Origin of the sequence: Pedococcus sp. (genome assembly GCF_036554925.1) — a bacterium.
Classification (GTDB): domain Bacteria; phylum Actinomycetota; class Actinomycetes; order Actinomycetales; family Dermatophilaceae; genus Pedococcus_A.
Genome location: NZ_DATBMI010000156.1, coordinates 1 through 57,071 on the forward strand (window position 1 = coordinate 1; position 57,071 = coordinate 57,071).

General features: G+C 73.1%; 48 protein-coding genes (1 of these 48 running past the window's edge). 22 read left to right on the top strand and 26 right to left on the bottom strand.

Annotation, left to right across the window (positions count from 1 at the left end; all coding sequences use genetic code 11):
* The first annotated feature begins 49 nt into the window (after positions 1 to 49).
* The 4 genes from VIB11_RS12560 (at position 50) to VIB11_RS12575 (ending at position 5,075) form a co-directional block, all read left to right on the top strand.
* Complete coding sequence (locus tag VIB11_RS12560; protein ID WP_332031571.1) at positions 50 to 1,687, top strand: ABC transporter ATP-binding protein; 1,638 nt, start codon at positions 50 to 52, stop codon at positions 1,685 to 1,687.
* The gene (locus VIB11_RS12565; RefSeq protein WP_332031572.1) at positions 1,684 to 2,769 is read left to right on the top strand and encodes an ABC transporter permease; all 1,086 of its coding nucleotides are present in this window, start codon (positions 1,684 to 1,686) and stop codon (positions 2,767 to 2,769) included. The genes VIB11_RS12560 and VIB11_RS12565 overlap by 4 nt, the downstream gene beginning before the upstream one ends.
* Positions 2,766 to 3,692 carry an ABC transporter permease gene (locus VIB11_RS12570; protein ID WP_332031573.1) on the top strand — a complete coding sequence of 309 codons (927 nt, stop codon included), beginning with the start codon at positions 2,766 to 2,768 and terminating at the stop codon, positions 3,690 to 3,692. The genes VIB11_RS12565 and VIB11_RS12570 overlap by 4 nt, the downstream gene beginning before the upstream one ends.
* 207 nt (positions 3,693 to 3,899) lie before the next feature.
* Complete coding sequence (locus VIB11_RS12575; protein ID WP_332031574.1) at positions 3,900 to 5,075, top strand: CoA transferase; 1,176 nt, start codon at positions 3,900 to 3,902, stop codon at positions 5,073 to 5,075.
* Positions 5,076 to 5,179: 104 nt separating this feature from the next.
* On the opposite strand, the gene VIB11_RS12580 is transcribed toward VIB11_RS12575, so the two are convergent.
* Together VIB11_RS12580 and VIB11_RS12585 are read right to left on the bottom strand one after the other, a co-directional pair.
* The gene (locus VIB11_RS12580) at positions 5,180 to 6,487 is read right to left on the bottom strand and encodes an acyl-CoA desaturase (RefSeq protein ID WP_332031575.1); all 1,308 of its coding nucleotides are present in this window, start codon (positions 6,485 to 6,487) and stop codon (positions 5,180 to 5,182) included.
* Between the two features lie 14 nt (positions 6,488 to 6,501).
* Positions 6,502 to 7,611 (bottom strand): ferredoxin reductase, encoded by a 1,110-nt coding sequence (locus tag VIB11_RS12585; RefSeq protein WP_332031576.1) that lies wholly within the window; start codon positions 7,609 to 7,611, stop codon positions 6,502 to 6,504.
* Between the two features lie 84 nt (positions 7,612 to 7,695).
* Between VIB11_RS12585 and VIB11_RS12590 the strand changes: the two genes are divergently transcribed.
* From VIB11_RS12590 to VIB11_RS12605, 4 genes are all read left to right on the top strand, one after another.
* Positions 7,696 to 8,946 carry a helix-turn-helix domain-containing protein gene (locus VIB11_RS12590; RefSeq protein ID WP_332031577.1) on the top strand — a complete coding sequence of 417 codons (1,251 nt, stop codon included), beginning with the start codon at positions 7,696 to 7,698 and terminating at the stop codon, positions 8,944 to 8,946.
* A 31-nt stretch (positions 8,947 to 8,977) separates the two neighbouring features.
* The gene (locus VIB11_RS12595) at positions 8,978 to 10,498 is read left to right on the top strand and encodes a carboxyl transferase domain-containing protein (RefSeq protein WP_332031578.1); all 1,521 of its coding nucleotides are present in this window, start codon (positions 8,978 to 8,980) and stop codon (positions 10,496 to 10,498) included.
* Between the two features lie 145 nt (positions 10,499 to 10,643).
* Entirely contained in the window at positions 10,644 to 11,639 is a 996-nt protein-coding gene (locus tag VIB11_RS12600) for a carbamate kinase (protein WP_332031579.1), read from the top strand.
* Positions 11,623 to 12,759 carry a ring-opening amidohydrolase gene (locus tag VIB11_RS12605; protein WP_332031580.1) on the top strand — a complete coding sequence of 379 codons (1,137 nt, stop codon included), beginning with the start codon at positions 11,623 to 11,625 and terminating at the stop codon, positions 12,757 to 12,759. The genes VIB11_RS12600 and VIB11_RS12605 overlap by 17 nt, the downstream gene beginning before the upstream one ends.
* Before the next feature lie 79 nt (positions 12,760 to 12,838).
* On the opposite strand, the gene purH is transcribed toward VIB11_RS12605, so the two are convergent.
* The 10 genes from purH to VIB11_RS12655 all read right to left on the bottom strand — a co-directional run bounded on the left by purH (position 12,839) and on the right by VIB11_RS12655 (position 23,724).
* Positions 12,839 to 14,446 (bottom strand): bifunctional phosphoribosylaminoimidazolecarboxamide formyltransferase/IMP cyclohydrolase, encoded by a 1,608-nt coding sequence (gene purH / locus VIB11_RS12610; protein ID WP_332031581.1) that lies wholly within the window; start codon positions 14,444 to 14,446, stop codon positions 12,839 to 12,841.
* Positions 14,443 to 15,075, bottom strand: coding sequence for a phosphoribosylglycinamide formyltransferase (gene purN, locus VIB11_RS12615; RefSeq protein WP_332031582.1), 633 nt, complete (start codon positions 15,073 to 15,075; stop codon positions 14,443 to 14,445). Before purN ends, purH begins: the two co-directional genes overlap by 4 nt.
* Before the next feature lie 82 nt (positions 15,076 to 15,157).
* Positions 15,158 to 16,399 carry a DUF6350 family protein gene (locus tag VIB11_RS12620; RefSeq protein ID WP_332031583.1) on the bottom strand — a complete coding sequence of 414 codons (1,242 nt, stop codon included), beginning with the start codon at positions 16,397 to 16,399 and terminating at the stop codon, positions 15,158 to 15,160.
* 99 nt (positions 16,400 to 16,498) lie between these two features.
* Positions 16,499 to 17,383, bottom strand: coding sequence for an NAD(P)-dependent oxidoreductase (locus VIB11_RS12625; protein WP_332031584.1), 885 nt, complete (start codon positions 17,381 to 17,383; stop codon positions 16,499 to 16,501).
* 16 nt (positions 17,384 to 17,399) lie between these two features.
* Positions 17,400 to 18,092, bottom strand: coding sequence for an SDR family NAD(P)-dependent oxidoreductase (locus VIB11_RS12630; protein WP_332031585.1), 693 nt, complete (start codon positions 18,090 to 18,092; stop codon positions 17,400 to 17,402).
* A complete protein-coding gene (locus tag VIB11_RS12635) occupies positions 18,089 to 18,994 on the bottom strand; it encodes a cupin domain-containing protein (RefSeq protein ID WP_332031586.1) in 906 nt (301 codons plus the stop codon). The genes VIB11_RS12630 and VIB11_RS12635 overlap by 4 nt, the downstream gene beginning before the upstream one ends.
* A complete protein-coding gene (locus VIB11_RS12640) occupies positions 18,991 to 20,355 on the bottom strand; it encodes an amidohydrolase family protein (RefSeq protein WP_332031587.1) in 1,365 nt (454 codons plus the stop codon). Before VIB11_RS12640 ends, VIB11_RS12635 begins: the two co-directional genes overlap by 4 nt.
* Positions 20,356 to 20,396: 41 nt before the next feature.
* Positions 20,397 to 21,413, bottom strand: a complete 1,017-nt coding sequence (locus tag VIB11_RS12645) for an alpha-ketoacid dehydrogenase subunit beta (protein ID WP_332031588.1) — start codon at positions 21,411 to 21,413, stop codon at positions 20,397 to 20,399.
* Positions 21,410 to 22,411, bottom strand: coding sequence for a thiamine pyrophosphate-dependent dehydrogenase E1 component subunit alpha (locus VIB11_RS12650; RefSeq protein ID WP_332031589.1), 1,002 nt, complete (start codon positions 22,409 to 22,411; stop codon positions 21,410 to 21,412). Before VIB11_RS12650 ends, VIB11_RS12645 begins: the two co-directional genes overlap by 4 nt.
* On the bottom strand, positions 22,408 to 23,724 hold the full coding sequence (locus tag VIB11_RS12655; protein WP_332031590.1) for a Xaa-Pro peptidase family protein: 1,317 nt from the start codon (positions 23,722 to 23,724) through the stop codon (positions 22,408 to 22,410). Before VIB11_RS12655 ends, VIB11_RS12650 begins: the two co-directional genes overlap by 4 nt.
* Before the next feature lie 196 nt (positions 23,725 to 23,920).
* Here VIB11_RS12655 and VIB11_RS12660 point away from each other — a divergent pair, with 196 nt between their 5' ends.
* The 3 genes from VIB11_RS12660 to VIB11_RS12670 all read left to right on the top strand — a co-directional run bounded on the left by VIB11_RS12660 (position 23,921) and on the right by VIB11_RS12670 (position 26,704).
* Entirely contained in the window at positions 23,921 to 24,637 is a 717-nt protein-coding gene (locus VIB11_RS12660) for a helix-turn-helix domain-containing protein (RefSeq protein ID WP_332031591.1), read from the top strand.
* 140 nt (positions 24,638 to 24,777) lie between these two features.
* Positions 24,778 to 25,278, top strand: coding sequence for a SigE family RNA polymerase sigma factor (locus VIB11_RS12665; RefSeq protein ID WP_332031592.1), 501 nt, complete (start codon positions 24,778 to 24,780; stop codon positions 25,276 to 25,278).
* Positions 25,271 to 26,704 carry a hypothetical protein gene (locus VIB11_RS12670; protein WP_332031593.1) on the top strand — a complete coding sequence of 478 codons (1,434 nt, stop codon included), beginning with the start codon at positions 25,271 to 25,273 and terminating at the stop codon, positions 26,702 to 26,704. Before VIB11_RS12665 ends, VIB11_RS12670 begins: the two co-directional genes overlap by 8 nt.
* A gap of 96 nt (positions 26,705 to 26,800) precedes the next feature.
* Here the strand turns inward: VIB11_RS12670 and sucD are convergent, their stop codons facing one another.
* From sucD to VIB11_RS12685, 3 genes are all read right to left on the bottom strand, one after another.
* A complete protein-coding gene (gene sucD / locus VIB11_RS12675; protein WP_332031594.1) occupies positions 26,801 to 27,694 on the bottom strand; it encodes a succinate--CoA ligase subunit alpha in 894 nt (297 codons plus the stop codon).
* A gap of 33 nt (positions 27,695 to 27,727) precedes the next feature.
* On the bottom strand, positions 27,728 to 28,903 hold the full coding sequence (gene sucC, locus VIB11_RS12680; RefSeq protein WP_332031595.1) for an ADP-forming succinate--CoA ligase subunit beta: 1,176 nt from the start codon (positions 28,901 to 28,903) through the stop codon (positions 27,728 to 27,730).
* A gap of 157 nt (positions 28,904 to 29,060) precedes the next feature.
* On the bottom strand, positions 29,061 to 30,086 hold the full coding sequence (locus VIB11_RS12685; RefSeq protein ID WP_332031596.1) for a DUF3048 domain-containing protein: 1,026 nt from the start codon (positions 30,084 to 30,086) through the stop codon (positions 29,061 to 29,063).
* Positions 30,087 to 30,240: 154 nt separating this feature from the next.
* Here VIB11_RS12685 and VIB11_RS12690 point away from each other — a divergent pair, with 154 nt between their 5' ends.
* Complete coding sequence (locus VIB11_RS12690) at positions 30,241 to 32,208, top strand: alpha/beta fold hydrolase (protein WP_332031597.1); 1,968 nt, start codon at positions 30,241 to 30,243, stop codon at positions 32,206 to 32,208.
* A 73-nt stretch (positions 32,209 to 32,281) separates the two neighbouring features.
* Here the strand turns inward: VIB11_RS12690 and VIB11_RS12695 are convergent, their stop codons facing one another.
* Positions 32,282 to 32,683, bottom strand: a complete 402-nt coding sequence (locus VIB11_RS12695) for a cobalamin B12-binding domain-containing protein (RefSeq protein ID WP_332031598.1) — start codon at positions 32,681 to 32,683, stop codon at positions 32,282 to 32,284.
* Positions 32,684 to 32,821: 138 nt separating this feature from the next.
* On the opposite strand from VIB11_RS12695, the gene VIB11_RS12700 reads away from it, so the two are divergent.
* Positions 32,822 to 33,823 (top strand): lipase family alpha/beta hydrolase, encoded by a 1,002-nt coding sequence (locus VIB11_RS12700; RefSeq protein ID WP_332031599.1) that lies wholly within the window; start codon positions 32,822 to 32,824, stop codon positions 33,821 to 33,823.
* Positions 33,824 to 34,061: 238 nt separating this feature from the next.
* Positions 34,062 to 34,844 carry a M23 family metallopeptidase gene (locus VIB11_RS12705; protein ID WP_332031600.1) on the top strand — a complete coding sequence of 261 codons (783 nt, stop codon included), beginning with the start codon at positions 34,062 to 34,064 and terminating at the stop codon, positions 34,842 to 34,844.
* A gap of 133 nt (positions 34,845 to 34,977) precedes the next feature.
* Here VIB11_RS12705 and pcrA read toward each other — a convergent pair whose 3' ends face one another.
* Entirely contained in the window at positions 34,978 to 37,404 is a 2,427-nt protein-coding gene (gene pcrA, locus VIB11_RS12710) for a DNA helicase PcrA (protein WP_332031601.1), read from the bottom strand.
* 55 nt (positions 37,405 to 37,459) lie between these two features.
* Entirely contained in the window at positions 37,460 to 38,764 is a 1,305-nt protein-coding gene (locus tag VIB11_RS12715; protein ID WP_332031602.1) for an FUSC family protein, read from the bottom strand.
* A gap of 89 nt (positions 38,765 to 38,853) precedes the next feature.
* On the opposite strand from VIB11_RS12715, the gene VIB11_RS12720 reads away from it, so the two are divergent.
* A complete protein-coding gene (locus VIB11_RS12720) occupies positions 38,854 to 40,110 on the top strand; it encodes an MFS transporter (protein WP_332031603.1) in 1,257 nt (418 codons plus the stop codon).
* On the opposite strand, the gene VIB11_RS12725 is transcribed toward VIB11_RS12720, so the two are convergent.
* A complete protein-coding gene (locus VIB11_RS12725; protein ID WP_332031604.1) occupies positions 40,088 to 42,964 on the bottom strand; it encodes a phytase in 2,877 nt (958 codons plus the stop codon). The two genes, VIB11_RS12720 and VIB11_RS12725, sit on opposite strands and share 23 nt — an antisense overlap.
* Before the next feature lie 174 nt (positions 42,965 to 43,138).
* Here VIB11_RS12725 and VIB11_RS12730 point away from each other — a divergent pair, with 174 nt between their 5' ends.
* Genes VIB11_RS12730 through VIB11_RS12740 form a run of 3 tightly spaced genes read left to right on the top strand, consistent with a single transcriptional unit; the run spans position 43,139 to position 46,112 of the window.
* On the top strand, positions 43,139 to 43,966 hold the full coding sequence (locus tag VIB11_RS12730; protein ID WP_414695826.1) for a uracil-DNA glycosylase: 828 nt from the start codon (positions 43,139 to 43,141) through the stop codon (positions 43,964 to 43,966).
* Between the two features lie 38 nt (positions 43,967 to 44,004).
* Complete coding sequence (locus VIB11_RS12735) at positions 44,005 to 44,988, top strand: quinone oxidoreductase (RefSeq protein WP_332031605.1); 984 nt, start codon at positions 44,005 to 44,007, stop codon at positions 44,986 to 44,988.
* Positions 44,989 to 45,026: 38 nt separating this feature from the next.
* The gene (locus VIB11_RS12740; RefSeq protein ID WP_332031606.1) at positions 45,027 to 46,112 is read left to right on the top strand and encodes a DNA polymerase IV; all 1,086 of its coding nucleotides are present in this window, start codon (positions 45,027 to 45,029) and stop codon (positions 46,110 to 46,112) included.
* Positions 46,113 to 46,126: 14 nt separating this feature from the next.
* On the opposite strand, the gene VIB11_RS12745 is transcribed toward VIB11_RS12740, so the two are convergent.
* Genes VIB11_RS12745 through VIB11_RS12755 form a run of 3 tightly spaced genes read right to left on the bottom strand, consistent with a single transcriptional unit; the run spans position 46,127 to position 48,549 of the window.
* On the bottom strand, positions 46,127 to 46,471 hold the full coding sequence (locus tag VIB11_RS12745) for a hypothetical protein (protein ID WP_332031607.1): 345 nt from the start codon (positions 46,469 to 46,471) through the stop codon (positions 46,127 to 46,129).
* Positions 46,472 to 46,487: 16 nt separating this feature from the next.
* Positions 46,488 to 47,165 (bottom strand): response regulator transcription factor, encoded by a 678-nt coding sequence (locus tag VIB11_RS12750; protein ID WP_332031608.1) that lies wholly within the window; start codon positions 47,163 to 47,165, stop codon positions 46,488 to 46,490.
* Positions 47,152 to 48,549: a PspC domain-containing protein gene (locus VIB11_RS12755; protein ID WP_332031609.1), complete on the bottom strand. Its 1,398-nt coding sequence runs from the start codon at positions 48,547 to 48,549 to the stop codon at positions 47,152 to 47,154. The genes VIB11_RS12750 and VIB11_RS12755 overlap by 14 nt, the downstream gene beginning before the upstream one ends.
* Positions 48,550 to 48,675: 126 nt before the next feature.
* Between VIB11_RS12755 and VIB11_RS12760 the strand changes: the two genes are divergently transcribed.
* Both VIB11_RS12760 and VIB11_RS12765 read left to right on the top strand, forming a co-directional pair.
* Entirely contained in the window at positions 48,676 to 50,061 is a 1,386-nt protein-coding gene (locus tag VIB11_RS12760) for a PspC domain-containing protein (RefSeq protein ID WP_332031610.1), read from the top strand.
* A gap of 5 nt (positions 50,062 to 50,066) precedes the next feature.
* Positions 50,067 to 50,525 (top strand): hypothetical protein, encoded by a 459-nt coding sequence (locus tag VIB11_RS12765; RefSeq protein ID WP_332031611.1) that lies wholly within the window; start codon positions 50,067 to 50,069, stop codon positions 50,523 to 50,525.
* An 11-nt stretch (positions 50,526 to 50,536) separates the two neighbouring features.
* Here VIB11_RS12765 and nhaA read toward each other — a convergent pair whose 3' ends face one another.
* From nhaA to VIB11_RS12780, 3 genes are all read right to left on the bottom strand, one after another.
* Entirely contained in the window at positions 50,537 to 52,342 is a 1,806-nt protein-coding gene (gene nhaA, locus VIB11_RS12770) for a Na+/H+ antiporter NhaA (protein WP_414695827.1), read from the bottom strand.
* Positions 52,343 to 52,449: 107 nt separating this feature from the next.
* The gene (locus VIB11_RS12775) at positions 52,450 to 53,187 is read right to left on the bottom strand and encodes an NUDIX hydrolase (protein WP_332031613.1); all 738 of its coding nucleotides are present in this window, start codon (positions 53,185 to 53,187) and stop codon (positions 52,450 to 52,452) included.
* The gene (locus tag VIB11_RS12780; RefSeq protein ID WP_332031614.1) at positions 53,184 to 54,314 is read right to left on the bottom strand and encodes a glycosyltransferase; all 1,131 of its coding nucleotides are present in this window, start codon (positions 54,312 to 54,314) and stop codon (positions 53,184 to 53,186) included. The genes VIB11_RS12775 and VIB11_RS12780 overlap by 4 nt, the downstream gene beginning before the upstream one ends.
* Before the next feature lie 35 nt (positions 54,315 to 54,349).
* On the opposite strand from VIB11_RS12780, the gene VIB11_RS12785 reads away from it, so the two are divergent.
* Complete coding sequence (locus VIB11_RS12785; RefSeq protein ID WP_332031615.1) at positions 54,350 to 55,168, top strand: PIG-L deacetylase family protein; 819 nt, start codon at positions 54,350 to 54,352, stop codon at positions 55,166 to 55,168.
* 89 nt (positions 55,169 to 55,257) lie between these two features.
* Positions 55,258 to 56,328: a lysylphosphatidylglycerol synthase transmembrane domain-containing protein gene (locus VIB11_RS12790; protein ID WP_332031616.1), complete on the top strand. Its 1,071-nt coding sequence runs from the start codon at positions 55,258 to 55,260 to the stop codon at positions 56,326 to 56,328.
* Here VIB11_RS12790 and VIB11_RS12795 read toward each other — a convergent pair.
* A protein-coding gene (locus tag VIB11_RS12795) for a cobalamin biosynthesis protein CobB (RefSeq protein WP_332031617.1) crosses the window boundary here: on the bottom strand, positions 56,264 to 57,071 show its 3' portion. Its footprint extends 29 nt past the window's final position; the window shows 808 of its 837 coding nt (coding positions 30-837); its start codon lies off the right edge, out of view; its stop codon occupies positions 56,264 to 56,266. The genes VIB11_RS12790 and VIB11_RS12795 overlap by 65 nt on opposite strands.

Here is a 57,071-nt window from a genome sequence, read left to right on the forward strand (position 1 = left end):
TCACGTTCGAGAAGAACCTCACCCCTATCAAGTGACGGGACACTAAGCCATGACATCGGTAGTGGCGACGCGCCCGGCGCCGGCGCAGGGCGCGTCGGGTCCCCTCCTCGCGATGGAGGGGATCCGCAAGACCTTCGGTCCCGTGGTGGCGCTCGGCGGTGTGGACCTCACGGTCGGCCGCAGCGAGGTCCACGGGCTCCTCGGCGGCAACGGCGCCGGCAAGACCACGCTGATGAACGTGCTCTACGGGCTGTACCGGCCGGACGCGGGGACGGTGGTGCTCGACGGCGCCCCGGTCGACATCCGGGACCCGCGCGACGCCATCTCCCACGGCATCGGCATGGTCCACCAGAACTTCCTCCAGGTGGAGACCTACACCGTCACCGAGAACATCGTCCTCGGCACGTCGATGCCCTCCTGGCCCGCTCTGAGCCTCAAGGAGCCGGCGGCGCGGATCACCGAGCTGTCCGAGCGCTTCGGGCTGGCCGTCGACCCGAACGCCGAGGTGTCACGTCTCTCCGTGGGTCTGCGCCAGCGGGTGGAGATCCTCAAGGCCCTCTACCGGGGCGCCAAGGTGCTCGTGCTGGACGAGCCGACGACGAACCTGACGCCCCAGGAGGTCGACTCCCTGTTCGGCTCGCTGCGGGCCATCGTCGACGAGGGCATGAGCGTCGTGTTCATCACGCACAAGATCCGCGAGACCATGACGGTCTGCGACGCGTTGACGGTGATGCGTGACGGCCAGCGGGTCGGCACGGTGCGCCGGGTGGAGACGTCGGCGGCGGAGCTCGCCACCCTCATGGTCGGTGACGACGCCGCCGTCGGCCGGGTCACCGAGGTGGTGACCGCGGGCATGGGCGCGCCCGGCGCCGCTGGCGTCACCGGCGCAGCCCGGCACGGGGTCGGCACGGCGCGCGACCTCGGCGACGCCCCCGTGCGGGTGTCCGTCCGCGACCTCGTGGTGCACAACGACCACGGCGTCCCGGCCACGCACGACGTCGGGTTCGACGTGCGCAGGGGCGAGATCGTCGGCATCGCCGGTGTGGCAGGGAACGGCCAGGTCGAGCTCGCCGAGGCGGTCTCGGGCGTCCGAGCGCTGCACCGCGGCGCCGTCGACCTCGACGGCGAGTCGCTGGCGGGCCGGCCCACGGCCGCCTGGCTGGAGTCGGGCGTGGCCTACGTCCCCGAGGACCGTCACCGCGACGGCATCCTGCCCTCGGCCAGCATCATGGAGAACCTCGTCCTCGGTGCCCAGCGCAGCGTGCGGTTCCGCAAGGGCCCGCTCATGGACTGGGGTTCGGCTCGTCGCCACGCGGAGGAGGCCATCAGGGCCTACTCCGTCAAGGCATCCGGCCCCTCCGCCCCGGCCGCGGCGCTCTCGGGCGGCAACATGCAGCGCGTCATCCTGGCCCGCGCGTTCTCGCACCGACCGGGCTTCCTCATCCTGCACAACCCCACCCGCGGGCTGGACATCCCGTCCACCCAGTTCGTCTACGACCGGGTCCACGAGGCAGCGGCGGACCACTCGGCCGTGCTGCTGCTCTCCGAGGACCTCGACGAGCTGACGCACCTGTGCGACCGCATCCTGGTCCTCTACTCGGGCAGGGTCGTCGGGGAGCGCCGGCGGGGCGACTACGACCAGTACGAACTCGGCCACCTCATGGCCGGTCTCGAGGGGACCGAATGACCACCACCGCCACGCCACCGACCACGCCCGCACGGACGACTCCCCGCCCGGGCCGCGGCGCCGGCCTGTCCCAGGCGCTCGTCTCCTACACCATCGCCGTTCTGCTGGCCTTCGCCGTGTCCGGCATCGTGATCGCAGTGCTCGGCCACTCCCCCCTCGACGCGTTCCGGGCCATCCTCACGACGTCGTTCAAGTCGTCGTTCGGGCTGGTCGAGACGCTGCACAAGTGGGTGCCGCTCCTGCTCCTGGCCCTGGCGTTCACCATTCCCCTGGCCGCCGGCAAGTACAACATCGGCGGTGAGGGGCAGCTGCTGGTCGGCGCCACCGCGTCAGCTGCCGCCGGCATCCTGCTGAAGGACTCGCCCATGGTGGTCCTGCTGCCGCTGGTCCTGCTCGTCGGCGTCCTCGCCGGGGGCGTCTACGCCTGGGTCGCCGCCTGGCTGATGGACCGGTTCGGGGTCAACGAGATCCTCAGCACGGTGCTGCTCAACTTCGTCAGCTTCGGCATCGTCGACTACGTCGCCAGCGAGGTCTGGAGCGACCCGGCCGCCGGGCACCCGACGACGGTCCCGATCGGTGAGGGCGGCCTGCTGCCCCTGGTCGGGCGGCCTCCCCTGCACACGGGGGTGCTCCTGGCCGTGCTCGTGGCGGTGGCCACCGTCGTGGTGATGCGCCGGACCGTCCCCGGGTACGAGCTGCGCGCCGTGGGCACCAACCCACGCGCCGCGGCGGTCCACGGCGTGCGCATCGGCCGCGTCGCGGTCGGCTCCCTGGTCGTCGGCGGCGCCCTGGCCGGCTTCGCCGGTGCCATCGAGGTGGCGGGTGTGCACGGAAAACTCATCGAGGGGATGCAGTCCAACTACCTCCTCCTCGGCATCATCATCGGGCTCATCGCCCGGGGCAACGTGCTGGCCGTGCCCTTCGTCGCCTTCGGCATCGCGGTCCTGGAGGTCGGCTCGAGCGCGATGCAGCGCACGGCCGACGTCCCGAGCGAGATGGTGCTGATCGTCGAGGCCCTGATCCTGCTGTTCCTGCTCTTCTCCGACGTCGTCGGTGCCCGCCTGAGGAGGTCCTCGCGATGAACGAGGTCATACCGTTCCTGCAGCTCGTCGTCACCGCGATGGTGCCCTACATCCTCGCCGCCCAGGGCACGATGCTCGCCGGCCGGGCCGGGGTGTTCAACGTCGCCCAGGAGGGCGTGATGATGCTCGGCGCCAGCGTCGGGTTCCTCGTCTCCCTCAAGCTGGGCGGCAACCCGGCCGGCCTCCTCGTGGCGGCCCTCGTCGGCGCCGCCTTCGGGTGGTTCCTCGGCTGGGTCACGACCCGGTTCCGGCTCGACCAGTTCGTCATCGGCCTGGCGCTGTTCTTCGCGGCGATCGGAATCGCGTCGCTGCTCTACAAGGTCGTGATCGGTGTGACCCTCAAGCCGCCGCTCATCGACACGCTGCCCGACATCACGATCCCCGTGCTGTCGGAGATCCCCGGCATCGGGCAGGTCCTGTTCACCCAGGACGTGCTGGTCTACTTCGCGTTCCTGGTGTCGGGGCTGCTGTACTGGCTGCTCTACCGGACCAACCTGGGGCTGAAGCTCCGCTCGGTGGGCGAGAACCCGAAGGCCTCCGACAGCCTCGGTGTCAGCGTGGCCCGCACCCGCATCTGGTGCTCGACCGCCGGTGGCGCGCTGATGGCCCTGGCCGGTGCCTACCTCCCGATGACCTACACGGGCACCTACACCGAGGGCATCGTGGCCGGCCGCGGCTGGCTCGCCATCGCCCTGGCCTTCTTCGGCGGCTGGCGGCCGCAGTACATCCTCGCGGGCTCGGCGTTCTTCGCCGGCATGGAGGTCCTGGCGCTGCGCGTGCAGGTGGGGGGCGTGGACATCCCCCACCAGTTCATCTCGATGCTGCCGTACGTCGCGACGCTGCTCGTCATGATGTTCGCCCTGCGCTGGGCGAGCGTCCCCGCCTTCCTCGGTCGCAACTACGACCGGGAGAGCAGGCACTGACGACCCCCGCGTCAGGTGCCACCCATGGTGCCCCCGTCCCCCAGACCCTGGGCCGGGGGCACCGTCGTGTCACCCGGGCGCTGGGCAACATGTGACAGCGCGGCCCCTCAGGTGCCATCGCGGGCTGCCAGCGCCCGCCCGTCGCGGGCGCGCATAGGCTCGACACGGCATACCCGGACTGCACCCACCGCCCCCAAGGAGCCCACCGTGAGCGGACCCCTCGACGGCACCACCGTCATCGACCTCTCCCGAGCCCTCGCCGGGCCTCACGCCGGAATGATGCTGGGAGACATGGGCGCCCGCGTCATCAAGGTCGAGACACCCGGGACCGGCGACGACACCCGCGGCTGGGGTCCGCCGTTCGTGGGGCCCGACGACGAGCCGATCTCGACGTACTTCCTGTCGTGCAACCGCAACAAGGAGTCCGTGACCCTCGACCTGAAGTCCGACGACGGCCGCGAGACGCTGACCAGGCTGGTGCGCCACGGCGACGTGCTCATCGAGAACTTCCGCCCCGGGGTGCTCGACCGGCTCGGCTTCACGGTCGAGCGGCTGCACGAGGTCAACCCCGGGCTCGTCGTGCTGTCGATCAGCGGCTTCGGCCACGACGGGCCGCAGGGCGGTCGGGCCGGCTACGACCAGATCGCGCAGGGAGAGGCGGGCCTGATGTCGCTCACCGGCCCCTCCCCCGACCAGCCGACGCGGGTGGGCGTGCCGATCGGTGACCTGCTGGCCGGCATGTACGGCGCGTACGGCGTGGTGGCCGCCCTGCACGAGCGGAACCGCACCGGCAAGGGGCGCGTCGTGCGCACGTCGCTGCTCGCCGCGATCGTCGGGGTGCACGCGTTCCAGGGCACCCGCTACACCGTCGCGGGCGAGGTGGGTCACGCCCAGGGCAACCACCACCCGTCGATCACGCCGTACGGCCTGTTCGACTGCAAGGACGGCAAGCTCCAGATCGCCTGCGGCAGTGAGGGCCTGTGGGTCAAGCTCGCCACCGCGTTCGGCATCGACCCCGCCGCGCCGGGCATGGCCACGAACCGCGAGCGCGTCGCCCACCGCGACGAGGTCAACGCCGCTGTCAACGCCGCCTTCGCCGACCGCACGCTGGCCGAGCTGCTGGTCACGCTCGACGAGATCGGCGTGCCCGCCGGCGAGGTGCGCACCCTCGACCGCGTCTACGACTGGGACCAGACCCGCTCGCAGGGCCTCGTGCTCGACATCGACCACCCGGTGCTGGGCCCGATCGAGATCCCCGGGCCGCCGATCCGGCTCGACGACAACGCGTATGCCGGTGGGCGGCCCGACCACCTCCCCCCGCCGGCGCTGGGCCAGCACAACGAGAGCGTGCGCGCCTGGCTGGACGAGCAGGACGCGCGCTAGACGTCCCGCGCAGATCGGTTCGGGGTATTGCCGAGCGCCATGACGCGCGGCAATACCCCGAACCGGGAGAGGGGGCGCCGGGAGAGGGGGAGCCGGGAGAGGGCTCAGCCCCTGGCGGCGCGGGCGGGGCGGCCACGCAGCCTGCGCCGCACGCGCTTGCCCACGGCCTCAGCGGCGATCCCGACGCGGGTGCGACCCGGCTCGGGGTTGGGCAGCGAGAGCACGACGACCTGCTTCCACGCCGAGGCGACCTGCTTGACCAGCGGGCCAGTGGTGTAGCTGAGGCCGTACCGCTCGCAGATCTCCTGGATCCGCGGGGCGATCTCGGCGTACCGGTTGCTCGGCAGGTCGGGGAAGAGGTGGTGCTCGATCTGGTGGCTGAGGTTGCCCGTCATGAGGTGCATGGCCTTCGAGCCGGAGATGTTGGCCGAGCCGACCATCTGGCGCAGGTACCACTCGCCGCGGGTCTCGCCCTCGATCGAGTCCTTCGCGAAGGTCTCGACGCCCTCGGGGAAGTGGCCACACATGATGACCGAGTGCGTCCAGATGTTGCGCACCACGTTGGCCACCGCGTTGGCGCCCATCGTGTGGAAGAAGGACGGCCCCGACAGCAGCGGGTGCAGCAGGTAGTCCTTGCGCGCCTGCCGGCCGATCTTGCGCAGCACCTTCGTCGCGTCGCGCCGGAAGGTCTCCTTGTCCTTGCCGCGGCCCTTGACGTACGCGCCGAGCTCGAGGTCGTAGGCGGCGATGCCGTACTCGAAGACGAGCATGTTGAGGAAGTTGTACAGCGGCTGGCCCAGGTAGGCGGGGGTCCACCGCTGGTCCTCGTCGACGCGCATGATGCCGTACCCGAGGTCGTTGTCACGGCCGATGACGTTGGTGAACGTGTGGTGCAGCTCGTTGTGCGAGTGCTTCCAGAACTCCGACGGGGAGGCGTTGTCCCACTCCCACTCCTGGCTGTGGATCCTCGGGTCGCGCATCCAGTCCCACTGGCCGTGCATGATGTTGTGCCCGAGCTCCATGTTCTCCAGGATCTTCGCGACCGACAGGCCGGCGGTGCCGACCAACCAGGCCGGCGGGAAGAGCGAGAACAGCAGCACGGCCCGGCTGCCCATCTCCAGGCCCCGCTGCCACTTCAGGACCTTGCGGATGTATGCCGCGTCGCTGGCTCCGCGCGAGCCGAGGACCTCCTGCCGGAGGGCGTCGAGCTCGGCGCCGAGCGCCTCGATGTCCTCCGCGGTGAGGTGGGCGGCGGGGTCGGGCTTGCCGGAGCGCTTGGGCACGTGGCGGCGCTGCGTGGTGACCGTCGACAGGCGGCTGTTCACGAGCCGGGGGCCGGCGGCCGGGGCGCTCGGTGTGCCCGCGGCGGAGCCGTCGATGGAGAGGTCGAACTTCTCTGCGGTGGCGGTCATGTGGGGGCTCCTTCTCAGAGGTCGATCTCGCAGGCGCCGGCAGCCGCCGACACACAGGTCTGGATGCGGATGCCGTCGCCCGGGGTCGCGATGGTCATCTCGCCGTTGCGCAGGTCGCGCACCGCGCCTTCACGCAGCGGGACGACGCAGCCGAAGCAGATGCCCATGCGGCACCCGGACGGCATGAGGACGCCGGCGTCCTCGCCGGCGTCGAGGATCGGGGTGGCGCCGTCGGCGTCGACGACGGTGCCCTGGCGGGCGAAGGTGACGGTGCCGCCCTCGCCCTCGGCGATGACGACGGGCCGGAAGCGCTCGGTGTGCAGCTGGCCGGCGGTGCCGGCGGCCGCCCAGTGGGCCTCGACGGCGTCCAGCATCCCGGCGGGGCCGCAGGCCCAGGTCTCCCGCTCACGCCAGTCGGGCACGACCGCGTCGAGGTCCGCGACGTCGAGCAGTCCGTCGCGGTCGGTGTGGCGCTCGACCAGCCTGAGCCGGCCGTCCTGAGCCCACGAGCGGAGCTGGCCTCCGAAGATGACGTCCTCGCGTGTCGGGGCGGAGTGGACGACCACCACGTCGGCGAGCTCGTCGAGATGGTTGCGCAGCATGCCCATGACCGGGGTGATGCCGCTGCCGGCCGTGAGGAAGAGCGCCCGTGCGGGCCGCCGGGGCGGGAGCACGAAGTCGCCGGTGGCCTGGTCGAGGTGGACCAGCGTCCCGGGCTGCAGGGAGCGCACGACGTGGTTGCTGACCCTGCCGTCGGGGATCGCCTTGACGGTGATCGAGATCAGCCCGTCCGGGTCGGCGACCGGGGAGGTGAGGGAGTACGCGCGCCAGTGGCGCACGCCATCGACGTCGACGCCGATGCGGATGTACTGGCCGGGCAGGTGCCCCCGCCACGACCGGCCGGGCCGGATGGTCACGGTGGCGGCGTCGCGGGTCTCCGGGGTGACCGAGACGATGCGGCCGCGCAGGTCCGCGCCCTGGCGCATCGGCGCCAGCAGGTCGAGGTAGTCGGCGGGCACGACGGGTGTGGTGACGGCCTCGGCGACCCGCCAGAGGACGTCGCGCAGCGCCGGGCGGGAGGGTCGCTCCGCCGGGGCAGACTGCGGTGGGACAGTTGCTGTCATGCTTCCATCCTCACGGCTCCGTCGGCTAAATTCCTGACCAGCACGCGTGATTCCTGCGCGCAGAATTGTTCGCAGAGGACAGATATGGCAGCCGACGTTCCCGCCAGCCCCGACAGCCCCAACGGCCCCACCGCGGCGCGGGCTGCGGGCATCACCCTCGCCCAGCCGGTGCAGACGGCCCTGAAGGAGGCCCTGCCCACGGTGGCCGCGCACGCCGTCGACGCGATCATCGCCGAGGTCCCCAGCTACGCCGAGGCCCGGGCGTACATGGAGGGCAACATCGAGTCGGCGGTGCAGCTCGCCCTGGGGAGCTTCCTCACCATCGCGGCCCGGGCCGACGACCCCAGCACACCCCTCGGCCCTGCCCGTGAGGCCTCGTACGCCCTCGGTCGCGGCGAGGCCCGCAGCGGCCGGAGCATGGACGCGCTGCTGTCGGCCTACCGCATCGGCGCCCGCGTCTCGTGGCGCGAGCTCTCGGCGGTCGCTGTGGGCGCCGGCATGTCGGCGCCGCTGCTCGCGCAGTTCGCCGAGCTCGTGTTCGCCTACATCGACGAGCTGTCGGCCGCGAGCGTCGCCGGCCACAGCGACGAGCTCGCCTCCGCGGAGCGGGTGCAGCAGCGCCTCCTCGAGCGACTGGCCCTCGACCTGCTCCGGGGCGCCCCCGAGGAGGTCCTCACCCGCCGCGCCGAGCGCGCCGGCTGGACGCCTCCCAGAACGCTCACCGTCCTCCTCGTCCCCGACGCGCAGCTCCCCGCCGCCCGGGGGCTCGCCGGGCCGGGGAGCCTGCTCCTGGCCGAGGACCTCCCCGACCAGGCGCCGGGCGAGGACGTCACCGCGATGCTCCTCCCCGACCTGCAGCCGGGGGCCCGCCAGCGGCTCGTGCGCTCCCTCGGCGAGCGCCCCGCCGTCCTCGGCCCGGAGCGGCCCTGGCCGGCGGCCTCGGCCTCGTACCGGCGTGCCCTGCGGGCCTGGCGGCTGCTGGACAGCGAGCAGCCCGGCGGCCACGCGGCATACGACACCGAGGACCACCTCGCGGCGCTGGTGCTCGCCGCCGACCCGGATGCGGTGGCCGACCTGCGGGCGCGGGCCCTCGCGCCCATGGCGGACCTCACGGAGGCCGCCCGCGAGAAGCTCGAGGAGACGCTGCGGCTGTGGCTGCTGCACCGCGGCCGCAGGGAGGCCGTCGCCGAGGACCTCTTCGTCCACCCCCAGACGGTGCGCTACCGCCTCGGGCAGCTGCGCGACCTCTTCGGCGACCAGCTCGACGACCCCGCAGCCGTGCTGGACCTCGTCGTGGCGCTGGGCACCCCGACACCCCCACCGGCCACCCCCTAGGCTGCTCCCCTCGCACCACGAGGAGGTGGGCATGACCATCCCGACACACCAGGCGAAGCCGCGCCGGGTCGGAGCCAGGGACCTGCTGGCGGCAGCTCTCGACGAGGGCAGCTGGTCCAGCTGGGACGGCCCGCCGCTGCGTGTGGCCGACGACGGCAGCGCGTATGCCGCCGAGCTGGCCGCCGCGGCGGAGCGCTCGGGCGTCGACGAGTCGATCATCACGGGCGAGGGGCGCATCCGGGGCCGGCGCGTGGCCGTGATCGCGGGCGAGTTCCGCTTCCTCGCCGGGTCGATCGGCAACACCGCTGCGGAGCGCATCGTGCTCGCCTTCGAGCGCGCCCGGCGAGAGGGGCTGCCGCTGTTCGCCGCACCCTCCTCCGGAGGCACCCGCATGCAGGAGGGCACCCCGGCCTTCGTCGGCATGGTCAAGATCAGCGCCGCCTGCGCCGCCTTCAAGGAGGCCGGCCTGCCCTACCTCGTCTACCTCCGCCACCCCACCACGGGCGGGGTGTTCGCCTCCTGGGCCTCGCTGGGGCACGTCACGGTGGCTGAGCCCGGGGCGACGATCGGCTTCCTCGGCGCCCGGGTGTACGAGGCGCTCTACGGCCAGCCGTTCCCGCAGGACGTGCAGACCGCGGAGAACCTCTTCGAGCACGGGCTCATCGACGCCATCCTGCCGGTCGAGGCCCTCGCCGAGGTCGCGGACCGCGCGCTCGGCGTGCTCATGGCTCCGCGTGAGGACCTCCCCGAGGTGCCGGAGCTGCCGAAGGAGGAGCTGCCCGACCTGCCGGCCTGGGACTCCATCACCCGGTCCCGGCGCGAGGACCGGCCCGGGGTCCGGGCCCTGCTGCGCCTCGGCGCCACGGACGTGCTGCCGCTGCACGGCACCGGGCAGGGCGAGTACGACCCGGGTCTGCTCATGGCCCTCGCCCGTTTCGGCGGGGCGCCCTGCGTGGTGCTGGGGCAGGACCGCCGCGGCCAGACGCTCGAGGACCCGTTGTCCCCCAGCGGACTTCGGGTCGCCCGCCGCGGCATGCGGCTCGCCCACGAGCTCAAGCTGCCGCTGGTGAGCATCATCGACACCGCGGGCGCGGCCCTCTCTCGCGAGGCCGAGGAGGGTGGGCTCGCCGGCGAGATCGCCCGCTGCCTGGCCGAGCTCGTCATGCTCGACGCACCGACACTGTGCGTGCTGCTCGGCCAGGGCACCGGCGGCGGCGCCCTCGCCGTCATGCCTGCCGACCGCGTCATCTGCGCGCAGCACTCGTGGCTGTCGCCGCTGCCGCCCGAGGGGGCCTCCGCGATCCTCTACCGCGAGACCAGCCGGGCACCCGAGCTGGCCGAGAGCCAGCGGGTGCGCTCCCTCGACCTGCTCGCCGACGGCATCGTCGACCGGATCGTGGCCGAGCACCCCGACGCGGCCGACGAGCCGGAGGCGTTCTGCGCCCGGATGTCGCAGACCATCCAGCACGAGCTGGCCACCCTCGCGCGCCTGGACCCTGCCGAGCGGCTCCGGACCCGGCTGAGCCGCTACCGCGGCCTCGGCGTGGGCTGAGGCCGGCGGCGAGGCCCTGCGCCGCAGGCCGGCCAGCCGCACGGCATACATCTGCCAACCGCCGGCCACGCATTGGGCAGGAGGTGACAACGCGGCGAGGCCGTGACGGTCCCTAGGCTCGCGGCACAGACCTCAGGAGGTGCGCATGCGGGTGCTCGTCGCCCTCGGCGGAAACGCCATGACCGGGCCCGACGGCAGCGCCGCGCCGAAGGAGCAGCGGCACGCCATCGCCCGCGCGATGGAGCACATCGCCGGGCTCGTCGCGGCCGGGCACGACGTCGTCCTCACCCACGGCAACGGCCCGCAGGTCGGCAACCTGCTCGTCAAGAACGAGCTCGCCGCGCAGGTCGTGCCGCCCGTGCCGCTGGACTGGTGCGGCGCCCAGACCCAGGGGACGATCGGCTTCACGATCCTCGACACCCTCGAGTGGGCCCTCGCCGCCCGCGGGGTGGACCGCCGCTGCGCGGCCCTGATCACCCGCACCCTCGTCGACGCCGACGACCCGGGGTTCACCCGCCCCACCAAGCCGATCGGCCGCTTCCTGCCCCACGAGCAGGCCCAGGTGCTCATCGAGCACGGCCAGACCTGGGAGGACCGCGGCGAGAAGGGCTGGCGCCGCGTCGTCGCCTCGCCCGAGCCGCTCGAGGTCCTCGAGACCCACACGCTGCTCACCCTGATGCAGGCCGGCTACGTCGTGGTCGCAGCCGGGGGCGGCGGGATCCCCGTGATCCGCACCTCCGAGGGCAAGATCCGCGGCATCGAGGCCGTCATCGACAAGGACCTGACCGCGGCCGTGCTCGCGCGGTCGGTGGAGGCGGACGTGCTCGTCATCGCGACGGACGTCGAGAACGCCGTGGTCGGTTGGGGCACGCCCGAGGCCCACCCGGTGGGCCGGGTGAGCCTCGCCGAGATGGAGGCGTATGCCGCAGACGGCCACTTCGCGTCCGGCTCGATGGGCCCCAAGGTCGAGGCCGCGCTGCGGTTCGTGCGCAGCGGTGGCCAGCGCAGCATCATCACCGCCCTCGACCGCATCACGGAGGCGGTCGAGTCGGCCGACAGCAGCGTCGGCACCGTCATCGAGAACCCCGAGAACAGCCAGCAACCGAAGCAGGAAGGTGAAACCCGTGCCGGAGCCCATTGAGGTCCGCAAGGTCCCGATCCACAGCGTCGCCGACGCCTCCGAGCTCGCCAAGCTCATCGACGACGGGGTCATGGAGGCCTCGCGCGTCATCGCCATCATCGGCAAGACCGAGGGCAACGGCGGCGTCAACGACTACACCCGCATCATCGCCGACCGCGCCTTCCGCGAGGTCCTCGTCGCCAAGGGCGCCCCGGAGGAGCAGGTCAAGCAGGTCCCGATCGTGTGGTCCGGCGGCACCGACGGTGTCATCAGCCCGCACGCGACGATCTTCGCGACGGTCCCGGCCGAGAAGGCCGAGAAGTCCGACGACCTGCGCCTGACGGTGGGCTTCGCCATGAGCGAGCCGATCAAGCCGGAGGAGATCGGCTACACCGGGATGGTCGAGAAGGTCTCCGCCGCGGTGAAGGTGGCCATGGAGCGCGCCGGCATCACCGACGCCGCCGACGTCCACTACGTGCAGACCAAGACGCCGCTGCTGACGATCCACACCATCCGTGACGCGAAGTCCCGCGGCATGAAGGTCTGGACCGAGCACACCCACGAGTCGATGGACCTCTCCAACGGCACGACCGGCCTGGGCATCGCCGTCGCGCTCGGCGAGATCGAGATGCCGACGGACGCGGACGTCATGCACAACCGCGACCTCTACTCCTCGGTCGCCTCGTGCTCCTCGGGTGTCGAGCTCGACCAGGCGCAGGTCGTCGTGGTCGGCAACACCCGCGGCATCGGCGGTCGCTACCGCATCGGCCACTCGGTGATGAACGACGCGCTCGACCAGGACGGCATCTGGGAAGCCATCAAGGACGCCGGCCTCGAGCTGCCGGACCGCCCCCACTGGACGGACCTCGAGGGCCGCCTCGTCAACGTCTTCCTCAAGTGCGAGGTCAGCCAGGACGGCACCGTGCACGGCCGCCGCAACGCGATGCTCGACGACTCGGACGTGCACTGGCACCGGCAGATCAAGTCGGCTGTCGGCGGCGTCACCGCTGCGGTGACCGGCGACCCGGCTGTCTTCGTGTCGGTCTCCGCCGCCCACCAGGGCCCTGACGGCGGTGGCCCGGTGGCCGCGATCGTGGACGTGGGCGAGGGCGACCCGACCGGCTACCGCTGGGCCCGCTAGCCCAGGCGCCGCCTCCCGGACACCACGACGCCCGGGGTGCCCTGCTCAGCGCAGGGCACCCCGGGCGTTGCGCTGCCCGTCAGTGCGCGAAGTGGCGCGTCCCGGTGAAGTACATCGTCACGCCCGCGGCCTTCGCGGCGTCGACGACCTCGGGGTCGCGCATCGACCCGCCCGGCGCCACGACGGCCCGCACCCCGGCGTCGAGCAGCACCTGCAGCCCGTCGGCGAAGGGGAAGAACGCGTCGGAGGAGGCGACCGCACCCCGCGCCCGCTTCTCCCCCGCCCGGCTCACGGCCAGATGACAGGAGTCGACCCGGTTCACCTGGCCCATGCCGACGCCGACCGAGGCGCCGTCGCGGGCGAGCAGGATGGCGTTGGACTTCACGGCGCGGATGGCCCTCCAGGCGAACGCCAGGTCGGCCAGCGTCGCGTCGTCGGCCGCGTCTCCCGACACGAGGGTCCAGCGCGACGGGTCGTCGCCCCCACCCTCGACCTCGGCGTCGACGGTGTCGCGCGACTGCATGAGAAGCCCGCCGGAGATCGGTCGGATCTCCGCTCCCCCGCGCGCGGGCGCCGCGCAGGTCAGCAGCCGGATGTTCTTCTTGCCCTTGAGGATCTCGAGGGCGGCATCGTCGAAGGCCGGTGCGACAACGACCTCGGTGAACACGTCCTTCACCTGCTCGGCCATGGCGGCGGTCACCGGCCGGTTGGTGGCGATGATTCCGCCGAAGGCCGAGACCGGGTCGCACGCGTGCGCCTTGGCGTAGGCCACGTCGATCGTCTCCCCCACCGCGATGCCACACGGGTTGGCGTGCTTGATGATCGCCACCGCCGGCTGGTCGCCGTGGTCGTGGGCGGCGCGCACCGCCGCGTCGGCGTCGACGTAGTTGTTGTAGGACATCTCCTTGCCGTGCAGCTGCTCGGCCTGCGCCAGCCCAGGCTGCGGGACGAACCCGGACGTGTAGAGCGCCGCGCGCTGGTGGGGGTTCTCGCCGTAGCGCAGCACCGCGGCCTTCTCCCAGGTCGCCCCGACCCAGGCCGGGAAGCCGCTGCCGTCGGACGTGTCGGTGACGACGTTGCCCATCCACGAGGCGACGTTCACGTCGTAGGTCGCGGTGTGCACGAACGCCTCGGCCGCGAGCCGCTGACGCTGTGCGAGGGTGAACCCACCGCCACGCACCGCCTCCAGCACCGCGGCGTAGGCCGTGGGGCTGGTGACGATGGCGACGCTGGCGTGGTTCTTCGCCGAGGCACGCACCATGGTGGGCCCGCCGATGTCGATCTGCTCGACGCACTCGTCCTGGGAGGCGCCCGACATCACGGTGTCGGTGAACGGGTAGAGGTTGACCACCACGAGGTCGAAACCCTCGACGCCGAGCTCGTCGAGCTGGCGCACGTGGTCGGGGTTGGTGGTGTCGGCGAGGATGCCGGCGTGCACGCGCGGGTGCAGCGTCTTGACCCGGCCGTCGAGGCACTCGGGGAAGCCGGTCAGCTCCTCGACCGGCGTGACGGGGACCCCCGCCGCGGCGATGCGCGAGGCGGTCGAGCCGGTGGAGACGATGGCAACGCCCGCCTCGTGCAGCCCTGCGGCCAGCTCCTCGAGGCCGGTCTTGTCGTAGACGGAGACCAGCGCCCGCCTGATCGGTCGGCGTGTCTCGGCAGTGGCTGCCGCAGGCTGCTCGCTCACGGGATGGTGGCCTTTCGGTCGGTGACGGTGATTCCCTCGCGGGCCGCGCGGCCCACGACGTCGACGAGCATCGCCCGCTCGACAGTCTTGATGCGCTCGTGGAGCGACTCCTCGGTGTCGCCGTCCTCGACCGCGACCGCGGTCTGGGCGATGACCGGCCCGGTGTCGACGCCCGAGTCGACGACGTGGACGGTGCACCCGGTGACCTTCGCTCCGTAGGCGAGGGCGTCCCGCACGGCATGGGCGCCGGGAAACGCCGGCAGCAGGGCCGGGTGCGTGTTGATGACGATGTGCCGACCCAGCACCGCCGGCCCGAGGAGCTTCATGAAGCCGGCCGAGACGACGAGTGCCGGCGTGTACGCGTCGATGGCGTCCGCGAGCGCGGCATCCCAGGCGGTGCGGTCCTCGTGGTCGGCCACGCGGCACACGAAGGTCGGGATGCCGGCGTGCTGGGCCCGCGTGAGGCCGGCGATGCCCTCGCGGTCGGCTCCGACGGCGAGGATCCGCACGCCGTAGGCCGGGTCGGCGGAGGCGTCGATGAGCGCCTGCAGGTTGGTCCCGCTGCCGGAGACGAGGACGACGATGCCCACGGGGGCAGGCGTCTCGGTGGCGGCCTCGGGCGCAGTCACGCTGGCGACGATAGCGGCAGCGCTGGGCAGGGTCGCGGTCGCGTCCGGCCGGTGGCTGCGGCGCTGCTTCGTGCGAGCCGGCTCAGGCGCGCAGCTTCCAGCGGTCCCAGAGCAGGACCAGGCCGGCGCCCAGCGCGAACTCGGCCAGGAGTGCGAGCGTCATCGGCAGGGCCGGGGCGCCGATGTCGGACAACCTGCCCGCACCCAGCGAGCCGCCGCCGAGGGCGTCCACCGCTCCGATCGCCGCGGCGGCCAGCACCACCGCCGTGCCGGACACGGCCAGCTTGGTCCGGCCGGACGAGAGCCGCGACACCGAGCGCAGGGAGCGCCAGCCGATCAGGGCCCCCACGGCCACCGGGAGCAGCGCGAGGGCAGGCAGGAAGCCGGGGAAGGCACCCGGGTCCGGCAGCGCGCCGAGTCCGGGGACCATCGGGAGCAGGCCGGACCGCGAGCCGGTCCAGGTCGTCGACGAGCCCTCCACCACCGAGAACCCGGTGCCCGCGACGAAGGAGACGGCCCAGAGGGCGGCGTTCGGCAGGCACAGCAGCTGCCCGACGGTCAGCACGGTGCCGCCGACCAGACCGGGAGCCAGCTCGTCGTGGAGGTGGGCCACCTGCGGGAAGCGCACCGCCACCAGCAGGGCGACCACGGCACAGCCGGACGCCAGCATCGCCGCCGCGCCGATGGCCGCGGGCCGCAGGGCGCGGCGGACGAAGCCGGGAACGAAGGACGGGCGCTGCCACCGAGGGCCTGCGAGGTCGGGGTGCCTCGCGACCAGTCGGCGGGCGGCGAGGGCGGCACCGAGCGCGGGGACGGCCAGCACCGGCACCGCGAGGAGCATGGGCTGGGGGCGGGCCGGCGCCGACTGGGCGAGGAGGGCCAGCAGGGCCGCGCACGCGGCATACCCGCCGGCCCACACCGCGAGGGTGTCGGCAACGGGCCCGCGGAGCAGCCCGGCACGGTAGTCGCTGCGCGCCGACGCCTCGACCGCGTCGAGGCCGGTCCGCCAGGCGCCCCAGGCCGCGGCGGCGACCACCCCGGCCAGCATCAGCAGGGGGACGAACGCGACCACGGCCGCGCCGACCTGCAGCCGCGCACCGCCGCCGAGCAGCCACAGGCCGGCGCCGAGGCCGAGGGCGTCGGTCCACGGCACCGTGCTCTGGGGGCTGGCGACCCAGCTCACCAGGGCCGGCAGCACCACCACCAGGGCGGAGGCGAGGGCCGTGCCCGCGCCCGCGAGGAGGGGTCGGTACCACGGGCCGTGGCCGTCCGATCCCTCCGCGCTCGACGACGTGACCCCACGCAGCAGCTCCATGACACTCATCAGGGCCCCATCGTCCCTGACGCGGCGGGGCGATCCGGCGAGCAACGCCGCGCACCTGCCAGATTTGTGCGGTGGGCCGGAGCCGCGACGAGCGCCCAGTCAGGGGCGCCGATCCGACTCCTGCCGCAGCAGCGTGGCGAGGGCGCTGAGGTCCGCGTCGCCCAGGCCGGCCGCGACGGCGCGCTGCACCACCTCGCGGTTCACGACCAGCTGCGGCATCACGGCACCGACCCGGGCCGCGAGGGTGTCCGCCAGCGCGAGGTCCTTGGCGACCAGGCCGAGGGCGAAGGCCACCGGCGCCTCCTCGGGGTGAAGGTAGGACTCGCGCTTGTAGCCGACGAAGGGCGCACCGACCGCACTCGAGGCGATGACGTCGTAGGCGGCGGCCCGGTCGACGCCGGCCCTCTCGGCCAGCACCAGGGCCTCGGCCAGCGCCCCGTTGAGGGCATGCACCATGGCGTTGACGACGAGCTTCATGGTGGCGCCGGCGCCGAGGGCGCCCAGGTGGGCGATCCGGCTGGCGATCGCGTCCAGGGCCGGCCTGGCACGCTCCAGCGCCAGGGCGGGACCGCCGGCCATCACCAGCAGGGCCCCGGCCTCCACCGTCGACACGCTGCCCGACACCGGGGTGTCGAGGAGGGTGGCCCCGACGGCGGCCACGCCACGCTCCAGCCCACGCAGGGTGTCGGGGTCGACGGTGCTCGTGTCGGCCACGACCTGTCCGGCCCGCAGGCCGGCCACCAGGCCCTCGGGCCCGCCGTAGGCCGCGACCACCGCCGCGTCGTCGGCCAGCGAGACCAGCACCACGTCTGCGTCGTGGACGGCCTCGCGGGCCGTGGACCCCACTGCGGCGCCATGGCGTGCTCCCACCGCCTCCGCCTTGGCGTGCGTCCTGTTGTAGACCGTCACCTGGTGGCCGGCGGCCACGAGCCGCCCCACCATCGCCCCACCCATCCGGCCGGTGCCGACGACGGCGACCCTCATGCCCACTGGTCACCCGTCACGTGACCAGCCACCCCCCGTCGACGTAGAGCTGGACGGCGTTGACACTGGCGTTCTCGAGCAGGAAGTCCACCGCGGCCACGATGTCGCCCATCGTGGCCAGCCGACCGGTGGGGGTCCGGCTGCGGTAGCCCTCGAGGACGGCGTCCGGCTTGCCGGCCCAGAACGGGCTGTCGCCCACGATGCCCGGGTGGATCGCGTTGACCCGGATCGGCGCCAGCTCGAGCGCGAGCGCGTTGACCATCCCGGTCACGGCGCCGTTGACCGACGAGACCGTGATCGACCCCGGGTAGGGCTTGTCCTTGGCCCGGCCGCCGAAGAGCAGGATCGCCGCATCGTCGGGCAGCCGTGGGCGGAGCGCGTGGATCGCCTCCGCGTAGCCGATGAGCTTGATCGTGGCCAGCCGCGTGGCCCGGTCGATGTCGTAGTCCGCGATGGTGTTGGCGTCCCGCTCGATCGCGGCCAGCACCAGCCGGTCCACCGTCCCGACGTCCGCGAGCGCCTGGCCGACGGCGTGGGGCCGGCTCAGGTCGAGGGGTATGCCGCGGGCGGACGCCCCGACCGAGGCGGCCACCTCCTCGGCACGGGTGGCGTCCCGCCCGGTGAGCACGACCTCGTCCCCTCGCGCGGCGCGGCGGCGCGCGACCTCGAGGCCCATTCCCGCCGTGCCGCCGACGACCAGGGTCCTCATGTCGCGCCTCCCTGGTGCAGCTTCTGCTGGAGGTACTCCCAGTCCCGGGCGAAGCGGTACGAGTGCCTCCCCGGCGGCTGCGGGGCCTGGGTCTCCAGCCAGCGCACCGGCCCGTCGCCGACGTTGCGGAAGCCGTGGACGCACCCGACCCCCGCCCAGGCGACGTCGCCCACCTCGAGCCGGTAGGGCCTGCCGTCGAACGTCGCCTCCACGGCTCCCTCGACGATGAGGTACGTCTCCTCGAACGGGTGGTCGTGTGCCCCGGCGACGCCGTCCGGCTGGTACTCGACCATGAACATCGTCGACAGGGTGGCGCCGAGGTCGGAGTCGACCATCATCCTCACGGTGATCCCGCTGTACACCAGGAGCGCCGTGCGCATGCTCGCCGACACCGCGAGCCGGTCCTGGGTCTGGAGGGCCGGGTCCATGGCTGCCTCGTCGAGGTGGCCGAAGCGGCGCAGCCGCGGGTCCCGCACGTCTGCGGCGAGGGGCTCGGTGTGCTGCAGCTCGGGAACCACGAACGTGTCGTAGTGGTGGTCGGGACGCGGCGTGGGCGCCGACATGCGCGCGAACACCGCCTCGTGGGCGCCGCCGTTGCGCAGCGAGTGCGGCACCCCCACCGGGAGCAGCCCGTAGTCGCCCGGCCCGAGACGCACCGCCTCGCCGTGCGTCTGCACCACCACCTGTCCCTGCAGGACGTACAGGCTCTCCTCGTAGGAGTGCACGTGGGCGGGGACCGACCCGCCGGGGTCGAACCGCCCCAGGCCGAAGCCGGTGTGCACGGCGGGCGTACCGGCGTCCACGACCGACCAGGCGGCATACCCGGTCGCGCCGGCGAGCCGGCCGTGCGCCGGCACCCACTCCGGCGCGATGCCCCGGCGGACCAGGTGGTGGGTGCTCACGCAGCCGACTCCTTCGCCTTCGCTGCCTTGGCCGCCGCCTCCGCGAGGAAGTCGCGCGAGGCGCGCACCCGCGCCAGAGCCGTCGCGACGTCGGCCACCAGCCTGAAGTCGCGCTTGCGGAACACGCCGCCGACGATGACGTGCTCGACGTTGGACACGTCGGCCGACAGCGTGACCGCGGCCACCGGGTCGTGGACGGGGGCGACACCGATGGCGGAGGCGTCGACGACGACCACGTCGGCCTGCTTCCCCGGGGTCAGCGAGCCCGTGCGGTCCTCGAGCCCGGCGACGTGGGCTCCGTCCAGGGTGGCCATGGTGAGCATGTCCCGCGCGGTCAGCATCGTCTCGGGGGTCGGCGCGCCCGACTCCCAGGTGACCGCGTTGACCCGGGCTCGCTCGGCGCCGAACGCCGCCCGGATCTGGGTGAACATGTCGCCCGGCACGGTCGTCACGACGTCGATCGACAGGCTCGGCCGCAGCCCGAACTGGCGCGCCTTGTTGACCGGCGGCCACCCGTGCCCCATCTGGAGCTCGACCTGCGGTGCGATCGAGATGGTGCCGCCGGTGTCCTTGACCCGCTGCCACTCGTGGTCGCTGAAGTAGCAGCAGTGGATGAACGTCGTGTCGGGCCCGAGCAGGCCCAGGCGGTCGAGCTGCTCGACCATGGCGAAGCGGCCCGCCAGCCGGCCCATGCCCACGTGCACGGTGATGGGGATGCCGAGCTCCCGGGCCAGGCCCCACTCGGCCTGGACCACCTGGTCCTGGGTGAAGCCGGGCCCCCGCGTCGCCAGGCCCATCGTGAGCAGGCCGCTGTCCGAGGAGAAGTACGTCTCGCGCACCCGCCGGACGTCGTCACCGGGGATCGCCTCGGAGCTGAAGAACCAGTACTTCTCCAGGGAGGTGTTGGCGCTCCCGTAGGCGTACAGCGACCGGATGCCGCTCTCCTTCAGCCCCTGGATGGCCGCGTCCGGGTGGTCGGGGGTGTTGTTGATGTGCGACCAGTCGACGAGGGTCGTGATGCCGGCGTTGAGGCACTCGAGCGACCCCGCGACGTTGCTGGCGTAGACGTCCTCGGGCCGGTAGAGCGGGGCGAAGGTGTCGAGCACCTCCACGAAGTAGTCGTCGAGCGTCGCGTCGGGCGCGCAGTTGCGGATCGCTGCCTCCCACGTGTGCCGGTGGGTGTCGACGAACCCGGGGATGACGATCCGGCCCGTGCAGTCGACGACCTCGGCATCGGCGTCGATGCTGGCCTCGACCCCGGCGATCGTCTCACCGTCGATGAGGACGTCCCCGGTGGGGAGGTCGCCGACCTGGGGGTCCACCGACAGCACGGTGCCGCCCTTGAGGAGGATCTTGCCCATTGCTGCTCCCTTCCTGACGGCCGGTGGCCCCGGTCGCGCTGCTAGTACGAGACGAGCCGCCTGACGGCGGTGACGACCTTGTCGACCGTGGGGATGACCTGCTGCTCGAGGGCGTCGGCGAAGGGCAGCGGGACGTTCTCCCCGGCCAGCCTGCGGATCGGGGCGTCGAGCAGCTCGAAGCCCTCGTCGGCCAGGATCGACGCGACGGTCGCGCCCCAGCCGCCCTGGAACGGGTTCTCCTCCACGACGAGCACCCGGCTGGTCCTGGCCAGCGAGGACAGCACAGTGGTCACGTCCAGGGGAATGAGGCACCGCAGGTCGACGACCTCGGCCGAGATGCCATCGGCCGCAAGGACCTCCGCCGCCGCGAGCGCCATCGGGACGGTCGAGGCGAGCGTGACCACGGTGATGTCCGCGCCCGCCCGGACGACCTCGGCCCGGCCGAGCGGGACGACGTGGTCGGGCGGGGCGGCCGGCCCCTTGCTGGCGAAGAGCCCCTTGTGCTCGAAGAACACGACGGGGTCGTCGCTGCGGATCGCGGACGCCATGAGCCCCACGACGTCGGCGGGCGTCGAGGGTGCCACGATCTTCAGCCCGGGGACCGCCAGGGCCCAGTTCTCCACCGACTGCGAGTGCTGCGCGCCGAAGCCGAGGCCGCCGCCGTTGGCGGTGCGGACCACGAGCGGGACGGTGACCTGCCCGCCGGTCATGTACCGGGCCTTGGGGATCTCGTTGGCCAGGTAGTCCCAGCAGCACGCGAGGAAGTCGCTGAACATGATCTCCGCGACGGGGCGCAGGCCGGTCATCGCGGCCCCCATGGCGGCGCCGACGATCGCCTGCTCCGAGATGGGGGTGTCCCACACCCGCTCGGGGCCGAACTCGTCGAAGAGACCGGCGGTCGTCTTGAAGACCCCGCCGGCGGCACCGATGTCCTCGCCCAGGCACACCACCCGCGGGTCGCGGCGCATCTCGCGGGCGATGCCCTCCGACACGGCGTCCCGGTACGTCATCACGGCCTCGGAGCCCGTGCCTGCTGCACTCACGTCCGCTGTGCTCACGTCCGCCACGTCGCCCCTCCGTCCGCCCAGACGTCGGTGAACGCCTCGGCCGGGTCGGCCGGCGGAGCGGACTGCGCCGCGTGGACCGCGGCGGCCACCGCAGCGCGGGCCCGCTCCGCCGCGGCGTCGACGTCAGCCTCCGGGGTGCCGTGCTCGAGGAGACGCCGCCGGACCACGAGCAGCGGGTCGCGGGCGAGCCACGCCTCGACCTCCTCCGCGGGACGGTAGGTGCCGGGGTCGGTGCGGCTGTGCCCGAAGTGCCGGTACGTCAGCGCCTCGACCACGGTCGGCCCGCCCCCGGAGCGGGCCCGCACCACCGCCTCGGCCACGGCATCGCGGACGGCCACCACGTCGTTGCCGTCGACGAGGACGCCCGGCATGCCGTTGGCGGCCGCACGGTCGGCCGCGGGGTTGGGCACCGAGGTCACGGAGCCGATGGCCGTGTACTCCATGTAGCGGTTGTTCTCGCAGACGAAGACGACCGGCAGCCGCCACACGGCTGCCAGGTTGAGGGCCTCGTGGAACGCCCCGATGTTCGTCGCCCCGTCGCCGAAGAAGGCCACCGCGACCTGGCTCGTGCCCCGCAGGCGCGCGGACCAGGCCGCACCGTTTGCCATGGGCAGGTGGGCCCCCACGATGGCGTACGACCCGAGCATCCCCCGGTCCGCCCGGGTGAGGTGCATGGACCCGCCCTTGGCCCGGCACACCCCCGTCCGCCGCTGCATCAGCTCGGCGAGGCAGGCCTCCGGGCTGGCGCCGCGGGCGATGGCGTGGTGGTGGCCCCGGTAGGTGGCGAACACGTAGTCGTCCGGCCGCAGCGCCGCGCTGGCCCCGACCGCGACGGCCTCGTGGCCCGCGGCCAGGTGGGTCGTCCCCTTGACCAGCCCGCGCAGGAACAGGTCGTGGGCGGCCTTCTCCGTGGCACGGATCAGGGCCATCTGCTCGTACCAGCCGAGCAGCGTCGCGGCGTCGACCGGGGCGGCGGTGTCCGTGCTCACGGCTCGCCCCGGCCCAGGGTGGTGTTGAGGTGCGACTGCGACTCGCGGACCGGCGCCAGCGGGCCGCCGACGGTCCAGTAGCGCTGGCCGGCGATGAGGAGGTCCTCGGCAGGGAACTTCGTGATCACCTCGCAGCCGTCGGCGGTCACGACCACCTCCTCCTCGATGCGCGCGGCGGACCAGCCGTCCGCGGCCGGCCAGTAGGTCTCGAGCGCGAAGACCATGCCCTCCTCGAGGGTCTCCGGGTGCTCGAGCGAGACCAGCCGGCTGAAGATCGGCTTCTCCCAGATGCTCAGGCCCACCCCGTGGCCGTACTGGAGGGCGAAGGCTGCCTCCTCGCTGGCGAAGCCGAACTCCTGGGCCGTGGGCCAGACCTCGACGATGTCGGCGGTCGTGGCGCCGGGGCGCACCCGGGCGATGGCACGGTCCATGTACTCCCGGCACCGGGTGTAGGCGTCGCGCATGGCCGGCGAGGCGCTGCCGACGGCGAAGCAGCGGTAGTAGCAGGTCCGGTAGCCGAGGTGGCTGTGGAGGATGTCGAAGAAGGCTGGGTCCCCGGGCCGCACGACCCGGTCGCTGTAGACGTGCGGGTGGGGCGCGCACCGCTCGCCCGAGATGGCGTTGACCCCCTCGACGAACTCGCTGCCGAGGTCGTAGAGCACCTTGCTCACCAGGCCCACGCACTCGTTCTCGCGCACCCCCGGCCGCAGGAACCCGTACAGCTCCTCGTAGGCCGCGTCGACCATGGAACAGGCCTGCGTCAGGAGCCCGATCTCGTCGGCGGTCTTGATGCGGCGGGCCTCGAGGAAGACCTGCTGCCCGTCCACGACGTCGACGCCCTCGGCCCGGAGAGCCGCGAGGACCGGCATCTCGACGATGTCGACTCCGAGCGGCTCGCCCTCCATGCCGTGCTCACGCAGCACCGTGGCCACCTTGCGGGCCACCTCCTCGGCAGTGCCGGAGCCGGGGTGGAAGGCGCCGCGGAGGGTGGAGATGCCGGCCCTGGCACGTCTCTCGCCGTCCAGCCAGGGGTTGAACAGCTGGTGGTGGCGGGCCGCCGAGCCGAAGTCCCACAGCACCGGCTGGCCGCCGCGCGGCAGCACCGCGAAGCGGATCAGCTTGTCCAGCGCCCACGTGCCGATGTGCGTCGAGGTGAGGTACCGGATGTTGGAGAAGTCGAAGCACAGCAGACCGCCGAGGGAGGACGCCTCGAGCTGTGCGCTGATCCGCGCCAGCCGGTCACCGCGCAGCCGGTCCAGGTCGATGCGCTGCTCCCAGTCGACCGCGTTGGGCCCAAACGTGCGGATTGCCATAGGTCACCGGCCTCACGCCTTGCAGGTCTTTCGAGTAAGCCACCGACCGCGAGAGGGTGTCAAGTATTACTTCACAAGGCGTAGGCGATCGTGGAGAGCTTCACCACGGGCCGCACCGAACATCGACGATCTCGGGGCTCCGACCCGCACAGGTGTACAGTCCCACTACACGCGTGTGACCCGAGGAAGGGGCCGGATGACCAGCGCGATCCCCCCGGGGCCCGAGCCGCGGGCCGAGAGCCTCGGTGCGGCGCTCCGTGCGGCGCGGGAGTCGCGCGGGCTGTCCCTGCGCGAGCTCGCCCGGCAGGTCGACGTCTCGCCGAGCTTCGTCTCGCAGGTGGAGCTGGGCAAGGCCAACCCCTCGGTGGGCACGCTCTACGCCCTGGTCTCGGTGCTCGGCGTCTCCCTGAACGAGCTGCTGGGCGGGCCCGCCGACGCGGTTCCCGACCCTGCCGGCGGGGCGGCCGCGGCGGGGCCGGCAGCCGCTGCGGGCGGCCCCGGAGGCTGGCCCCGCATCGACCAGCCGGTCGTGCGCGCCCGCGAGCGCAGCCGGGTGCAGATGTCGGGGGTGGCGTGGGAGCGCCTGACGGTCGACGACCCCCTGGTCGACTTCCTGCACGTCGAGTACGGCCCGGGCAGCGCGTCCTGCCCGCCGGACGACATGGTCCGGCACGGCGGGCGGGAGTACGGCGTCATCGTGAGCGGCCGCCTCGAGGTGCAGGTCGGGTTCGAGACCTACACGCTCGAGCCCGGCGACTCGATCCACTTCGACTCCTCGACCCCGCACCGGCTCAGCAACCCCCACGACGAGCCGTGCACCGCCGTGTGGTTCGTGCTGGCCCGGCGCGACGACCCACGCGTCGCGCCCACCGCCACCCCGTCGGCCTGGGCCCACCTGCCGGGCCTGCTCTAGGCGACCGGGCAGGGGGTGCCCGGCCGCGAGAAACTGGCGCGACGGGCGCAACCGGCTGCCCGAGTGCCGCGTCTGCAGGGGTGAGGGTCCTCGGTGGGCCGTCGCCGACAGACACGACAGACCACCCCAGGAGGCGCAGCATGGCAGGCCAGGCACGGGACGCGGAGTTCGACGCGTTCTACCGCGAGACCGCCCGGCGCGTCGTGCACCTCGTCTACGCCTCCACGGGTGACCTCGGGCTGGCCCAGGACTGCACCCAGGAGGCCTACGCCCGGGCCTGGCAGCAGTGGACGACGGTGCGCACCCACGACGACCCCCTCGCGTGGGTGCGCACCGTCGCCAGACGCCTGGCGATCTCGGCCTGGCGCAAGAGCACCGGCCAGGAGCGTGCCTACCGCCGGCACGGCACCACGGGCGACACCGGCCCACCGAACGAGGACCGCGTCGCCGTCGTCGCCGCCCTGCGGACCCTCAGCGAGCCGGTCCGCGAGGCCGTGACGCTGCACTACATCGGCGACCTCAGCGTCGACCAGATCGCCCACGAGACCAACACCCCCGCGGGCACCGTGAAGGCCCGCCTGCACCGAGGTCGAGCCCAGCTAGCCGCCGCGCTGCGCCACGAGGAGTACCACCATGCCTGACATCGAGACCTGGACCCCTGAGGACGACGCCCTGGTCCGCCAGGCCCTGGGGTCCCTGCGTGCCGACAGCGACACGGTCGAGCTGGCCGACCCGTTCCTCATCCGGTCGCGCGGCGACGGCCGCCGGCGCCGCACGCTGCTCGGGTGGACCGCCGGCGCCGCGGCTGCGGCGATCGTCGCGGCCACCGTCGGGTATGCCGCGATGGGCCGTGACGGCGCGACGCCCGTCCCACCCGCCACCAGCACCGCCACGGCTCCCGCACCCACGACCGGCTCCGAGGGGCTCCTCGCGACGCCGTCCGTGCTTCCGCTGGGCGCTGAGTGGCAGCAGCGCCTCGGCCTGCGCACCACCCCGGTGGTCCAGGCCCAGCCCGCCTACGAGGGCAACCTGTGCCAGACCCTCGAGCCCGGCACCCGGGCCGAGGCCCAGCGGGTCGTCGCCGATCCTGCCCGCCCGGATGAGACCTTCCTCGGGGTGCAGACGCGCTACACGTTCGCGACCGAGCAGATGGCCGTGGCCGGGGCGGAGACCCTCGCCAAGGGGATCGCCTCGTGTGCGGCTCCGGTCAGCCCGACCCCGCGCGTCGACCCGCGTGGTGGCGCCCGCGAGGGTGAGCGGTTCTGGTCCTACACCAAGGACGGCGAGACCGGCTGGCTCGGCCTCGCCCAGTCCGGGCGGAGCGTGGCCTGGCTCGAGGTCGGGGCGGGCACCGACGCCGGGCGGGCCACCACCGAGGTCGACATGGCCGGCCTGGTGTCCATCGCCCGCGAGCGGCTGCGGCGCTACGCCACGACGGCAGGGCCCAAGCCGGGCATCACCGCTCCCCCGCCCAAAGCCCTCGACGAGGACATGCCGGTCGTGGGGGTGGAGCCGCTGATTCCCTCGACCCTGTTCGTCGCGGCCTCCCAGTGGGCCTCGCCGGTGCTGACCGGAGGCCAGCGGAGCTACGCCGGCCCCGGCGCGCAGGAGGGCTCGGCGTCGATCGTGCAGTGCGAGACGGAGGAGTTCCAGGCCGGCGTCGGCGGGCGCTACGGCATCGTGTCGGTCCGGGCCGGGAGCGGCGATGCCAACTACATCGGCAAGCAGCGGGTCCGTCTCTTCGAGGACGTGCAGGCCTACGAGCTCGTGCAGGCCGACATCGAGCGACTCGACCAGCTGGTCATGAAGGGCTGCACCGACCCTGCCGGGAACACGACGACCGCGAGGCGCGGCCCTGTCAAGGGCACCTACCTGCTCACGACCAAGGTCACCGCCGAGGCCACCGGCACGCAGTACCAGTGGGTCGGCGTCACGGGGCAGCAGACGGAGGGGGCCGTCAGCACGATCGTCTTCCACGGCACCGGCGACGGCCAGGGCTTCACCGGCACGGCCGAGGAGGGCTTCACCGAGCTGCAGCGCCTCATGGACCTCGCCGCCCAGAAGTAGCCCCCACGGCGGCGCGACCACCCGCCCCGCGGCATACCGGAAGCGGCCGGCCACCTCGAATGAGGTGACCGGCCGCTTCGCGTCGCTGGGGTTGGCTCAGCCCGCAAGGCCCTGCATGATCTCGCGCATGAGCTGGGCGGTCTCGGACGGCGTCTTGCCGACCTTGACGCCGGCGGCCTCGAGGGCCTCCTTCTTCGCCTGCGCGGTGCCGGAGGAGCCGGAGACGATGGCGCCGGCGTGGCCCATGGTCTTGCCCTCGGGGGCGGTGAAGCCCGCGACGTAGCCGACGACCGGCTTGGTCACGTTCTCCTTGATGTAGGCCGCCGCCCGCTCCTCCGCATCGCCGCCGATCTCGCCGATCATGACGATCGCATCGGTCTCGGGGTCGTTCTGGAAGGCCTCGAGGCAGTCGATGTGGGTGGTGCCGATGATCGGGTCACCGCCGATGCCGACCGCCGAGGAGAAGCCGAACTCCTTGAGCTCGTACATCATCTGGTAGGTCAGCGTGCCCGACTTGGAGACCAGGCCGATGCGCCCGCCGCCGGCGATGTCGGCGGGGATGATGCCCGCGTTGGACTTGCCGGGGCTGATCAGGCCGGGGCAGTTCGGGCCGACGATGCGGGTGGTGCCCTGCTCCTGCGAGTAGGCGAAGAACTCGGCGGTGTCCTTGACGGCGATGCCCTCGGTGATGACCACGGCGAGCGGCATCTCGGCGTCGATCGCCTCGACCACGGCCGACTTGGCGAAGGCCGGCGGCACGAAGATGACCGACACGTTGGCGCCGGTCTCCTTCATCGCCTCGGCCACGCTGCCGAACACGGGGACGGTGGTGCCGCCCTCGAAGTCGACGGTGGTGCCCGCCTTGCGCGGGTTGACCCCGCCGACGATCGCGGTGCCGGACTTGAGCATGCGCTGGGTGTGCTTCATGCCCTCGGAGCCGGTCATGCCCTGGACGATGACCTTGGAGTTCTCGTCGAGAAAGATTGCCATTGGTGTGAGTCCGTCTCTCTTGGTCTGCCGGGCTTACTTGGAGGCCAGCTCGGCGGCCTTGCGGGCGGCGCCGTCCATGGTCTCTTCGATGATCACGTGCGGGTGGTTGAACTCGGCGAGGATGCGCCGGCCCTCCTCGACGTTGTTGCCGTCGAGGCGGACGACGAGCGGCTTGTTCTCCTCGTCGCCGAGCTTCTTCAGCGCGCCCACGATGCCGTTGGCCACCGCGTCACAGGCGGTGATGCCACCGAAGACGTTGACGAACACCGACTTCACCTGCGGGTCGCCGAGGATGATGTGCAGGCCGTCGGCCATGACCTCGGCGGAGGCGCCGCCACCGATGTCGAGGAAGTTCGCGGGCTTCTGGCCACCGAACTCCTCACCGGCGTAGGCGACGACGTCGAGGGTCGACATGACCAGGCCCGCACCGTTGCCGATGATGCCGACGGAGCCGTCGAGCTTGACGTAGTTGAGGTCCTTCTCCTTGGCGGCGGCCTCGAGCGGGTCGGCCGCGGCCTTGTCCTCGAGCGCGGCGTGGCCGGGCTGGCGGAAGTCGGCGTTCGCGTCGAGGGTGACCTTGCCGTCGAGGGCGATGATGTCGCCGTCCTCGGTCTTCACCAGCGGGTTCACCTCGACCAGCGTGGCGTCCTCGTCGCGGTAGACCTCCCAGAGCGACGTCAGCACCGGGACGATCTTGGCGCCGGTCTCGGCGTCGAAGCCGGCCGCGTCGACGATCTCGCGGGCCTTGGCCTCGTCGATGCCCGTGTTGGGGTCGACCGCGACCTTCGCGAGCGCGTCGGGGCGCTCGACCGCGAGCTGCTCGATCTCCACGCCGCCCTCCTTGCTGCACATCGCGAGGTAGGAGCGGTTGGCCCGGTCGAGCAGCAGCGAGAAGTAGTACTCCTCGGCGATGCGCGCGCCCTGGGCGATCATCACGGTGCCCACGGTGTGGCCCTTGATGTCCATGCCGAGGATGGCGGCAGCGTGCTGCTCCGCCTCCTCCGGCGACTTGGCGACCTTGACGCCGCCGGCCTTGCCGCGCCCGCCGGTCTTGACCTGGGCCTTGACGACGGTGACACCGCCGCTCCTGGGGCCGATCTCCTCGGCGGCCGCACGGGCCTGCTCGGGGGTGGTGGCGGTCTTGCCGGCCAGAACCGGCACTCCGTGCGCCTCGAACATGTCGCGCGCCTGGTACTCGAAGAGATCCACGGGTCGAATCCGTCCTCGTCTGCGAAGGGGGTGGTCCGGCCCCGAGACTAGCCCTGTGCGGTGCGGCCCCGCCCGTCCGGGTCGACCGCTGGGACCAAACTCACGCTGCGCGGGTATGCCGCGTGGCGGACCACGCGGCATACCGGCGCCCAGCGCGTCAGCGCACCGTGACGGCCTGCCCGGGCGCGACGAGCAGCACCCAGACGGGCCCGCCGGGTGCCATGGTCACCGGTTTCCCGGCAGCGGTGATGCTGGTGGGCGCCGCCACGCCCTTGCGCGACCACGCGCCGTTCCAGGCCTTCCCGCCGCGGAGCACGGTGGCCTTCCCGCTCCCGGTGACCTGCACGACGGGGGTGGGCATGCCGTTGACGTCGCGGTTGCCGGAGAGCCGGGTCCTCACGTACTGCACGACGACCGTGGACGCCCCGTGCTGCACCCGGTCGGCCCCGGTGTCGGGCCGCCCGTCCGTGGTGACGAGGTACTGCTTGCGCTGGGCGCTCCACGTGAGGGTCACCCGGGAGCCGGGCCAGCGGGCGGTGACCGACGACGCGGCGGTGCCGCCGGCCGCGGGAGGGCCGTAGCGGAACCCGATGTCCTGGGGACGCACGCTTCCGCCCGCCCGCGCCAGCAGCGCCTTGGTCTCGCCGACGACGTTGTACGGGGCGGGGCGGGAAGGGTCCCGGTGGAAGCCGGTGCGGGAGGCGTCGAAGCTCAGGTTGACCTGCTGGCCCCGGGGGAGCAGGCGCAGGGTGTAGGGCGAGCCGCCGGAGTAGGCGAACGCGACCTTGCCGTAGTTGCCCAGCAGGTCGACGTCGGACTCCCGGGCGCTGCGAACCGGCCCGACCTCGGCAGGCATCCGGGTGGAGAAGACCGCCAGCAGCCGGGTGAGCCCGCCCTCGACCGGCTCGACGTAGACGACGTCGGCCTGGTTCAGGCCGATGCGCGGCCGGGCGCTGGGGGTGTTGTCGATCTTGACCGCCAGGACGGGGCCGCCCGCGAGGGCCGCGAGGGTCGGTGACGGCTTCGGCGTGGGGGTGGTCGTCGGCGTGCTGGTCGAGGGCGCCGCTGTGGCGGGGCGGGCGGCTGGGTCCTCACCCGAGCAGCCCGCCAGGGCCACGGAGGTCACGAGCGCAGCCGCCGCCGTCGACAGCGCGGCCCGGCGCACCGCGTGTCGGGGGGTCATGACCACGAGCGTAGGACGAGCGACCGGCGATTCCCGGGAGGCAGGCGGGTCCGCGGACGCGACCCCGGGGCGTAACCGTGCCTGCCACGCGGTCGTTGTCCGGCAGGAGGGGGCGGCCAGCGTGGGCCTGCGCCCACGGCCGCGGAGGTTCCCGATGACGCAACCCCAGCACTGCCCTGACCGCAGGGCGGGCCACGCCCGGCGACGCCACCGGGGGCTGGCCCTCGCGGCAGCTCTTCCCCTGGCGATCCTCACGGCGTCCGCGGTGGCCGCGCCGACGTCCGCGGGCGCCGAGCCACGTGGCGCAGCAGCAGCACGGGGGGCAGCAGGACCACGCTTCGAGCGCCTCGACGGCGTCGACGTCTTCCGCGGCCTCACCTTCACCGTGCCTGCCGGGCGCGACGACCTCGGCCGCCCGCAGACCTGCACCATCGACGCCGACCTCTACCGCCCCCACTCGGCAGGCAGCACCCGCCGAGTGCCTGCCATCCTCACGACCAACGGCTTCGGCGGCAGCAAGGCGGACCAGGCCGGGCTCGGCCACGCCTTCGCCCAGCGCGGCTACGCAGTCCTCTCGTACACCGGCCTGGGCTTTCCGGACAGCGGCTGCAGGATCTCCCTCGACGAACCCGCCGTGGACGGCGAGGCGGCGCGCTCGCTGGTGACGTTCCTCGGCGGCGGCAGCTCCGCGGCATACGCATCGGCGGACCTCGCCGGCGCGCCGGCCGGGCCGGGCACCCTCACCGTCGACTTCACCCGGCTGGACGACCCGAGCCGCCACGACCCCCGCGTCGGCATGGTGGGCGGCTCGTACGGCGGGCAGATCCAGTTCGCGACGGCTGCCGTCGACGACCGGGTCGACACGCTGGTGCCCCTGATCACCTGGAACGACCTGCGCTACTCCCTCGCGCCCAACAACACCAGCCTCACGACCGGCACGACCTATGCGGACTCCAGCCCGGGGACCCAGAAGGTCGGCTGGACGTCGCTGTTCTTCGGCGTGGGCATCGCCGACGGCCTGACCGGCGCCACCATCGACCCGGCGCGCAACGTGGGCTGCCCGAACTTCGTGGTGCAGGCGTGCCAGGCCAAGGCCACGCTCGACACCCTGGGGTTCCCCACCGCCGACACCTACCGGCTGACCGACCGGGTGTCCGTGGCGCACTACCTCGACCGGGTGCGCGTCCCGGTGTTCCTGGTGCAGGGCCAGAACGACACGCTGTTCAACCTCCAGGAGGCGGTCGCGACGTACCGGGGGCTCAAGCGCCGCGGCGTGCCCGTGGCGATGGCGTGGCAGTCGTGGGGCCACTCCGGCGGGGCCAACGGGGCGAGCGGGGCCGCCCCCGGCGAGCTCGACCTCACCGGCGCGGACATCGAGGGCACCTACCTCGGGCTGCGCATCAAGAACTGGTTCGACCACCACCTCAAGGGCACGGGTGCCCCCACGGGGCCGGAGTTCGCGTACTTCCGCGACTGGGTGCCGTACACCGGCAGCGCCGCGCCGGCGTACGCCGCGGCCTCCTCCTACCCCGTCGGCACCGCGCAGACGTGGTACCTCTCCTCCGCCGACGAGCTGGTGGCCTCCCGCGCCCGGGTCCTGCCCGGCTCGACGAGCTGGTCCAACCCCGGCGCCGGGGCGTTCGCCTCGTACTCCGAGGTCTCCGCACTGGAGGGCCAGGTCGCCCTGCCGGAGGGTGTCCGCACGCCGTTCGACACCCCGGGCACCTTCGGGTCCTGGACGACACCTGCCCTCGGCAGGCCCACCACGATCGTGGGATCACCCACGCTCGACGTGCGCTTCGAGTCCCCCGCGGTGGCAGCGGCCCAGGCCGTGGGCCCGGCGGGGCAGCTCCAGGTGTTCGCCAAGCTGTACGACCTCGCGCCCGACGGCACGCCGACGCTGGTGCACAAGCTGGTCAGCCCGGTGCGTGTCGCGGACGTGACCCAGCCGGTGCACATCGAGCTGCCGGCCATCGTGCACCGGGTGCCCGCGGGGCACCGCCTGCGCCTCGTCCTCGCCAGCACCGACGCCGCCTACAAGAACGCGTATGCCGTGCAGCCGGTGACCGTCCGAGCGGACCCCCGTTCCCCCGCGGCCCTGCGGCTGCCCGTGGTGCCCTAGGAGGGCACCGCCCGGCGGCCGGGCCGCCTCAGGGGCGACAGCGTCTGGCGTGGCCCTCGCGGCCCCGCGTGGCTCAGTGCGCCTCGACCGAGGACCGGACCCAGTCGACGATCTCGGTCGTGGTGGCGCCCGGGGTGAACACCTTGGCGACCCCGAGCTTCTCGAGCTCGGGGATGTCGGCCTCGGGGATGATCCCTCCGCCGAAGACCACGATGTCGCTGGCGTCGCGCTGCCGGAGGAGGTCCATGACCTTGGCGAAGAGCGTCATGTGGGCGCCGGACAGGACGGACAGGCCGACCGCGTCCGCGTCCTCCTGGATCGCCGCCTCGACGATCTGCTCCGGGGTCTGGTGCAGGCCGGTGTAGACGACCTCCATGCCTGCGTCGCGCAGGGCGCGGGCGACGACCTTCGCCCCGCGGTCATGGCCGTCCAGCCCTGGTTTGGCCACAACGACGCGCAATGGGGTCTCACTCATGGGCGCAGACTAGCCCCACCCGGAGCCCGCTGGGGGCCGGGGTGAGGGCGCGCACCCGGAGCGCCCCGGATTTCGACCGCGACCCGCGCCCGCTTTCGCGCGCCTGGTGGTCCGAGAGCGGCTAGCGTCGGAGGTGCCATGTCGCAGACCCTCCCGCGATCGTCCCGGCCCGCCGCAGCGGAGCGGCCCACGCCGCGGTCCCCGTTGCGCCGTCACCGCTCGATGCTGAGCAGGGCCGTGGCCCACGCGTCGTCGGCGGTGACCGGTGTCGCGAGGGCGGCCGACGACGTGGTGGGCGGTGCGGCCCGGGCGCTGGCGACACCCTCCGGCCTGGTCGGCGCCGCCGTGGAGGCTGCCTGGCTGACCACCCACCTTGCCTTCTACCCGTGGGGGCTGCTCGTCCGGCACGGGTCGGAGAGCCAGCACGGCTACCGCGTCGAGCACCTGCCGCCCGTGCAGCGCGGGCTGGTGATCTCCGACGTCGAGGCGGCCGGGACCCCGATCCTGCTCGTGCACGGCATGGTCGACAACCACTCGATCTTCACCCTGCTGCGCCTCGGCCTGCGACGGCGCGGCTTCGGCCGGGTCACGACCATGAACTACTCCCCGTTCACGGCAGACGTGCGGGTCGCGGCGGCCCGCCTCGCCGAGGAGGTCGAGTCGCTGGTCGCCGAGACCGGCTACGAGCGCATCCACGTGGTCGGCCACAGCATGGGTGGGCTCATCGCGCGCTACTACGTGACCCGGCTCGGAGGTGACGAGCGCGTGCACACCCTGGTGACGCTCGGGACACCTCACCAGGGCACGTACACGGCATACGGCTGGAACAACCAGCTGACCAAGCAGCTGCGCCCGGGCAGTGGGCTCATGCGTGAGCTGGACCAGCCGGTCCCGGACTGCGGCACCCGCTTCGTCGCCTACTGGTCCGACCTGGACCAGATGATCTTCCCGCAGCGGTTCGCGGCGCTCGAGCACCCCGACCTCGCGGCCAGGAACGTCGACCTGCACGGCGTGGGCCACATGTCGCTGCCGATCATCGGCAGCGTGGTGCACGGCATCTCCACCACGCTGGCCCACCTCGACTCCGCAGGCCACACCGTGACGCCCGGCGTGACCGAGCTGGCTCGGCGGCGCACCTAGCGGACTCCCGGCAGGAACTCTGCCCAGACGTGCCACGCTGCGCCCACGGCTCGGCTACAGTGACGCGCGGCACGTTCCACCGCACCGGTATGCGGCGGTCTGCCCCCTTCTGCGGCGTTGCGAGCTTGTGACAATACGGGATGAAACGGACACGAGAACTTGACGAAGATTTTGCATAACAAACAGGTCACGCTAGGGTCTTGCACTCCGTGTCCCCTGCACGTGAGGTAAGTACTTCGTGAGTTCTCGTTACGAGGGCCGCCACCGCGGCTCCAGCAACGGACGACGCATCCCCCAGAGTCTTCGATCCGGCTTCGCCCTGCCGACCGCAGCGGCAGCCACTCTGGTGGTCACCGCCACCGGCGCCACCGTCGCCCAGTCCGCCCCCATCAGCCTGGACCTGACCGGCGCCGAGGCCGCCAAGACCCGCGCCGCGGACGCCGCCTTCGAGCGCGCCGAGGCCACCCAGCGACGCCAGCAGTACGAGCTCAAGGTGTCGGCTGTCCGTTCCCGCGTCGAGCAGGAGCAGCGGGCGTCCCGCGACCAGGCCCGTAAGGCAGTCGCCAAGAAGAAGGCCGTCGAGGCCGCCAAGGCCAAGGCCCTCGCCGCCGCCGAGAAGGAGCGCCGCGAGCGCCACAAGTGGGTCAAGCCCATCGCCGGCGCGACCTTCACCTCCGGCTACGGCTGGCGCTGGGGCCGCATGCACAACGGCAACGACTTCGCCACCCCGGTCGGCACCCCGCTGGTCGCGATGTCGAGCGGAACCGTGACGTTCGTCGGCCAGGACGGCGGCTACGGCAACAAGATCGAGATCGAGTACTGGGACGGCACCGTCTCCTGGTACGCGCACCTCAACACCTTCAACGTCTCGGTCGGCCAGCAGGTCTCCCCGGGCGACCTCGTCGGCACCACCGGCAACACCGGCAGCTCGACGGGCCCCCACCTGCACCTCGAGATCCACCCCGGTGGCGGCGGTGCCGTGAACCCCGCCCCCTGGCTGCACGAGCACGGCCTGCAGTAGGCCCCCTCGGCAGCAGCGAGAAGCGCCCCCCTGGACGTCAGCGTCCGCGGGGGCGCTTCGCGTGTGGCCGGCGCCCCGCCCCCACCGGACGAAGGCCCCCCGGCACCAGCCCGACCAGGGGGAGGCAACCGGGCTAGAGCTTCTCGAGGGGGGCGTAGCGCAGCAGCAGCCGCTTCACACCGGTCTCGGCGCCGAAGTCGACGTGGGCCATCGCCTTGTCGCCCTCGCCCTCGACCCGGACCACGGTGCCGAGTCCGAACGAGTCGTGGGTGACCCGGTCGCCGGAGGACAGGCTGATCACGGGCCGGTTGCCGGGCGAGCGCACCCCCGGGCGCGACGCCAGTCGCGCGACGGCCGGCGCCGAGCCTCGCGAGGCGACCTGCGCGGCACCGGTGCGCTGCCAGTCGACGAGGTGGTCGGGGATCTCGTCGAGGAAGCGGCTGGCGGGGTTGTACTGCGGGGCGCCCCAGGCCGAGCGGACGGCTGCCCGCGACAGGTGCAGCCGCTCCCGGGCCCGCGTGATGCCGACGTAGGCCAGCCGGCGCTCCTCCTCGAGCTCGCGGTTGTCGGCGAGGGCCCGCAGGTGCGGGAAGGTGCCGTCCTCCATGCCGGTCAGGAACACCACGGGGAACTCGAGGCCCTTGGCGGTGTGCAGGGTCATCAGGGTGACGACTCCCTGCTCCTCGGCCTCGTCGCCGTCGGGGATCTCGTCGGCGTCGGCGACCAGGGACACCTGCTCGAGGAAGTCCTCCAGGGACGCGACCTCGCCGGTCTCGGCGCGCGTCTCGTCGAACTCGCGTGCCACGGCGACGAGCTCGGCGAGGTTCTCGATCCGGGTCTCGTCCTGGGGGTCGTGGCTGGCCCGCAGCTCGGCGAGGTAGCCGCTCTTCTCGACGATGGCCTCGAGCAGGTCGGCCACGCCGGTGTCGTCGCGCTCGGCGACCGCCCGCAGCTCCTCGAGCAGGCCCGTGAAGCCCTTGATGGCGGTGACCGACCGCGTGGCGATGGCGGGCGCGTCCTCGGGTCGGCCGAGGGCCGCGATGAAGGGGATCCGCTCCCGCTCGGCCAGGGCCGCGATGCAGGCCTCGGCACGGTCGCCGATGCCTCGCTTGGGGACGTTGATGATGCGACGCAGGTTGACGGTGTCGGTGGGGTTGGAGATCACCCGCAGGTAGGCCAGCGCGTCCTTGACCTCACGACGCTCGTAGAAGCGTGTCCCGCCGACGACCTTGTACGGCAGGCCGACCCGGACGAAGACCTCCTCGAGGGCACGGGACTGGGCGTTGGTGCGGTAGAAGACGGCGACGTCCTTGGGCTTGACCCCGTGCTCGTCACCGAGCTCGTCGATCGTCTTGGCGACGAACGACGCCTCGTCGTGCTCGGAGTCGCCGACGTAGCCGACGATCCGGGCCCCGTCGCCCGAGTCGCTCCAGAGGTTCTTCTTGCGACGCTCGGGGTTCTTGGCGATCACCGAGTTCGCCGCCTGGAGGATCGTCTGGGTCGAGCGGTAGTTCTGCTCGAGCAGGATGGTCCGCGCATCGGGGTAGTCCTGCTCGAACTCGACGATGTTGCGGATCGTCGCGCCCCGGAAGGCGTAGATGGACTGGTCGGCGTCGCCGACCACCACGAGCTCGGCCGGGGGGACGCTCGGGCCGTCGGCGCCAGGCACACCGGCGTCGTCGGAGCGCCCGACCAGCTCGCGCACGAGCTGGTACTGCGCGTGGTTGGTGTCCTGGTACTCGTCGACGAGGACGTGGCGGAACCGACGGCGGTAGTGCTCCGCGGCCTCCGGGAAGGCCTGCAGGATGTTGACCGTCGTCATGATGAGGTCGTCGAAGTCGAGGGCGTTGGCCTCGCGCAGCCGGCGCTGGTAGGCGGTGTAGGCCTCCGCCAGCACGCGCTCCTGGTGGGTCCCCTCACCGACCCGCGACGCGAAGGTCTCCTCGTCGACCAGCTCGTTCTTGAGGTTGCTGACCTGGTGGCTGAACGAGCGCGGCGGGTAGCGCTTGGGGTCGAGGTCGAGGTCGCGCATGACCATGGACATCAGGCGCTGGCTGTCGGCGGCGTCGTAGATGGAGAAGGTCGACTTCATACCGACCTTCGCGGCCTCCCGGCGCAGGATCCGCACGCACGCCGAGTGGAAGGTCATCACCCACATCGCCTTGGCACGCGGGCCGACGAGGGCGGCGACCCGCTCGCGCATCTCGGCGGCGGCCTTGTTGGTGAAGGTGATCGCCAGCACCTGCCCCGGCTGCACCCCGCGGGCGCCGAGGAGGTAGGCGATGCGGTTCGTGAGCACCCGCGTCTTGCCCGAGCCCGCGCCCGCCACGATGAGCAGCGGGCTGCCCTCGTGGAGCACCGCCTCGCGCTGCTGCGGGTTCAGCCCCCGCAGCAGCTCCTCGGGGTCGGTGTGGCGCGCGGCCGGGCCATCGGGACCGTGCCCTTCGGCGGCGGCCTGGGCCCACGTGGGTACGCCGCGGTCGTCGACCGCGGTGGCGCGGGCAGCCTCAGCGGACGGCCGGGAGTCGGGGAAGGGCAGGTCGTCGAAGAGCGTGCTCATGTTGGGTCCCAGCCTACGTTGCCGCGGCGACACCACCCGCACCGCCGCGGGGCCCTCACCGGCCGCGGAGGATCCGCTGCGGCAGCACCGGCAGCCCGGTCAGGAGCGGCAGCGTGAGGGCGGACCGCTGCTGCCACTCCTCGCGCTGCCGGGCCCGCCGCTCGAGGTCGAGCTCGAGGAGCACCTGCTCCACTGCCGCGAGGATGGAGCCCCGCAACAGCCACAGACCCGGGTCGGCACTGGGCCTGCTGATGAGCAGCTCAGCCAGGATCGCCCTGGTCTCGCGCAGGATCTCGAGGCTGGCGGCCAGGGCGCGCTCGGCCTCCTCCTGGTCGCGCTCGGCCTCGGCGCGGACCAGCTGGCCGAAGGCCCGCAGGCAGTCGGCGATGTCGTTCAGCACGACCGCGAACGCCTGCCGGGCCTCCTCGTCGTAGGCCGGTGAGCCGGGGCGGTCGGCCCGCCGCCCAGCGCCAGGCGGCTCGTCGGGCAGCTCCTGCTCGTCGGGCAGCTCCTGGAGGATGACCACGAACAGCGCACGGATCGCCAGCACGCAGCCCTCGAGCCGGTCCAGGCCGCTGCGCAGCACCGGCTCGACATGCCGGGTGCCGAGCGCTCGCGGGTTGAGCTTGCGCGCCTCGCGGACATGGCTGACCGCCGCCGAGGCGGAGGCGACGAGGCCGAAGACGGCGCGGGCCTGGTCGGCCCAGCCTGCGAGGTCCCGGCGGCGCACCTGCCCCGCGGCCAGGGACCGGGCTGCGCCGTCGAGGCACTCGGCAGCCGCGTACGCCACGCGCACCACCTGCGAGCTGGCGCTCCGGATGGGGACCGCGGTGGGTGCGACCACGTTGAACAGCACCCCGACCGCCGCGCCGACCAGCGTGTGCACGACCCTGGCCTCGGCCGCGAGGTCGGGCGAGACGACCCCCAGGATGAGCATCGCGCTGATCGGCACCTCGAGCGCCTGGGCCCCCAGCCGGAACACCTTGGCCAGGAGCAGCGAGGCTGCGATGACGGCGCCGAGGCTCCACCAGGTCAGGCCCGCGAGCGTCGAGAAGGCGACCGCGACCAGCACCCCGGTCAGCACCGCCCCGACGCGCAGCAGTCCCATGCGCACGGTCGAGTAGGCCGAGGCCTGCAGGACCAGCAGCGCCGTCAGCGCGCTCGTGAGGTCGAGCACCGCCCCGGTGATCTGCACCGCGATGAGCCACGCGATGACGGCAGCGGTGGTGAGGCGAAGCACCTCGATGCCGGTCCCCCGCAGCCGTCGAGGCAGGTCGCGCCACGTGCGAGGTCGCGTGGGCCAGGCGAGGTCCGCGGCGCGCTCGGCCAGTGCCAGCCAGGACTCCTGCCCACACACCACAGGCAGAGCGTGGCACACCGCGGCCGGGCGGGCGCGGGTGGAGCGCAGCGGCGGAAAACCCGTTGCCTCGCCCGCGTAGCGTGGACGACGTGCACGACTACCGCAGCGACGTGGCGATCCTGCAGGATCGGCGCTTCGCCCTGCTGTTCTCCGCGCGCACGCTCTCGATGCTCGGCATCGCCTTCGCCCCGGTCGCGCTGGCCTTCGGCATCCTCGACCTGCCCGGCGCCACCCCCACGACCCTGTCGGTCGTGCTCGCGGCCGAGTCGGTCGCGATCGTGGTGTTCACGCTCGCCGGCGGAGTCGTCGCCGACCGGTACCCCCGGCACCGCGTGCTGCAGGCGGCGGAGTGGGTCAACGCCCTGGCCCACGTGGGGCTGGGCGTGATGATCCTGGGTGAGCAGGCGCCGACCTGGGCCCTGGCCACGGCTGCTGCGGTCTCGGGCACCGCGACCGCCATGGTCTGGCCGGCCCTCACCGGCATCGTGCCCGACGTCGTGCCCGACGCCCATCTCCAGCAGGGCAACGCCCTGCTGGGCCTGGGCGGCAACGTCGCCCGCGTGGCCGGCCTGGTCGCCGGCGGCGTGGTCGTGGTCGCGGTGGGCGGCGGCTGGGCGCTCCTCATCGCGGCGGCGCTCTTCGGCGTGGCCGGCCTCCTGATCTCCATGCTGGGCCTGACACGAGCCCGGGTGGGCGGGGTCGGGGGCACGATCCTCGGCGACCTGCGGGACGGCTGGCAGGAGTTCCGCAGCCGCCAGTGGCTCTGGGTCGTCGTCGTGCAGTTCTCCGTGCTGGTCATGGTGTGGCAGGCCGCCCACCTCGTGCTCGGACCGGTCGTCGCCAAGCAGGAGCTCGGCGGCCCCAAGGCGTGGACTGCCGTCCTCACCGGCGAGGCCATCGGGCTGATCGTGGGAGTGCTCATCGCGATGCGGGTCAGGCCCCGCCGTCCCATCCTCGCGGTGACGCTCCTGAGCTTCGGCGCGGCGCCGCCGTACCTCCTCCTCGGCTACAGCGCCCCGTTGTGGCTGGTCGTCGCGAGCGCGTTCCTGCTGGGAGTGTGCTTCGACCTCTTCACCGTGCTCTGGCAGACCACGATGCAGCGGGAGATCCCGCCCGCGGCGCTGTCACGCGTGAGCTCCTACGACGCCCTGGGCTCGCTGATGCTGGGGCCCCTCGGCCTGGTGCTGGCTGGCCCGGCAGCGGAGTCGTTCGGCCCGCACCCGGCGCTCATCGGCTGCGGTGCCGTCATGCTCATGACGACTCTCTTCGCCCTCTGCTTCCCCGGCGTCCGCCAGCTGGAGGCACCCGTCGCCCGGCCCGGGGTCACGGCGCCGGCCGGAGGCTGAGGAGCCAGCCCGCCCATGCGCGCGACGCACTGAACGTCCAGGTCTTGGTGCCGCTCGGGCCTGCTGTCGCCTGCACCCCGTCGGCGTAGTCCTGGCGCTTGCCGCCGAGGTCCCAGGCCTCCGTCAGGCCCGCCGGGCTGGTCATGGTCACCGTGGTCGCACTGGTGTTCGTCGCCATGCAGCCGACCACCATCGACCCGGGATCGACGGTCGTCACCCCCGGGACTGCCCCGGACGTCGCAGCCGCCCCGCTCGCGGTCTGCACGCCGGGCCCGACAGGGGTGGACGTGTCGACCCCGGCGTAGCGGGCGATGCCACCGCTGCTGGCCACCGACTTGGACAGCGCCCAGGTGTAGCTGGCCGGCTCCGCAGCCGTGGCAACGCGGTAGTACCCGTACACCCGCGGGTTCGACACCGTGGTCACCGCAGCGACCCTGGTCCACCCGGTCGGCGCGCCCGACGCGGTGACGTTGGCACCGTTGGTGGCGATGCAGGAGACGAGCACGTCACCAGCCACCGTGCCCTGCGGACGCTCGATCGTGATCTGCGCGCTCGTGGTGGTGTTGACCTTCGTCGCGGTCGACTGGCGCGTGACCTCCCCCGTGGGCGGGGGCGGCGCCTCGGCGGTCGTGAACGACCAGGTGTGCTCGGCTGCCATCGCGTTGTGGGCGGCGTCCTGGAGGCCTGTGGTGGCGGTTGCGGTGTATGCCGTGCCGGCTGCCAGCGGGGCGCTGGGCGTGAGCGTTGCGGTGCGGCTGGCCCCGTTGTACGTGACGGCCGCCGCCACCGCCGCCCCGCCGGCGGTGGTCACGAGGCGCAGGGTGGTGCCGTTGACCGTGCCGGGGTCCATCGCCTCCGAGAAGGTCGCCGTGACCGCCGTGCCGACACCGATCCCGGTGGCGCCGTCGGTCGGCGTCGTCGACGTCACCGCCGGCGGTGTGGTGTCCGGGTCCGGGTCGCCGGAACCGGCCGCGGTCACCACGAGCTGGGGGCGGTTCGTGGTGGCCTCGCGGGAGCTGACGTCGGTGCCGTCGCTCGACGTCGGCGCGAGGTTGAAGCTCACCGGGCCGTTGCCCGTGACCAGGCTCGTCACGTCGTACTCGACCCAGGTGCCCGACGGGACCGCCGCGGCGTCGGCGACCACGCCGGTCGTCCGCGCCGGCCGGCCGGACGCCCACGTGATGGCGGCCTCGTCCCACGCCGTGCCGGTGCCGTAGACCGCGGGTCCGTTGGTGGAGCCGTTGGTGGCGTACAGGCGCAGCTTCGCGCTCTGCACCGCCCCCGGCAGGCCAGCGACCGAGAAGCGCAGATAGCTCTCCTCGGCGGGTGAGGTGTCGGCGAGGAGCTTGACGGACGTGCCGAGGTTGGTGCTCGGCGTGCCGGACTGCACCGCCGCGTCGGCCTCGGCACCGAACGTCGTCGTGACGGAGGCGGAGGGGTCGACCGTCCACGAGCGTGTCGCCGGCGTCCCGTCCGTGTTCCCGGCCGCATCGGTGGCGCGCACCGAGAAGGTGTGCTCCCCCGCGCCCAGGCCGGTGAGGGTCCGGGGGGAGGTGCAGGATGCGTACGCACCAGCGTCGAGGCTGCACTCGAACGTGCTGGGCTCGTTCGCCGAGAAGACGAACGTGGCCGTCGTGCTTCCGGTCGGGCCGCTCGGCCCGCTGTCGATGGTCGTCGAGGGCGGAGTGGTGTCGTTGCCGCCGGTGCCCGGGGCCCCGATCTGGCGGGGGTCGAACAACGGGTCGATGAGGAGCTTCGGGGTGAAGGCGTTGGCGATGTCCGTCCACGACACGTACTTGTAGTTCTGGTTCCCTGACCTGCCGTTGCCGGCGTCCGAGTTGACGTGGTCCTGCGCGGTGAAGAGCCCGTTCGGGAACGCGGACCCGAGCCCGAAGTTCGTCACGTCGGCGCCGTCCTGGCCGCTGACGCCGTCGACGCCCGTGGGGCCGGTGCCGATCTTGAACGAGCCGACGAAGGCGTTGTCTCCGCGGTTGTAGATGACGAAGTTCGACCCACCCTGGCTGGACACGATGAGGTAGCCGGTCCCGTTGCGGCCGTAGTAGATCGTCGGGTTCTTGATGTTGTCCACGATGTGTCCGCCCGAGGCCGCGATGGTGTCGACGGCGGTGCGGGCCGACCCGTCTCCAGGCTCGGCGCCGTAGCGCCACAGCGCGACGTTCTCCTCGGCGACGTAGATCCGCTTGAGCTCGTCGTCCGCGATGATCCCCTCGGAGCTGTCGCCGTTGTCGAAGGAGCGCACCATCGTCCCGGTGACGGTCCCGGACGTGCCGTTGAGCTCCCACTGCGAGATGACGTTCGTGTGGAAGTCGTGGATCAGGGCGTAGTACCTGCCCGAGTCCGGGGAGTGGTACATCGCGAAGCCGCGAGGCCGTCCCGTGGTGTCGATCCGGCCCACGAGCGTGAGCGAGCGGTCCGCGGGGTTGACCTTGTAGAAGCGGGCCCCCGTGGAGGTCTCGTTGCGGTCGGTGACCCCGACCAGCGCCACCCGCTCCGACCCGAGCGGGAAGTTGTAGCGCAGGTCCACGTTGTTCATGCTGCCGTGGGCGTACCAGTGCACCAGGTCGCCCTGGAGGTCCCACACCCCCAGACCGCCCGTGGTCAGCTTGTCCGTCCCGATGACGACACTCTGGGAGGGGTCGCTCGGGTGGATCCAGATCGCCGTGTCGTCGGCGGCGTCGGACGCGCTCGGCACGGCGGTCGTCTCCGCGGCTGCAGGCACGGTGACGTCTGCAGCCGCCGCTGGCAGGGCGGTCAGGCCCTGCAGGGCCAGCAGACCGGAAACGACGACGACGAACACTGACCTGCGCTGCATGACGACCCCGACATCACTCAAGTGGTCCCCTCACCCAAGTTCCTGCCGAGCGTAGGCCGGGGGCGCCGGGCCCGGAATAGCCCGCTGGGCCCAGCCGCGGGGGTGCGGCGCTAGCCCGTCGTGGTCATGCAAACCCGTTCTCCTGACGGCAAACCGGGCGTTGTGGGGCAGGACGACGAGGTAGCGTTGCTGCCCGTGGGCGACCTGCGACCGCACCCGGTCACCGGCGAGGTGTTCGACTCACCCGTGCCGCCCGGCACGGGCTGGCCCGGCGACCCGGCGACGCCGGACACCCCCGTCGCCCACACGGCGGGCGAGGTCCGCAGGCTCGCCGCGACGGCCGAGGACACCACCGAGCTCGACGCCCGGGTCTCCGTCTGCCGGGCGTGCCGGCGGCTCGTCCGGTGGCGCGAGTCGGTGGCCAGGGAGGGCAGGCGTGCCGCCTTCGCCGACCAGCCCTACTGGGGCCGGCCCGGCCCCGGCTTCGGCGATCCCGAGGCCGACGTGCTCGTCGTGGGCCTCGCGCCGGCCGCCAACGGCACGAACCGGACGGGGCGGATCTTCACCGGCGACCGCAGCGGGGACTGGCTGTATGCCGCGCTGCACCGCGCCGGGTACGCGAGCCAGCCGGGGAGCTGGGCGAGTGGGGACGGGCAGTCGCTGCGCGGCATGCGGATCGTGGCGGCGGTGCGCTGCGCGCCCCCGGAGAACCGGCCGACCCCGGACGAGCGCGAGACCTGCGGGCCCTGGCTCGACCGCGAGCTGGTGCTGGCAGCGCCGCGGCTGCGGTCGGTGCTGGCCCTGGGCGCCATCGGGTGGGAGGCCACCCTGGCCGGCGCGCGGCGGGCCGGCTACGAGGTGCCGCGGCCGAAGCCGAGGTTCGGTCACGGAGCAGAGGCGCAGCTGGCCACCCCGGAGGGCCGGCCCGTCCGGCTCGTCGGCAGCTACCACGTGAGCCAGCAGAACACCTTCACGGGCAAGCTCACCGAGGCGATGCTCGACGACGTCATCGCCCGGCTCTGACCCGCGCGGGTGGCGCGCACGCGGCATACAGTGCCCGGGTGAGCACGACAGCGCGCGCCCTGACCGTCCCCCGCAACGGCGACTCCTCGGTGCTGGAGGTGCGGGAGGTCGACGTGGCCGCCCCCGGCCCCGGCGAGGTGCAGGTCGAGGTCGCCGCCGTCGGCGTGAACTTCATCGACGTCTACCAGCGCGAGGGCGTCTACCCCATCCCCACGCCGTTCACCGCCTGCTCCGAGGGCGCCGGCACGGTGACCGCTGTCGGCGAGGGCGTGCGGGCTCTCGCGGTCGGCGACCGGGTGGCCTGGGGCCAGGGGCTCGGCAGCGCCGGCACGCTCGTGAACCGTGCCGTCGACAGCCTCGTCCCCGTCCCCGACGGACTCGACCTCGAGGTGGCCGCGGCGGCGATGCTCCAGGGCATGACCGCGCACTACCTGGTCACCGACACGTACGCCGTGCGGCCGGGCACCGTGGCCCTCGTCCACGCCGCGGCGGGCGGGGTGGGCCAGCTGCTGGTGCAGATGGTCACGGCCAGGGGCGGCCGCGTCATCGCCACGGCGGGGACTCCTGAGAAGGTGGCCACGGCGAGGCGGCTCGGCGCGGAGACGGCGATCGACTACTCGCAGGCCGACGACCTCGCGGCAGCCGTGCGGGCGGCCAACAGCGGCAACGGGGTCGACGTCGTCTACGACGGGGTCGGCAGGAGCACTTTCGACGCCTCGCTGGCCTCGTTGCGACCGCGCGGGATGCTGGTGCTCTTCGGCGCGGCGAGCGGCCAGGTGCCGCCCTTCGACATCCAGCGCCTCAACAGCGGCGGCTCGCTGTTCCTCACGCGCCCGACGCTCGGCCACTACGTCGCCACCCGCGACGAGCTGCTCGCGCGGGCAGCCTCGGTTCTCGGCGACCTGGCCGCCGGTCGGCTGCACCTCGAGATCGGCGGCCGCTACCCGCTGACCGAGGCAGCCAGGGCGTACGACGACCTCGAGGGCCGGCGCACGACGGGGAAGCTGCTGCTCACGCCCTGAGGTCCCCGGCACGCCCGACGAGGCGGCAGACTGTCGCCATGGCGCCGTGGGTGCTGCACGTCGACCTCGACCAGTTCATCGCGGCGGTCGAGCTGCTGCGGCGCCCGGAGCTGCGCGGGCAGCCGGTGATCGTCGGCGGCCGGGGCGACCCGAACGAGCGCGCCGTGGTCTCGACCGCGTCCTACGAGGCGCGCGAGTTCGGCGTGCGGTCCGGGATGCCGCTCAAGACCGCCGTGCGCAAATGCCCCCAGGCCGTGCTGCTGCCGGTCGACGCGCCGCTCTACGAGGCGGCCTCGCACCAGGTCATGGACACCCTGCGCGGGCTGGACGGCACCGTCGTGGAGGTGCTCGGGTGGGACGAGGCCTTCGTCGGCGTCGACACCGACGACCCGGTGGCCTTCGCCCGGCGCATCCAGGCCGCGGTCCTCGCGGCCACCGACCTGCACTGCTCGGTCGGCATCGGGGACACCAAGATCCGGGCCAAGATCGCCACCGACTTCGGCAAGCCCCAGGGCGTCTTCCGTCTCACGCGCGAGAACTGGTTCGAGGTGATGGGTGACCGCCCCACCGACGCGCTCTGGGGAGTCGGCAGCCGCATCTCGGCCCGGCTGGCCGGGCTGGGGATCGCCACCGTCCACGACCTGGCCCGGGCCGACCCCGAGCGGCTCGCGACGGAGTTCGGCCCCACGATGGGTCCGCACTACGGCCGGATCGGCCGGGGCGTGAGCAGCGCCCGGGTGGACGACACGCCCTACGTCCCCAGGGCCCACGGCCGGGAGGTCACGTACCAGCAGAACCTGACGGACCCCGACGACATCGCCCGTGCGGTCGCGTTGCTGGCCGAGCAGGTCGTGAAGGACATCGCCGCAGAGGAGAGGCCGTGCCTGCGCGTGCACCTCAAGGTGCGCTTCGCCCCGTTCTTCACCGTCGCGCGCAGCCGCAAGCTGGCGGAGCCGACCTACGACGCCGCGGTGATCGGCGACACCGCCCTCGACCTCTTGCGCGGGCTCGAGGACGAGCGCCCGATCCGCCTCCTCGGCGTCCGGGCCGAGATGGTGCCACCCGAGGGCGGCTACGACGACCAGGGACGGCGTGCGGCACGCGATCCGCGGGCAGCCGGCTGACCCCGGCGCGACGGCTACCAGAGCGCGGCGACCGCGGTGTTGACCACGGCCAGCCCACCGGCCGCCTGGACGAGCGTCGGGTTGGGCTCGCCGCGCTTCTGCCGGGCGTTCCCGATCTCGGCGAGCCCGGCCACGGCCAGGGCGACCACGAGCTTGACGCCGACCTTGGGGTGGTTGACCGGGTCGGTGCCGGCCTCCGCGATGCCGACCAGCAGCAGGCCGGTGACGACCTGCGCCCGCGCACCCCAGAGGATCGGCGGTACCACACGGGGCTCGTTGCGCACGACCAGCCAGCCGCCGACGATCGCGGCCATGCCGAGCAGGTGCAGGAGAACGAGCAGATCCTTGACGACGTCCATGGCCCCGCAGCCTAGATCACAGCAGTCGGCGGCCCATCGCCCAGGCGGTCAGCTCGTGCCGCGACGACAGCTGGAGCTTGCGCAGCACCGACGAGACATGTGTCTCAACGGTTTTCACAGAGATGAACAGCTCCTTGGCGACTTCCTTGTACTGGTAGCCGCGAGCGATCAACCGCATCACCTCGCGCTCGCGGGCGCTCAGGCGGTCCAGCTCCTCGTCGACCTCGGCGATCTCCCCCGCTGCCGCGCCGAAGGCGTCGAGCACGAAGCCGGCCAGCCGCGGCGAGAACACCGCGTCACCGTCGGCCACGCGGCGGATCGCGTTGGTGAGGTCGCCGGCGTTGATGGTCTTGGTGACGTAGCCGCGGGCGCCGGCACGGATGACGGCGATGACGTCCTCGGCGGCGTCGGACACCGACAGCGCGAGGAACCGCACGGGCTGCCCGGACTCGGTCTCGAGGCCCCGGCAGCCGTGGATGACGTCGACGCCGCCGTTGCCGTTGCCACCGGGGAGGTGGACGTCGAGCAGCACCACGGAGGGCCGGGTCGCGGTGATGACCTCGACCGCCGTCTCGACGGTCGGCGCCTCCCCGACGATGTCGACCGCGTCGCCGATCTCGGCGCGGACGCCGGAGCGGAACATCCGGTGGTCGTCGACGAGGACGACGTCGACCCTGGGGTCACGGGGTTGCATGGGAGGCCTCCGCTCCGGTCTGGGGTTCGCTGGTGCCGTTCGTGGTCGTGCCGTTGGACGGGGTGGCGGCGGTGGGCGCCGGCAGGGCCAGCGCCACCTCGGTGCCGCTCTCGAGCCGGCGGACCCTGGCCGACCCGCCGTGCCGCTCCATGCGGCCCAGGATGGACTGCCGCACCCCGAGCCGGTCCTCGGGGATGTCGTCGAGCTCGAACCCCGGGCCGTGGTCGCGGACGAACGCCTCGACCCCCGACGGGCCGATCTCGACGTAGGCCGACACGGGTGGCGCGCCGTGCCGGACCGCGTTCAGGAGGGACTCCCGCACGGCCCGCACGAGCGCCTGCCCACCGTCGTCGAGGTCGCGGTCACCCGTGACGACCAGCTCGATGGGCGTGCCGTGGACGTCCTCGACCTCGTGCGCGACCTCAGCCACCGCGGCGGCGAGGGTGGCGTCGGAACCGGTCGGGCCGGCATACAGCCACGAGCGAAGCTCGCGCTCCTGGGCGCGGGCGAGCTGCGCCACCGCCGTCGGGTCGTCGGCCTTGCGCTGGATGAGGGCGAGCGTCTGGAGCACCGAGTCGTGCAGGTGGGCCGCGATGTCGGCGCGCTCGGTGGCCCGGGCGAGCTCGGCCTGCTCGCGGCGCAGGTCCGACCAGAGGCGCAGGCCCCAGGGAGCCGCGATCAGCACCACGCCGGCGAGGACGGCCAGGGAGGCGAGAGCGATGTCCCAGATGGCGGTCAGGGAACGCCCCCGCGACACCACGACGACCAGGCCGACCAGCGCCAGCAGGCCGCCGAACGCGAGCCGCGCAGCGCTGAACCGCCTTGTGCCCGAGGAGGACCCGAGCCAGCGGCCACGTTGGGCGTCATCGAGCTGCGACCAGGCGATCACGGCGCCGACCGCCACCACGAGCAGGGGGACGAGGAAACCGAGCCGGAGGTCGAGCCCGGCGTTCTGGACGACGACGAGCAGCCCTACGACGACGAGGATGCCGCCGACGAGGAGCACGCGCGTCGCGTCGCGGGACTGGCTGTCCGTGGCGCCGTCGACGTCTGCGGCCGCGGCCTCCACGCCCAGACGCGGGCCCGTGGGGCGCGCCGGGTCGACCGGCACCCTGCCGTCCTCGCCCTCGATGGTGCCGTGGACCGACTGCGGCGTCAGCGCCCAGAGGAAGAGATAGGCGATGATGCCGGCCCCGCCGGTGAGCGTCAGCACGATGAAGCCGATCCGGATCAGGCGCAGGTCCCACCCGAGGTGCTGCGCCAGCCCGGCACACACACCGCCCACGATGCGCCCTTCCACCGGGCGGTGGAGGACGGGCCTGGGAGCAGGCTCCGCGGCCTGGAGGGCTGCAGTCCGCTCCGGCCGCTCGTAGGGGGTCGGCATGCCCACATCTTGTCCCACCCGCGGGGCGACCACGAGTGCATTCAGGGGCGTAGTGCCCTACTTCAGGGTCGCGTCAGGGGTGACCCTCATGGTGAGGGAAGGCTCCTCGAAGGAAGCATGAGTGCCATGACGCAGAACCCTGGCCAGACCGCTGGCTCCCCACCGCAGCACCTGAGCGGACTCGACCGCTTCTTCGGCTGGCTGCGCTCCATCGACGTCCGCCGCGACACCGAGGACAAGTGGCTCGCGGGCGTGTGCTCCGGCATCGCCCACCGGCTCGGCGTGGACCCCCTGGTGATCCGGGCCGGGCTCATCGTCCTCATCCTCCTCGGGGGGATCGGCGTGACGCTCTACCTCATCGCGTGGGCGTTCCTCCCCAACACCCAGGAGGAGATCGTCGCGGAGAAGGCCGTGCGCGGCGGCGACGTCGGCGGCATCCTCCTGCTCGCCCTCGTCGTCCTCTCCCTGGTCGGCGGCTCGGGCCTCGTCGACGGCGGCGGCTGGGGCATCTGGTGGCTGTGGTGGGTCGCCATCCCCGTCGGCCTCGTCGTGTGGCTGGTCACCCGCAACCGGGAGCCCGGTCAGGCGGTCGTCCCGAGCGGCCAGACCCCGCCGTATGCCGCGGCCCCGTATGCCGCGGCGCCGGCACCGGGCGCTCCCGGCGCCCCGCCTGCCGGGCCGGCGCCCGCCGCCCCGATCGCACCCCGCGGCACCGCCGCTGCGCTGCCGCCCGGCCAGGCGCCCTCCGGGCCGGTGCCCCCGGGCATGACGGCCGGTCCCTCCGGGCCGGGCGGCCCCTCCGGTCCACCCGTGGCTCCGTACCAGCCGTACCAGCCGCCCCGCCCGCCGGCACCGCCGCGGCCGCGCCACCGCAGCGCCGGCTTCCTCGCCGCCGTCATCGTGTCCGGCCTCGGGCTGGCCGCCTACGGCCTGACGGCCTGGGGGCACGCGGAGCTCGGCTGGTCCGGCGACCAGCACGTCACCAGCCTGGCCGTCGCCCTCGGCGTGGTCGCCCTCAGCGTCGTGGGCATGGGGCTGGCCGGCTTCCGTTCGGGCCTGACCGGCTTCCTCGCCGTCCTCCTGGCGGTCACGACGTGGTTCGCCTCCATCGTCCCGTCGGTGAACATCGGCGGCGGGATCGGTGACCGCGAGTGGCGCCCGACCGGCTCCCAGACCTCGGAGAGCTTCGAGCTGGGAGTGGGCTCGGCCAACCTGCACCTCGGGTCCTACCCGACGAGCCCGACCACCCCTGGCCGGATCGACGCCCGCGTCGGCGTCGGCGAGCTGCGCATCCTCGTGCCCGACGACCTGACGGTGGAGGTCCGCAGCGACGTCAACGTCGGCGAGATCACCGAGGCCGGCGGCTGGGGCCTCGACGAGAACAACCAGTGGACCCAGAACGGGCAGGGCGGGCGCAACCTCAGCAGCACCGAGGTCATCGGCACCGGACCCACTGACGTGGTCGTCCACGCCCGTGTCGGTCTCGGCCAGATCATCATCGGCAAGGAGTGACCCAGATGAGCAACAGCACCCCGGAGCGCGACGAGCGCAGCCAGCCCACCCGCGAGCTGCCCAGTCCCGCGACCTCCGCCGACGCCACGGGCGGGGCGCCGACGACCCAGGTCCCGACGACCCAGGTCCCGACTGCCCAGGTCCCGGCTGCCCACGCACCGACCGACCGCCCCACGAGCACGGGGAGCCGCATCAGCGACACCCCGGTCGCGACCGAGCCGAGGCCGGGTCCCCCGCAGGATCGGCCGGCCGAACCGGAGCCCGGCCCCGTCAAGGGTCCGTACCTCTCCACGGTCATCCTCGGCATCGTGTGCCTGGCCGTCGCCGGCCTGGTGTTCGCCCAGGAGGTGGCCGGTATCAGCATCGACTGGGGCAACGTCGGACCGCTGGGCATCGTCCTCGCCGGCGCCGTCCTGGTGGTCCTCGGAACCCTCGGGCTCGTGGCCTCCCGGCGCCGCCACTGAGCACGGCAGCCTCACACGCTGGTCCGCGCCCCCTCCAGGGCGCGGGCCAGCGTCTCGGTGTCGTGCGGCGCGGTGTGCCTGATCCCCTGCACGAAGAACGTGGGGGTGCCACGGGCGCCGCTGGCCTCGGCGCTGGCGACGTCCTCGCGCACCCGCCGGGCCACGGACTCGTCGTCCAGCGCCCGGGCGAAGGCCTCCACGTCGAGGCCGAGGTCCGCGGCATACCCGAGGAGGTCCTCAGGCCTGAGCTGGGACTGGTGGCGGAAGAGGACGTCGTGCATCTCCCAGAACCTGCCCTGGGCGTCCGCGGCCTCGGTCGCGCAGGCTGCGAGCTCGGCGCACGGGTGGACGTCGGCCAGCGGGAGGTGGCGGAAGACGTAGCGCAGCTCGACGCCGAACCGCTCCCGCAGCTCCCGCACGACCCCGGTGGCCCGGCCGCAGAAGGGGCACTCGAAGTCGCCGTACTCGACCAGGGTCAGGGGCGCCTCCACGCGCCCGCGGATGTGGTCGCGGGCCGGGTCGACCGGTTCGGAGAGCAGCATCGGCAGGCCGGCGGTGCGCTCGCCGCGGAACCGGGCCGCGGCCCAGAAGACGAGCCAACCGAGGAGCACCGCGGCGCAGGCAGCCAGGAGCACCCCCACGGTGGCGGCGTCCTGCTGGCGCTCGCTCTCGAAGGCGAGGCCGACGATGAGCAGCGAGACGGTGAACCCGATGCCCGAGAGGGCGGCCCCGCCGAGCACCTGCCCCTCCCCGACGCCCTGCGGGAGCCGGCCCAGGCCGAGCCGCACGGCCAACAGGGACCCGAGGCCGACGCCCACGAGCTTGCCGAGCACCAGGCCGACGACCACACCCCAGGTGAGCGGCGAGCGCAGCGCCTCGCCGAGCATCCCGCCGCGCAGGTCGACCCCTGCGTTGGCGAGGGCGAAGACCGGGACGACCGCGAAGCTCGTCCACGGGTGCAGCACCATGAGCATCCGCTCGTTGACCGAGATCGCCCGCTGGAAGCCGAGCTGGGCGCTGCGACCGACATCGGCCCGCGGCGACTGCCGGAACGCGCGGGCCAGCGACGCAGCTCCCTCCACCTCGTGGCGCTCCGGGGTCCGCGCCGCCATGAGCAGCCCGGCCGTCATGCCGGCGATGGCCGGGTGGAGCCCGGACTCGAGCGTGGCGAGCCAGAGCGCGAGGGCGACCAGGACGTAGGCCGCCCCGCGCCAGACGCCCCACCGGCCCAGGAGCCACATCAGCACCAGGCAACCGGCCGCCGCCGCGAGCCACACCGGCTGCAGCGCGTCCGAGTAGGCGACTCCGATGACGGTGACCGCCACGATGTCGTCGATCACCGTCAGCGTGAGGAGGAAGACCCGCAGCTGGGTGGGACAGGCGGGCCCGACGAGCGCGAGCGCGCCGAGGAGGAACGCCGTGTCCGTGCCGATCACGACGCCCCAGCCGCGGGCGGCCTCGCCGGCAGGGTTGAGCGCGAGGTAGAGCAGCGCGGGCACGACCATCCCCAGCACTCCGCCCACGAGCGGCACCACCACCCGGCGCCGTTGGGTGAGCTCGCCGATCGAGAGCTCGCGGCGCACCTCGAGCCCGATGACGAAGAAGAAGAGCGCCATGAGCCCGTCGTTGACCCAGTGGCCGAGGTCCATCGCCAGCTCCGCGCTGCCGACCTGCACCGAGAGCGGGGTGTGCCAGAGGCTGGTGTAGGACTCCGACAGCGGCGAGTTGGCCCACACCAGCGCGATGGCGGTGGCGGCCAGGAGCATCCCGGCGCTGGCCGCCTCGGTGCCCAGAAACGCCCGCAGCGGCCCGGACAGCTGGCCGAGCAGGGCGCGGCGCCTGGCCTCGGTCTGGCGCGCCGGTGAGCCGGCGCGCGCGGCCCTCGCTCTCACCCGGGAAATGGTAGTGACCGGGCGGCTCGGGGTCAGGGCCTCAGCCAGGCCTCGAGATGCGGCGCGAACGAGCGGGTGATGCGGTACCGCCCCAGGTCGGCCGGGTCGACCCAGCGCACCGCGGCGGTGGAGCCGCCGACGTCGTAGACCACCGGGTCGGTGGGACGCGGGCAGAGGGCCGTGAAGACGATGCGCACGGCGTGGAAGTCCTCGAGCCGCCCGCTCGGGGCCCGGCCGATCCAGTGCTGGGTGTGGATGTCGAGCACCTCGGCGTCCTCGATGTCCTGGCCGCTCTCCTCCCACACCTCCCGGTGCAGGGCCTGCAACGGCGACTCGCCGGCGTCGATCCCCCCGCCGGGGAGGGTCCAGCGGCCCGCCGCGTTCGTCGTCTCCGAGAGCTGGGTGAGCAGCACGCCGCGGTCACTGTGCACCAGGCCGTATGCCGCCGCGCGCTGGTACGGGTGCACGTCCTCGCCTGGCGCGCGGACGAGGCTGGGGTCGGTGGGCACGGCGACCTCCGCGGCCGGCGCGTCGCCCGCGGCGGCCGGCCGCACGGCATACACGAGGGTGAGCTCGTGACCCCGGTCGGTGACGGTGTCGATGTCGCGCACCCCCTCCGAGACCCAGCCGAGGCCTCGCAGGGCCCGGACCGGGTCGACACCGTGGGCGAGCCGGAAGACGACGACGCGCTCCCCGCTGGCATCCACACCGGCGACGTGCAGGTCGGCCTGGTGGGGGCGGGCGGGCGGCGGGGTCTGTGGGGTGCTCACCGCATCGACCTCGCGCGGGCGTACTCCGCCTCGGCCATCGCGACGACCTCGGGCCAGGACTGCCTCGGCGGGCTCGTGGCGGCGTGCTTGGCCAGCTGGCCGCGCAGGGTGTCGTCGGCGACAAGGCGCGCGAGGGCCGCAGCGAGCGCGTCGTCGTCCTTCGCGAGCAGGCCGTCGACGCCGTCCTCGACGAACTCGGTGACACCGGTGCCCACCCGCGCGAGCACGGGAAGCCCGGCGGTGCGGGCCTCGAGGGCAGCGATCCCGAACGCCTCGAGCCGCGCCGGGGTGAGGTACAGGTCGGACGCCCAGTAGCGCTCGCGCAGCTCGTCGCGGGTGACCCGGCCGGGCAGCCGGACCCAGGACTCCATGTGGTGGGTGGCGGCGAAGCGCTCGAGACGGCGGCGCTCGGGCCCTTCACCCATGAGGTCGAGGGTGAAGTGCACCTGCGGGGGCAGCAGCTCGCGGGCCCGGGCGGCGACCTCCAGCACCGCGACCGGGCGCTTGCGCGCCGCGAGCCGCATGGCGGCGACGACCCGCACCGGAGCACCCTCCGGGTGCTCGTGGGGGGTGGGCGGCGCCCACTGCCCCACGTCGATGCCGTTGGGAAGGACCTCGACCTCCGCGCCACGGCCCACGATGCCCCCCACCGAGGCTGCGGCGACCCCGGAGACCGCGCTCAGCGCGGCACCGCGCCGGGCCCAGCGGCGGGCGTGGCCGGTCAGCCGGAAGGCGAGCTGCGACCGCTCGATCAGGCAGTGCCAGGTGATCGCCGTCGGCAGGCCCAGGCCGAGGGCGACGTCGGCCATGTCGGTGGCGAAGGGGCTGACGACCCCCATGTGGACGTGCGCGACGTCGAACCTTCCAGCGGCCAGACGGCGTCGGACCTCCGGTGGCGCCAGCGGGTTGACCGGCAGCTCCCACGGCAGCCGCAGGGCCATCCGGTGCACGCTGGTCCCGTCGACCTGCTCGACGAAGCCGTGCCGCTCACCGTGGCTCCCGGGGGTGGCGGTGAACACCTCGACCTCGTGCCCGTGGGCGCCCAGCTGCGCCGCGAGGTCGTGGACCTGCACCTCGATCCCACCCAACCGGGGCAAGTAGCAGTCCGACAGCAGCGCAACCTTCACAGGCTAGAGCCTGCCATGCGACAGGATGGCCTGTGATGACCCACACGCTGCTCGCGTTCCACGCCCACCCCGACGACGAGGCCCTGCTCACCGCCGGGACGATGGCACGCGCCGCGGCGGAGGGGCACCGCGTCGTGCTCGTCGTGGCCACGGACGGTGCCCAGGGCCTGGCCTCCCGGGCGTATGCCGGGGACGGCCGCCTCGCGCAGCGACGACTGGCGGAGCTGCGCGAGAGCGCCGGCGCGCTCGGGGTGGCGAGGGTGGAGCACCTGGGGTACTCCGACAGCGGGCTCGACGGAACCGCAGAGCCCGTCGGGGGCTCGACGCCCTTCGTGCGCGCCACCGTCGAGGAGGCGGCCGAGCGGCTGGCGGCCATCTTGCGGGAGGAGACGGCCGACGTGCTGCTCACCTACGACCGCAACGGCGGCTACGGCCACCCCGACCACGTGCGCGTGCACGAGGTCGGCGCACTGGCCGCCCGGCTGGCGAGGACCCCCCGGCTGCTGGAGGCGACCGTGCCGCGCGACACGATCTGCCGGGCCATCAGGCTGGTCGGCCGCCTCTACCGGTTCCCACCCGAGTTCGACCCCACCTCCTTCGAGCGCGCGTTCAGCCCCCGCGCCGAGATCACCCACCGGGTCGGCGTGCGCCGGTATGCCGCCGCGAAGCGCGCCTCCATGCGCGCCCACGCCTCGCAGGCCAGCGCCGACGGTGGCGCGGACCGCACCCTCGCAGCCTTCCTGCGCATTCCGCGCCCGCTGTACGACCTGGTCTTCGGCCGGGAGTGGTTCATCGACCCGACCAGGCGGCCCGGGTCTCCCGTGCTGCGGGACATCTTCGAAGGGCTCTCGTGACTCAGCCGGGGGGCGGGATCCAGGACGGGACGGGGCCTGCCGTCCCGCGGCGCCGACCGCCCCGTCTGCGACGCGCGGCGCAGGTCGGGGTGGGCCTTGCCCTGGCCGCGGGCCTGCTCATCTGGGGGTTGCCGCACTTCGCCAAGACGAGCTGGTCCGAGGTGTTCGAGGTCCTGGCGAGCGTGCCGTTCACGACCGCGGCCGGGCTGCTGGGCCTGGTGGTGGTCGGGCTGTACTGCTACACGTTCACGCTCACGGCGTCCCTGCGCGGGCTGCGGCACTACCAGGCGCTGATCGTCAACGTCTGCGGCTCCTCGATCGGCAACCTGCTCCCCGGCGGTGGCGCGGCCGGCCTGGCCGCGACGTACTCGATCTGCCGGACCTGGGGGTTCTCGCGGCGCGACATCTCGACGATGGCGATCGTCACCGGCGTGTGGAACGTGCTGGCCCGGGTGGCGCTGCCCGTCGTGGCCATCCTCGGCCTGACGTGGGGGGCCGAGAACGTGCCGCCAGCGCTGCGGGACGCCGCCGTGGCCGCCAGCATCAGCGGCCTGGGCCTGCTGGCCGCCTTCGTCGCCATCCTCGTCTCGGAGCGGGCGGCCCTGGCGATCGGCCGGACGATCGACCGGCTCCTGCGGCCGCTGACCCGCCGCCGCAGGGAGTCGAGCACCATGAGCGTGCGCGCCCTGGTCATCGACCTGCGCGCCCGGATCAACGACGTCGTGCGCACCGGGTGGCTGCAGATGACGCTGGGCCTGGCCGGCTTCTTCGGCATCTACTTCGTGCTGTTCGTGCTCTGCCTGCGGATCACCGGCGTGGAGATGTTCTACGGGCAGGTCTTCGCCGCCTACGCGATCGGACGCCTCCTCACCGCGGTGGGCGTCACGCCCGGCGGCCTCGGCGTGACCGAGACCGCCACGGCGGCTGCGCTGGTGGCGTGGGGTGCGAACCCCGCCGAGGCCACGGCCGGGGTCGTCCTGTTCTCGGTCTACACGCACCTGATGGAGGTGCCGCTCGGCGCGCTGGGCTGGGTGGCCTGGACGCTCAGCCCGAAGAGCCTGCCGGTGGACGACGCAGGCTCGGGCGGGGAGGGCCCTAGCTGGCGAGGCGGCGGACCTGCCGCATCCGAGCCTGGTCTGCCACCGCGTCGTCCTGGCTGACGGGCTCGAACGGACGCCCGGTGGCGCGCTCGGCCGCCCAGCCGATGAGCGCGTCCGCGAGGGCCGGGTTGGCCGGCAGGATCGGGCCGTGGAGGTAGGACCCGACGACGTTGTGGACGCGGGCGCCCTCGGTCTGGTCGGTGCCGTTGTTGCCGAACCCGGAGCGGACCTTCCCGAACGCGGACTGGCCCGCACCCAGCGTGGTCGAGCCCGAGTGGTTCTCGTAGCCGACGACCTCCCCGAACTCGGTCTCGAGGACGACGGGACCGATCATCCGCTTGGCGTTGCCCTGCGTCGTCACGTCGAGGATGCCGAGCCCGGGCAGGCGCCTGCCCTCGACCGTGATGAACGCGTTGCCGAAGAGCTGGTACATGCCGCAGATCATCAGCATCGGGGTGCCGGTCTCCGCGAGGTCGCGCAGCTGGTCCGCGATGCGCTCGAGGTCGTCCTCGACGCGCACCTGACCGGAGTCCTGGCCGCCGCCCCCGACGATGAGGTGCGGCTCCGCGGGGAACTCGCCGCCCGGGTGGTGCTGGTGCACCACGGGGCTGTAGCCGTGCCGGCGGATCCGGGCGGCCAGGCAGCGGGTGTTGCCGAGGTCGCCGTAGATGCTCATCTCGCGCGGGTAGAGGTGGACCAGGTTGATGACGCCCTTGCCGGCGTTCTCGGCGCTGGGCACCCGCGCCGAGCCCTCGGGCTCGCCCGGGATGGGGACGTCGGTGTGGGCGGGCCGGGCGTTGAAG

Excerpts from the sequence above, each read along its gene's own strand:
- VIB11_RS12560 (WP_332031571.1), top strand. The coding sequence starts at position 50 with ATGACATCGGTAGTGGCGACGCGCCCGGCGCCGGCGCAGGGCGCGTCG.
- VIB11_RS12565 (WP_332031572.1), top strand. The coding sequence starts at position 1,684 with ATGACCACCACCGCCACGCCACCGACCACGCCCGCACGGACGACTCCC.
- VIB11_RS12570 (WP_332031573.1), top strand. The coding sequence starts at position 2,766 with ATGAACGAGGTCATACCGTTCCTGCAGCTCGTCGTCACCGCGATGGTG.
- VIB11_RS12580 (WP_332031575.1), bottom strand. The coding sequence starts at position 6,487 with ATGACCGCCACCGCAGAGAAGTTCGACCTCTCCATCGACGGCTCCGCC.
- VIB11_RS12585 (WP_332031576.1), bottom strand. The coding sequence starts at position 7,611 with ATGACAGCAACTGTCCCACCGCAGTCTGCCCCGGCGGAGCGACCCTCC.
- VIB11_RS12590 (WP_332031577.1), top strand. The coding sequence starts at position 7,696 with ATGGCAGCCGACGTTCCCGCCAGCCCCGACAGCCCCAACGGCCCCACC.
- VIB11_RS12595 (WP_332031578.1), top strand. The coding sequence starts at position 8,978 with ATGACCATCCCGACACACCAGGCGAAGCCGCGCCGGGTCGGAGCCAGG.
- VIB11_RS12600 (WP_332031579.1), top strand. The coding sequence starts at position 10,644 with ATGCGGGTGCTCGTCGCCCTCGGCGGAAACGCCATGACCGGGCCCGAC.
- VIB11_RS12620 (WP_332031583.1), bottom strand. The coding sequence starts at position 16,399 with ATGAGTGTCATGGAGCTGCTGCGTGGGGTCACGTCGTCGAGCGCGGAG.
- VIB11_RS12625 (WP_332031584.1), bottom strand. The coding sequence starts at position 17,383 with ATGAGGGTCGCCGTCGTCGGCACCGGCCGGATGGGTGGGGCGATGGTG.
- VIB11_RS12630 (WP_332031585.1), bottom strand. The coding sequence starts at position 18,092 with ATGAGGACCCTGGTCGTCGGCGGCACGGCGGGAATGGGCCTCGAGGTC.
- VIB11_RS12640 (WP_332031587.1), bottom strand. The coding sequence starts at position 20,355 with ATGGGCAAGATCCTCCTCAAGGGCGGCACCGTGCTGTCGGTGGACCCC.
- VIB11_RS12655 (WP_332031590.1), bottom strand. The coding sequence starts at position 23,724 with ATGGCAATCCGCACGTTTGGGCCCAACGCGGTCGACTGGGAGCAGCGC.
- VIB11_RS12660 (WP_332031591.1), top strand. The coding sequence starts at position 23,921 with ATGACCAGCGCGATCCCCCCGGGGCCCGAGCCGCGGGCCGAGAGCCTC.
- VIB11_RS12665 (WP_332031592.1), top strand. The coding sequence starts at position 24,778 with ATGGCAGGCCAGGCACGGGACGCGGAGTTCGACGCGTTCTACCGCGAG.
- VIB11_RS12670 (WP_332031593.1), top strand. The coding sequence starts at position 25,271 with ATGCCTGACATCGAGACCTGGACCCCTGAGGACGACGCCCTGGTCCGC.
- sucD (WP_332031594.1), bottom strand. The coding sequence starts at position 27,694 with ATGGCAATCTTTCTCGACGAGAACTCCAAGGTCATCGTCCAGGGCATG.
- VIB11_RS12685 (WP_332031596.1), bottom strand. The coding sequence starts at position 30,086 with ATGACCCCCCGACACGCGGTGCGCCGGGCCGCGCTGTCGACGGCGGCG.
- VIB11_RS12690 (WP_332031597.1), top strand. The coding sequence starts at position 30,241 with ATGACGCAACCCCAGCACTGCCCTGACCGCAGGGCGGGCCACGCCCGG.
- VIB11_RS12695 (WP_332031598.1), bottom strand. The coding sequence starts at position 32,683 with ATGAGTGAGACCCCATTGCGCGTCGTTGTGGCCAAACCAGGGCTGGAC.
- VIB11_RS12700 (WP_332031599.1), top strand. The coding sequence starts at position 32,822 with ATGTCGCAGACCCTCCCGCGATCGTCCCGGCCCGCCGCAGCGGAGCGG.
- pcrA (WP_332031601.1), bottom strand. The coding sequence starts at position 37,404 with ATGAGCACGCTCTTCGACGACCTGCCCTTCCCCGACTCCCGGCCGTCC.
- VIB11_RS12740 (WP_332031606.1), top strand. The coding sequence starts at position 45,027 with ATGGCGCCGTGGGTGCTGCACGTCGACCTCGACCAGTTCATCGCGGCG.
- VIB11_RS12745 (WP_332031607.1), bottom strand. The coding sequence starts at position 46,471 with ATGGACGTCGTCAAGGATCTGCTCGTTCTCCTGCACCTGCTCGGCATG.
- VIB11_RS12750 (WP_332031608.1), bottom strand. The coding sequence starts at position 47,165 with ATGCAACCCCGTGACCCCAGGGTCGACGTCGTCCTCGTCGACGACCAC.
- VIB11_RS12755 (WP_332031609.1), bottom strand. The coding sequence starts at position 48,549 with ATGCCGACCCCCTACGAGCGGCCGGAGCGGACTGCAGCCCTCCAGGCC.
- VIB11_RS12760 (WP_332031610.1), top strand. The coding sequence starts at position 48,676 with ATGACGCAGAACCCTGGCCAGACCGCTGGCTCCCCACCGCAGCACCTG.
- VIB11_RS12765 (WP_332031611.1), top strand. The coding sequence starts at position 50,067 with ATGAGCAACAGCACCCCGGAGCGCGACGAGCGCAGCCAGCCCACCCGC.
- VIB11_RS12785 (WP_332031615.1), top strand. The coding sequence starts at position 54,350 with ATGACCCACACGCTGCTCGCGTTCCACGCCCACCCCGACGACGAGGCC.